Annotated in this window: 44 protein-coding genes and 1 tRNA gene; 27 read left to right on the top strand and 18 right to left on the bottom strand. The window is 57.8% G+C overall.

The genetic code is table 11. The features are described 5' to 3' along the window. The 10 genes from HW561_RS08775 to HW561_RS08730 form a co-directional block, all read left to right on the top strand. Positions 1-1,100, top strand: a 1,100-nt coding sequence (locus tag HW561_RS08775) for a COG4223 family protein (protein ID WP_211198574.1), incomplete at its 5' end; no start/stop codon positions are given. Between the two features lie 10 nt (positions 1,101-1,110). Then, a complete protein-coding gene (locus HW561_RS08770) occupies positions 1,111-2,598 on the top strand; it encodes a heme biosynthesis protein HemY (protein ID WP_176863779.1) in 1,488 nt (495 codons plus the stop codon). Between the two features lie 83 nt (positions 2,599-2,681). Further along, on the top strand, positions 2,682-3,779 hold the full coding sequence (locus tag HW561_RS08765) for an MHYT domain-containing protein (protein ID WP_176863777.1): 1,098 nt from the start codon (positions 2,682-2,684) through the stop codon (positions 3,777-3,779). Between the two features lie 141 nt (positions 3,780-3,920). Beyond that, the gene (locus HW561_RS08760) at positions 3,921-4,754 is read left to right on the top strand and encodes an FAD binding domain-containing protein (RefSeq protein ID WP_176863776.1); all 834 of its coding nucleotides are present in this window, start codon (positions 3,921-3,923) and stop codon (positions 4,752-4,754) included. Positions 4,755-4,767: 13 nt separating this feature from the next. Further along, positions 4,768-5,262 (top strand): (2Fe-2S)-binding protein, encoded by a 495-nt coding sequence (locus tag HW561_RS08755; protein WP_176863774.1) that lies wholly within the window; start codon positions 4,768-4,770, stop codon positions 5,260-5,262. Next, complete coding sequence (locus tag HW561_RS08750; RefSeq protein ID WP_176863772.1) at positions 5,259-7,676, top strand: aerobic carbon-monoxide dehydrogenase large subunit; 2,418 nt, start codon at positions 5,259-5,261, stop codon at positions 7,674-7,676. The genes HW561_RS08755 and HW561_RS08750 overlap by 4 nt, the downstream gene beginning before the upstream one ends. 105 nt (positions 7,677-7,781) lie before the next feature. Beyond that, positions 7,782-8,648 (top strand): AAA family ATPase, encoded by an 867-nt coding sequence (locus HW561_RS08745; protein ID WP_176863770.1) that lies wholly within the window; start codon positions 7,782-7,784, stop codon positions 8,646-8,648. Then, complete coding sequence (locus tag HW561_RS08740) at positions 8,645-9,835, top strand: vWA domain-containing protein (protein ID WP_235962846.1); 1,191 nt, start codon at positions 8,645-8,647, stop codon at positions 9,833-9,835. Before HW561_RS08745 ends, HW561_RS08740 begins: the two co-directional genes overlap by 4 nt. A 12-nt stretch (positions 9,836-9,847) precedes the next feature. Next, the gene (locus HW561_RS08735; protein ID WP_176863768.1) at positions 9,848-10,660 is read left to right on the top strand and encodes an XdhC family protein; all 813 of its coding nucleotides are present in this window, start codon (positions 9,848-9,850) and stop codon (positions 10,658-10,660) included. A gap of 105 nt (positions 10,661-10,765) precedes the next feature. Continuing rightward, a complete protein-coding gene (locus tag HW561_RS08730; protein WP_176863766.1) occupies positions 10,766-11,218 on the top strand; it encodes an SRPBCC family protein in 453 nt (150 codons plus the stop codon). 187 nt (positions 11,219-11,405) lie between these two features. Here HW561_RS08730 and HW561_RS08725 read toward each other — a convergent pair. Then, positions 11,406-11,491, bottom strand: a tRNA-Leu gene (locus HW561_RS08725). A 210-nt stretch (positions 11,492-11,701) separates the two neighbouring features. Here HW561_RS08725 and HW561_RS08720 point away from each other — a divergent pair. Then, a complete protein-coding gene (locus HW561_RS08720) occupies positions 11,702-12,685 on the top strand; it encodes a complex I NDUFA9 subunit family protein (RefSeq protein ID WP_176863764.1) in 984 nt (327 codons plus the stop codon). Here HW561_RS08720 and HW561_RS08715 read toward each other — a convergent pair whose 3' ends face one another. Further along, positions 12,686-13,489, bottom strand: a complete 804-nt coding sequence (locus HW561_RS08715) for an undecaprenyl-diphosphate phosphatase (protein ID WP_176863761.1) — start codon at positions 13,487-13,489, stop codon at positions 12,686-12,688. 230 nt (positions 13,490-13,719) lie between these two features. On the opposite strand from HW561_RS08715, the gene HW561_RS08710 reads away from it, so the two are divergent. The 7 genes from HW561_RS08710 (at position 13,720) to HW561_RS08680 (ending at position 25,123) form a co-directional block, all read left to right on the top strand. Next, complete coding sequence (locus HW561_RS08710) at positions 13,720-15,153, top strand: NAD(P)-dependent oxidoreductase (protein ID WP_176863759.1); 1,434 nt, start codon at positions 13,720-13,722, stop codon at positions 15,151-15,153. Between the two features lie 33 nt (positions 15,154-15,186). After that, complete coding sequence (locus HW561_RS08705) at positions 15,187-15,624, top strand: GFA family protein (RefSeq protein ID WP_176863758.1); 438 nt, start codon at positions 15,187-15,189, stop codon at positions 15,622-15,624. After that, complete coding sequence (gene gltB / locus HW561_RS08700; RefSeq protein ID WP_176863756.1) at positions 15,621-20,153, top strand: glutamate synthase large subunit; 4,533 nt, start codon at positions 15,621-15,623, stop codon at positions 20,151-20,153. The genes HW561_RS08705 and gltB overlap by 4 nt, the downstream gene beginning before the upstream one ends. A 320-nt stretch (positions 20,154-20,473) precedes the next feature. Beyond that, positions 20,474-21,208: a monofunctional biosynthetic peptidoglycan transglycosylase gene (gene mtgA / locus HW561_RS08695; protein WP_176863754.1), complete on the top strand. Its 735-nt coding sequence runs from the start codon at positions 20,474-20,476 to the stop codon at positions 21,206-21,208. Between the two features lie 58 nt (positions 21,209-21,266). After that, positions 21,267-21,932: an FtsZ-binding protein FzlA gene (fzlA, locus tag HW561_RS08690; protein WP_176863752.1), complete on the top strand. Its 666-nt coding sequence runs from the start codon at positions 21,267-21,269 to the stop codon at positions 21,930-21,932. A 78-nt stretch (positions 21,933-22,010) separates the two neighbouring features. Then, the gene (queG, locus tag HW561_RS08685) at positions 22,011-23,048 is read left to right on the top strand and encodes a tRNA epoxyqueuosine(34) reductase QueG (protein ID WP_176863750.1); all 1,038 of its coding nucleotides are present in this window, start codon (positions 22,011-22,013) and stop codon (positions 23,046-23,048) included. Between the two features lie 71 nt (positions 23,049-23,119). Then, positions 23,120-25,123, top strand: coding sequence for a hydantoinase/oxoprolinase family protein (locus HW561_RS08680; protein ID WP_176864449.1), 2,004 nt, complete (start codon positions 23,120-23,122; stop codon positions 25,121-25,123). 40 nt (positions 25,124-25,163) lie between these two features. On the opposite strand, the gene msrA is transcribed toward HW561_RS08680, so the two are convergent. The 3 genes from msrA to HW561_RS08665 all read right to left on the bottom strand — a co-directional run bounded on the left by msrA (position 25,164) and on the right by HW561_RS08665 (position 27,161). Next, positions 25,164-25,676 (bottom strand): peptide-methionine (S)-S-oxide reductase MsrA, encoded by a 513-nt coding sequence (gene msrA, locus HW561_RS08675; RefSeq protein WP_176863748.1) that lies wholly within the window; start codon positions 25,674-25,676, stop codon positions 25,164-25,166. Then, the gene (gene msrB, locus HW561_RS08670) at positions 25,676-26,122 is read right to left on the bottom strand and encodes a peptide-methionine (R)-S-oxide reductase MsrB (protein WP_176863746.1); all 447 of its coding nucleotides are present in this window, start codon (positions 26,120-26,122) and stop codon (positions 25,676-25,678) included. Before msrB ends, msrA begins: the two co-directional genes overlap by 1 nt. 151 nt (positions 26,123-26,273) lie before the next feature. Further along, positions 26,274-27,161: a DMT family transporter gene (locus tag HW561_RS08665; RefSeq protein ID WP_176863744.1), complete on the bottom strand. Its 888-nt coding sequence runs from the start codon at positions 27,159-27,161 to the stop codon at positions 26,274-26,276. A 182-nt stretch (positions 27,162-27,343) separates the two neighbouring features. Here HW561_RS08665 and HW561_RS08660 point away from each other — a divergent pair, with 182 nt between their 5' ends. After that, positions 27,344-28,540, top strand: coding sequence for a BCCT family transporter (locus HW561_RS08660; protein ID WP_176864447.1), 1,197 nt, complete (start codon positions 27,344-27,346; stop codon positions 28,538-28,540). Between the two features lie 110 nt (positions 28,541-28,650). Here the strand turns inward: HW561_RS08660 and HW561_RS08655 are convergent, their stop codons facing one another. The 6 genes from HW561_RS08655 to HW561_RS08630 form a co-directional block, all read right to left on the bottom strand. Further along, positions 28,651-29,658: a D-cysteine desulfhydrase family protein gene (locus tag HW561_RS08655; protein ID WP_176863742.1), complete on the bottom strand. Its 1,008-nt coding sequence runs from the start codon at positions 29,656-29,658 to the stop codon at positions 28,651-28,653. A gap of 16 nt (positions 29,659-29,674) precedes the next feature. Continuing rightward, on the bottom strand, positions 29,675-30,403 hold the full coding sequence (locus HW561_RS08650; protein WP_176863740.1) for a TSUP family transporter: 729 nt from the start codon (positions 30,401-30,403) through the stop codon (positions 29,675-29,677). Positions 30,404-30,527: 124 nt separating this feature from the next. Next, the gene (locus HW561_RS08645; RefSeq protein WP_176863738.1) at positions 30,528-31,268 is read right to left on the bottom strand and encodes an aspartate/glutamate racemase family protein; all 741 of its coding nucleotides are present in this window, start codon (positions 31,266-31,268) and stop codon (positions 30,528-30,530) included. A gap of 38 nt (positions 31,269-31,306) precedes the next feature. Beyond that, positions 31,307-32,545 carry an NAD(P)/FAD-dependent oxidoreductase gene (locus HW561_RS08640; RefSeq protein ID WP_176863736.1) on the bottom strand — a complete coding sequence of 413 codons (1,239 nt, stop codon included), beginning with the start codon at positions 32,543-32,545 and terminating at the stop codon, positions 31,307-31,309. 4 nt (positions 32,546-32,549) lie between these two features. Further along, positions 32,550-34,763: a TRAP transporter permease gene (locus HW561_RS08635; protein WP_176863734.1), complete on the bottom strand. Its 2,214-nt coding sequence runs from the start codon at positions 34,761-34,763 to the stop codon at positions 32,550-32,552. Between the two features lie 82 nt (positions 34,764-34,845). Continuing rightward, positions 34,846-35,853: a TAXI family TRAP transporter solute-binding subunit gene (locus tag HW561_RS08630; protein ID WP_176863732.1), complete on the bottom strand. Its 1,008-nt coding sequence runs from the start codon at positions 35,851-35,853 to the stop codon at positions 34,846-34,848. Between the two features lie 129 nt (positions 35,854-35,982). On the opposite strand from HW561_RS08630, the gene HW561_RS08625 reads away from it, so the two are divergent. Beyond that, positions 35,983-36,951, top strand: a complete 969-nt coding sequence (locus HW561_RS08625) for a LysR family transcriptional regulator (RefSeq protein WP_176863730.1) — start codon at positions 35,983-35,985, stop codon at positions 36,949-36,951. Positions 36,952-37,074: 123 nt separating this feature from the next. Here the strand turns inward: HW561_RS08625 and HW561_RS08620 are convergent, their stop codons facing one another. From HW561_RS08620 to HW561_RS08605, 4 genes are all read right to left on the bottom strand, one after another. Beyond that, positions 37,075-37,362: an HU family DNA-binding protein gene (locus HW561_RS08620; protein WP_039540327.1), complete on the bottom strand. Its 288-nt coding sequence runs from the start codon at positions 37,360-37,362 to the stop codon at positions 37,075-37,077. A 130-nt stretch (positions 37,363-37,492) separates the two neighbouring features. Beyond that, entirely contained in the window at positions 37,493-38,956 is a 1,464-nt protein-coding gene (locus HW561_RS08615) for an AMP nucleosidase (RefSeq protein WP_176863728.1), read from the bottom strand. After that, complete coding sequence (ade, locus tag HW561_RS08610) at positions 38,953-40,755, bottom strand: adenine deaminase (RefSeq protein WP_176863726.1); 1,803 nt, start codon at positions 40,753-40,755, stop codon at positions 38,953-38,955. Before ade ends, HW561_RS08615 begins: the two co-directional genes overlap by 4 nt. 189 nt (positions 40,756-40,944) lie before the next feature. Then, positions 40,945-41,820, bottom strand: a complete 876-nt coding sequence (locus tag HW561_RS08605) for a LysR family transcriptional regulator (RefSeq protein WP_176863724.1) — start codon at positions 41,818-41,820, stop codon at positions 40,945-40,947. A 116-nt stretch (positions 41,821-41,936) separates the two neighbouring features. Here HW561_RS08605 and HW561_RS08600 point away from each other — a divergent pair, with 116 nt between their 5' ends. Both HW561_RS08600 and HW561_RS08595 read left to right on the top strand, forming a co-directional pair. Beyond that, the gene (locus HW561_RS08600; protein WP_176863722.1) at positions 41,937-42,692 is read left to right on the top strand and encodes a class II aldolase and adducin N-terminal domain-containing protein; all 756 of its coding nucleotides are present in this window, start codon (positions 41,937-41,939) and stop codon (positions 42,690-42,692) included. A gap of 100 nt (positions 42,693-42,792) precedes the next feature. Further along, positions 42,793-43,785 (top strand): sterol desaturase family protein, encoded by a 993-nt coding sequence (locus tag HW561_RS08595; RefSeq protein WP_328803267.1) that lies wholly within the window; start codon positions 42,793-42,795, stop codon positions 43,783-43,785. An 8-nt stretch (positions 43,786-43,793) separates the two neighbouring features. Here the strand turns inward: HW561_RS08595 and HW561_RS08590 are convergent, their stop codons facing one another. Continuing rightward, positions 43,794-44,741: a GlxA family transcriptional regulator gene (locus HW561_RS08590; RefSeq protein WP_176863720.1), complete on the bottom strand. Its 948-nt coding sequence runs from the start codon at positions 44,739-44,741 to the stop codon at positions 43,794-43,796. Between the two features lie 77 nt (positions 44,742-44,818). On the opposite strand from HW561_RS08590, the gene HW561_RS08585 reads away from it, so the two are divergent. Genes HW561_RS08585 through HW561_RS08575 form a run of 3 tightly spaced genes read left to right on the top strand, consistent with a single transcriptional unit; the run spans position 44,819 to position 48,767 of the window. Further along, complete coding sequence (locus tag HW561_RS08585; protein WP_176863718.1) at positions 44,819-45,979, top strand: acyl-CoA dehydrogenase family protein; 1,161 nt, start codon at positions 44,819-44,821, stop codon at positions 45,977-45,979. Beyond that, positions 45,976-47,991, top strand: a complete 2,016-nt coding sequence (locus HW561_RS08580; protein WP_176863716.1) for an acetate--CoA ligase family protein — start codon at positions 45,976-45,978, stop codon at positions 47,989-47,991. The genes HW561_RS08585 and HW561_RS08580 overlap by 4 nt, the downstream gene beginning before the upstream one ends. Continuing rightward, entirely contained in the window at positions 47,988-48,767 is a 780-nt protein-coding gene (locus HW561_RS08575; protein ID WP_176863714.1) for a carnitinyl-CoA dehydratase, read from the top strand. The genes HW561_RS08580 and HW561_RS08575 overlap by 4 nt, the downstream gene beginning before the upstream one ends. Here the strand turns inward: HW561_RS08575 and HW561_RS08570 are convergent. Beyond that, positions 48,764-49,396 (bottom strand): class I SAM-dependent DNA methyltransferase, encoded by a 633-nt coding sequence (locus HW561_RS08570; RefSeq protein ID WP_176863712.1) that lies wholly within the window; start codon positions 49,394-49,396, stop codon positions 48,764-48,766. The two genes, HW561_RS08575 and HW561_RS08570, sit on opposite strands and share 4 nt — an antisense overlap. 88 nt (positions 49,397-49,484) lie before the next feature. Here HW561_RS08570 and HW561_RS08565 point away from each other — a divergent pair, with 88 nt between their 5' ends. Further along, positions 49,485-50,330 (top strand): SDR family oxidoreductase, encoded by an 846-nt coding sequence (locus HW561_RS08565; RefSeq protein WP_176863710.1) that lies wholly within the window; start codon positions 49,485-49,487, stop codon positions 50,328-50,330. Positions 50,331-50,342: 12 nt separating this feature from the next. Here HW561_RS08565 and HW561_RS08560 read toward each other — a convergent pair whose 3' ends face one another. Next, positions 50,343-51,962, bottom strand: coding sequence for a GMC family oxidoreductase (locus HW561_RS08560; RefSeq protein WP_176863708.1), 1,620 nt, complete (start codon positions 51,960-51,962; stop codon positions 50,343-50,345). A gap of 447 nt (positions 51,963-52,409) precedes the next feature. Between HW561_RS08560 and katG the strand changes: the two genes are divergently transcribed. Further along, on the top strand, positions 52,410-54,608 hold the full coding sequence (gene katG / locus HW561_RS08555; RefSeq protein ID WP_176863706.1) for a catalase/peroxidase HPI: 2,199 nt from the start codon (positions 52,410-52,412) through the stop codon (positions 54,606-54,608). Positions 54,609-54,947 lie beyond the last annotated feature (339 nt).

The following is a 54,947-nucleotide window of genomic DNA, read 5'->3' as shown; positions in this document are numbered from 1 at the left end:
CCGAAGCCGAAGCCGAAGCCGAAGCCGAAGCCGAAGCCGAAGCCGAAGCCGAAGCCGAAGCCGAAGCCGAAGCCGAAGCCGTCCCAGAACTGGCCGAGGAAAAAGTCGTCGAACGCATTGTGGAAAAGCGCGGCGGGTTTGTACCCGCGCTGATCGGTGGCGTGATCGCTGCGGCAGTTGGATTTGTTGCCGGACGTGGTGATCTGATCCCGTCCGGAGGCACCGACCCAACCGATGCAATTGCCGCGCTTGAAACCAAGCTGGCGGATCAATCTGATCAGATTGCCAAATTGTCGAAAACTCTGGCGGATACGTCTGCTCCCTCAGATCTGTCGGATCAGGTCAAGGTGCTGTCGGACAAGTTGACGCCGGTTGAAACCGATCTGACTGCGGTGAAGACCAGTGTGGAAACCCTGAGCAATCAGATTGGGCCCCTGGCGGACCGGCTCTCTGCGCTTGAGAAGAATCCAATCGAGGCAAACGTGTCCCCCGAGGCAACTGCGGCCTTTGAGGCAGAACTGGAGAAGCTGCGGGATTCACTGGCCGCACAACGCAGCGAAGTAGAGAAGATGGTTACTGATGCGCAAGCGTTAGAAGCGAAGGCCTCGGCCGAAGCGCGTGCGGCCACCAACGCCGCTATCCTCTCTCGCCTGCATGGTCAGTTGGATGGGGGTCAGCGCTATGATGAGTTGGTCGACGAGTTGAAAGCGGGTGGGGTTGATGTGCCCGACGCGTTGTCGACGCCTGCCGAAAAAGGTGTTGAAACACTGTCCGCTTTACGTGCCTCATTTGCGCCGGCAGCCCGGTCGGCGCTGGCAGAAGCGCGGGATGCGGATAAGGGCACGGGCCTGGTTGCTTTTCTGCAACGTCAGACCGGAGCACGGTCTGTGACGCCACAGGACGGTGATGATCCCGATGCGGTCCTGTCGCGGGCGCAAGCTGCACTGGCCGACGGAGATTTGTCCAAGGCGCTGAGCGAACTCAAATCCTTGCCCGAAGCGGCGCAAGCCGCGTTGGCCGATTGGGAGCAGGCGGCCCAGACACGGGTGTCTGCCGTCGATGCCGCAAATACGCTTGCTTCAAGCCTGAACTCGAACTGAAGGACCTGCCATGCTGTGGTCATTGTTTAAGATCCTTGTTTTTGTTGCGATTATTGGCCTGCTGGCCCTTGGCGCTCAATTCCTGATGCAGACCAGCGGCGGTGTGCAGATCACCGTCGCGGGGACCGAATACACTCTGGGTCCGCTCCAGTCGGTTATTGTACTGGGTTTGCTGGTCTTTGCAGTTTGGCTGTTTTTCAAGCTGCTCAGCCTGCTGATCGCCACGCTCAAGTTTCTCAACGGGGACGAAACAGCGCTGTCACGCTATTTCGACCGCAGCCGCGAACAACGCGGGTATCAGGCGCTGGCTGATGGCGTGATGGCACTGGCATCCGGCGAAGGCCGCGTGGCGATGACCAAGGCCAGCAAGGCCGAGAAACTGTTGAACAAGCCGGAACTGACCAATCTGTTGGTGGCGCAGGCGGCAGAGATGACCGGGGATACCCAAAAAGCCTCTGACACTTACAAAAAGCTGGTTGCAAACAATGCGACGCGTTTTGTTGGCGTGCGCGGCATCATGAAACAGAAACTGGCCGAAGGTGATGACGAAACCGCGCGCAAGCTGGCGGAAAAGGCGCTGGCGATCAAGCCACGCCATCAGGAAACACAGGACGTCCTTCTGAACCTGCAAACCAAGGCTCAGGACTGGGCCGGGGCGCGGTCGACGCTGACGTCGAAATTGAAAGCGGGCTACCTACCAAGGGATGTGTTCAAACGCCGGGATGCGGTATTGGCCCTGTCCGAGGCCAAGGGCATTCTGGATGACACGGCTACGGTAGCACAGCAGGAGCACGCGATTGAGGCCAACCGCCTGTCGCCTGACCTGGTTCCTGCCGCTGCCATGGCTGCGCGGGCCTATATCGAAAAAGGCAAACCCCGGCCCGCGACCAAGATCCTGAAAAAGGCGTGGGAGGCTCAACCCCACCCCGATCTGGCTCATGCCTTTGCTGAAATCGCACCGGACGAAACCCCGCAGGATCGGATAAAGCGCTTTACCGCGCTGACCCGTATCCATCCTCAGAATATGGAAACCCGTCTGATACTGGCCGAGCTGAATATCGTGGCAGAAGACTTCCCCGAAGCCCGTCGTGCCCTGGGTGATATCGTAGAGGAAAAGGGCGATGCCCGTGCCTATACCTTGATGGCCGCAGTTGAACGCGGCGAAGGCTCCTCGGATGCGGTGGTACAGGGATGGTTGGCAAAGGCGTTGAACGCGCCGCGCGGACCGCAGTGGGTGTGTGACAACTGCCATGATATTCAGGTTGAATGGGCGCCTGTTTGCCACAACTGTCACAGCTTTGATACGCTCAGCTGGCAAACGCCGCAAACTCCTGAAATCGCCAGTGCCACAGGCGTGCACATGCTGCCGCTGATTGTTGGCGCGTTGGAAGATCAGTCCGAATCTGCCGAGGCAGCAGAGGATGAAGTGACTGATGAACCCCAAGTGATCGAGTTGGATGTCGAACCGGCTGAGGGCGAGGTCGAAAAACACGCTTAATTGTTCCGGGCCGTCGGGTGATTGTGCCAGACAATTCTGTTTGCTAACGTTTCCCTCGCGTCGGGGAGGGCGTTCAAACCCAAATGTTGGACTATTCACATAACGCCTGGCTGGTGGCGACCTCTTTGGCCGTGATCATGATGGCTGCCTTTACCGGTCTATATCTGACGCATGGCGCATCGAAGCTGGGTAATCAGAGGCGCAAGCTTACCGTCGCATTGTCCGCCGTGGTGCTGGGTGGTGGCATTTGGTCAATGCATTTCGTTGCCATGCTGGGCCTGCAACTGCCAATCCTTTTTTACTATGACGCCCTGATCACCCTGATTTCCGCGCTGGTCGCGATCTTGATGGTCGGGCTGGCATTGTTGCTGCTGCATTTCCGACCCCGCACAATGCCCGTCATGGTGGGGGCGGGGGTTATTGTTGGGCTGGGTATTGTCTCGATGCACTATATCGGGATGGCCGGGATGCAGCTCTGCCGTCCGGTCCATAGTGCTTTCGACGTGATCTTGTCGACCGTGGCCTCGGTGCTCCTTTCGGTGCTGGCGATCTGGATCGCGTATGACAGCCGCACGCATCGCAACATCCTGTTGGGCACCGTTTGTTTCGCCGTGGCCGTGTTCGCCATGCATTTCATTGCAACCGGACTGACCGATTTCGTGGTTGGCGACTCCACCGGCGGTGCTGGACCGGCGTTGAACAATCAGGTTTTGGCGATGGGTGTGACGGTTTCGGTCTTTCTGATCTGCGGGGGTTTTTTGCTGACGGGGATCACAGTCATCGGACCCGAACCCAAAATCGTACCCGAGCATGCGCCCGAACCTGAATCCGAACCCGCCGCTGTGCTGCGCGCAGGCATTCCGTTCGAGCGGGAAGGTCAGACATTTTTTGCCGAACCTGCAATGATCGCCGCCGTCCGTGCAGAAGGCCATTACACTGTCCTCTACATGGATGCGGAGAAGCTGTTCTGCCCCTGGTCCATCACTGAGGCTGAAACGCGCCTGACATCGGATGGGTTTTTGCGGGCGCATCGCAGTTATCTGGTCAATCCGAAATTCGTGTCCAGTTTTGAGCGGCACAAGGATAACGGCACCTGCTATTTTGACGGCGTTGACGCATTGACCAAGGTCCCGGTCAGTCGATCCCGCCTGAATGACATTCGCGACGCGCTGGGCCTCTGATCGCAGCTCGTGCAGCTTATTCGCATTTCGTGAAACAGACCGCGCTCCCCGTTTCCACGTGCTGGAACGGGGTCGGCGTAACCGCCTTTGCTGTGGTCCAGACCCCAGGCGATTGAACTGGACGACCCAGGGAGGAAAACTATGATACCAGCCGGATTCGAGTATCACCGGCCAGGCGACATCGCCTCGGCAATCGGCATTCTGCAGGAACACGGAGACGAGGCGCGCGTTATTGCGGGCGGGCACAGCCTGATTCCGATGATGAAACTGCGCATGGCCGAAATGGGTCATCTGGTCGATCTTCAGGGAATCGACGAACTGAAGGGCATCGATATCGGCGCCGAGACCATCACGCTGGGTGCGATGGTGACGCAGCACGAGATGATAACCCATGATGGTCTTGCGGTCGCTGTCCCTCTGATCCGCGAGGCCGCTTTGCAGATCGCCGATCCGCAGGTTCGTTACGTCGGTACAATTGGTGGCAATGTTGCCAACGGCGATCCGGGCAATGACATGCCGGGGTTAATGCAATGCCTCAATGCCAGTTTCGAGCTTTCTGGCCCCGATGGCATCCGCAGCGTTGCGGCGCGCGATTTCTACGAGGCCGCGTATTTCACCGCTCGCGAGGACGAAGAGATACTGACTCGTATCTCGATCCCCAAGCCGGGTGCCGGTGTCGGGCAGGCCTATGAGAAGCAAAAGCGCAAGATTGGTGACTATGCGACCGCTGCGGCGGCTGTGATGATTGGCAACGGGCAGGCCTCGGTCGCGATGACCAATCTGGCTGACACGCCGATCTGGTCCGAAGAGGCAGGTGCGTGGCTGGCTGGTGGCAACATTGAGGGCTGTGTGGCCGCAATGCTGGATGCCATCGATCCGGTTGAGGACAACCGGGGCCCCGTCGAATTCAAGAAACATGTGGCCGCCGTGATGTTGCGTCGCGCCATCGACCGCGCATCAAGCCGCGCGGGTTGAGGGAGGATCAACGATGTCGAAAATGCATGTAAAACTGACCGTGAACGGACGCGAGGTCGAAGGGCTGGCCGAGCCGCGCACGCTACTTATTCACTTCTTGCGGGAAGATCTGAAAATCACCGGCCCCCATATTGGCTGTGAAACCAGCCACTGCGGCGCCTGCACGGTGGATATCGACGGTAAGTCGGTCAAATCCTGTACCGCCTTTGTGGCGCAGGTGAACGGGGCCGATATCACCACCGTCGAAGGGCTGACCAATGACGATGGCAGCCTTGGTGTGTTGCAAGAGATGTTTCGCGAACATCACGGGCTGCAATGCGGCTTCTGCACGCCGGGCATGATCACCCGCGCCCATCGCCTGCTGCAGGAAAACCCGAACCCGACCGAAGAGGACATCCGCTTTGGTATGGCAGGCAATCTCTGCCGCTGCACCGGATACCAGAACATCGTCAAGGCCATAGCGGCTTCGGCGGACATGCTGAATGCTCAGAAGGAGGCTGCGGAATGAACGATCAGACCCTGACCGCCGAAGAACGCGCCGCCAATCTCAAAGGGATGGGCTGCGCCCGCAAACGCGTCGAAGACGTGCGCTTTACCCAAGGCAAGGGCAATTACGTTGACGACATCAAGATGGACGGGATGCTGTTTGGTGATTTCGTCCGCTCACCCTACGCACACGCGCGCGTTAAAAGCGTGAACAAAGAGGCAGCACTTGCGCTGCCCGGTGTGATCGCTGTGCTGACTGCCGAAGATCTTGCGCCGCTGGGCCTGCATTGGATGCCGACACTGGCCGGTGACAAACAGATGGTTCTGGCCGATGGCAAAGTGCTGTTTCAGGGTCAGGAGGTCGCTTTTGTCGTGGCCGAAGACCGTTATATCGCGGCGGATGCCGCCGAACTGGTCGATGTGGATTACGAGGAACTGCCCGTCATCACCGACCCGTTCGAGTCGCTGAAATCCGATGTCGTCCTGCGCGAAGACCTTGAGGGTCAGACCGAGGGCGCCCATGGGCCCCGCAAACACCACAACCATATCTTCACATGGGAGCAGGGTGACAAAGACGCGACCGAGGCTGTTCTGGCCGAGGCTGACGTGGTCGCCGAAGAGATGGTCTATTACCACCGCACCCATCCCTGTCCGCTGGAAACCTGCGGGTCTGTGGCCAGCATGGACAAGGTGACCGGCAAGCTGACGTTGTACGGAACCTTTCAGGCGCCGCACGCGATCCGGACGGTTGTGTCATTGATCTCGGGCATTGCCGAGCACAACATCCGTGTCATCAGCCCCGATATCGGTGGTGGGTTTGGCAACAAAGTTGGGGCCTATGCGGGCTATGTCTGCTCAGTTGTGGCCTCGATTGTCACCGGTAAGCCGGTGAAGTGGGTCGAGGACCGGATGGAAAACCTGATGTCCACCGCCTTTGCCCGCGACTACTGGATGCAGGGCAAGATCGCTGCAACCAAAGAGGGCAAGATCACCGGCCTTTGGTGTCATACGACGGCCGACCATGGCGGTTTTGACGCTTGTGCCGATCCGACCAAGTTTCCGGCTGGGTTCATGAATATATGCACCGGGTCCTATGATATCCCTATGGCCTACCTAGCCGTGGACGGTGTTTACACGAACAAGGCGCCGGGGGGCGTGGCTTATCGCTGTTCCTTCCGCGTGACCGAGGCCGCCTATTTCATCGAGCGGATGATCGAAGTTCTGGCCATCAAGCTGAACATGGACGCGGCAGAGCTGCGCCGGATCAACTTCATCAAAGCGGATCAGTTCCCGTATCAGTCTGCGCTGGGCTGGGAATATGACTCGGGCGATTACCACACCGCTTGGGAAAAGGCGCTGAAGGCTGTGGACTATGACAGTCTTCGGGCAGAACAGGCGCAACGGGTCGAAGACTTCAAGGCTGGTAAGACCCGTAAGGTGCTGGGGATTGGCCTGACGCATTTCACTGAGATCGTCGGTGCCGGACCGGTGAAAAACTGCGATATCCTCGGCTTGGGCATGTTCGATAGCTGTGAAATCCGTATCCATCCGACTGGGTCGGCCATCGCGCGGCTTGGGACGATCAGTCAGGGTCAGGGTCATGCCACGACCTTTGCCCAGATCATCGCCAGCGAGATTGGCCTGCCCGCCGATGACATTACGCTGGAGGAAGGCGATACCGACACCGCGCCTTATGGGTTGGGCACGTATGGGTCTCGCTCGACCCCCGTGGCAGGTGCCGCGACCGCCATGGCAGCCCGCAAGATCCGCGCCAAGGCGCAGATGATTGCGGCCTATTTGCTGGAAGTGCATGACAACGACGTCGAATGGGATGTCGATCGGTTCGCCGTCAAAGGTGCGCCCGAGCGGTTCAAGACCATGAAGGAGATCGCTTTCGCCGCCTATAACCAAGCCATTCCGGGGCTGGAACCCGGTCTGGAGGCGGTCAGCTATTATGACCCGCCGAACATGACCTATCCGTTCGGGGCCTATATCTGTGTCATGGAGATCGACGTGGATACTGGCGAATGGGAGGTCCGGCAGTTCTATGCGCTGGACGATTGTGGCACACGGATCAACCCAATGATCATCGAAGGGCAGGTTCATGGCGGTGTGACCGAGGCGCTGGCCATCGCGATGGGACAAGAAATCGCCTATGATGAGATGGGTAACATCAAGACCGGCACGCTGATGGACTTCTTCATTCCAACCGCGTGGGAGACGCCGAACTATACAACCGATCATACGGTGACGCCGTCCCCGCATCATCCGATTGGCGCGAAAGGTGTGGGCGAAAGCCCGAATGTAGGCGGTGTGCCTGCGTTTTCCAACGCGGTGCATGATGCGTTCCGACCCTTTGGTTTGGTTCAGAGCCATATGCCGCATGATCATTGGCGCATCTGGAAGATTGCCAATAATCTGGGGATGCACGGGTAATCGGTTTCGAACCGGCTGACGCCGATCCGACCGAACGGAGGGGGCGCTGCCCCCTCCGAACCTCCCCCGAGGTATTTTTGGCCAGATGAAGATAGGATCCTGGTTTTGACTTTGAGTGACGTGCAAAATGGGTTGGCCGCGCAGGGCTATGTCGCTGATGACCGGCTGGCTATGGCGCTTCATCTGGCGCAGGCGCTGGGGCGTCCCTTGTTGTTGGAAGGACCTGCTGGCGTGGGCAAGACCGAAGTTGCCAAGGCGGTGGCGGCGTGGCGCGATACGCGGCTGATCCGGCTGCAATGCTACGAAGGGCTAGACGCCAGTCACGCCATCTATGAATGGAACTATCAGCGACAGTTGCTGGCCATCCGTGCGAGTGAAGCACAGGGCGGGGTTGGCGAGGCGCAGCTGTTCTCGGATGAGTATCTGCTGAAACGGCCTTTGTTAGAGGCGATAAGCGAAGAGAAACCCCCGGTTCTGCTGATCGACGAGATTGATCGGGCGGATGAGGAATTCGAGGCCTATCTTCTCGAAATCCTGTCCGATTTCCAGATCACCATCCCCGAGCTTGGCACGATCAAGGCGCGGTCGAGGCCGATTGTCATCCTGACTGCAAACGGGACCCGCGACCTGTCGGACGCATTACGCCGACGGTGCCTTTACAGCTTCCTGAGCTACCCATCGCGCGAAACAGAGATGGCGATCCTGCAAGCCCGTATGCCCGAGGTCGAAGGACGTCTGGCTCGTCAGATTGTTGGTGTCGTGCAGTCTTTGCGCCAAGAGGATCTGGAAAAAACTCCGGGTATTGCCGAGATGCTGGATTGGGCGGCTGCTCTGTCCGGGTTGGGGGTCAATGACCTTGCTAAATCACGAGACGACGTACAGGCAACGCTGGTTTGCTTGCTAAAGACCGCAGCCGATTATGATGCCGCCCCGCCCGAGGTTTTGGATCGGCTGATCGGAAAGGTGGCATGATGCAGGTCACCCGGTTCCCCTCGCGCGCCGCTGGATTGGCGGATCGTATGTCTGGCTTCATTGCGCATCTGCGGATGAACGGGCTACGTGTTGGACCGCAAGAAACCGGAGAAGCCCTTGCGGTCTTGTCCGAGATTGAGGCAACGGATGTGGAACAGGCGCGTCAGGCTTTATGTGTTTTACTCGCCAGCGACGCCGATGACTGGCTTCGATTTGATGAGCTGTTCGACGCCTATTGGTTCAATGTGGGAAAACAACGGGCAGGTACGGCGCAGACCGCACATGTTCGGGTGCAATCAGCCAAACCGATGATCTGGCAGCACCAAAGTCAGGATCTGGAAGACACTCAAACCGAAACGGATGAGGCCACCACGTCTGATCCGGGTGATGGGGAGGCTGAAGGGGCAGATGGCAAGTTGATTGCGACCCGTACGGCCAACCTGTCGCGCCAGGATCTGCGCGAGATAATGGATGAAGAGACCCTAAACAAGGCTGAAATGGCTGCTTTGACGCTCGCCCGTGCTATTCGCGACCGGCGATCACGCAGACGAAAACGGGCGCTTAGGGGATCGGCGCTGGACATGCGACGGATACAACGCGCCAGTCTGGCCCGTGGTGGTGAGCCGCTTGATCTGTACCGCCGCACCCGGCCACCGCGCCCAATGCGGATTGTGGCCTTATGCGATGTCAGCGGCTCGATGACCGTTTATTCGCGCGTCTTTCTGGCTTTTCTGAAGGGGCTGATCGGCAGTGGGACCGAGGCGGATGCCTATCTGTTCCACACACGGTTGATCCGCGTCACCGATGCGCTGCGCGACCACGATTCCGTGCGCGCTGCCGGGAGATTGTCGCTTATGGCCGAAGGCTTCGGCGGCGGCACCGATATCTCGGGTAGTCTGGAGACCTTTCTGACGGGTTATGGCGCGCGGGCATTGAATGGGCGCACCATCGTTTTGATTCTGTCGGATGGGTATTGCAGTTCGAACCCTGAGGCGCTGGGCAATGTCCTGGCGCGTATCCGTCGTAAGGGCCGACGGATCGTTTGGCTGAATCCCCTGAAAGGGTGGCAAAACTATCAACCTATCGCCGCTGCGATGCAGGCTGCTGAACCGTATCTGGATGCGCATCTGCACGCGAACACTCTTGAAGCTCTCGCTGCGCTGGAACCGCAGTTCCGCAAACTGTGAAAGGAGCCCGGAATGGCAAATTTCGACATATTCGATACCATTGAACAGCTGCGCGAAACAGGGGATGCGTTCTGTGTGACAACGGTTCTGCGGACGGCGGATGCAACATCGGCCAAGGCTGGCGGCAAGGCTGCGATCACGCGGGATGGCCAGATATTGGGGCATCTGGGTGGGGCCTGTGTGCAAAGGGCGGTGCTGACCTCGGCCCGGCAGGCATTGGCCAGTGGCGCGCCGCAAATGATCCGCGTGAAACCTTCGAAAACGGTGGTGAATATGACGGACCCGGATGGCGTGCAGACTTTCAAAAGCGGTTGCCCGTCGGGCGGCACGGTCGATCTGTTGGTTGAGCCCTATCAACATGCACCACGGTTGGTGATTTTCGGCGAGTCGCCCATCGCAGCAGCTCTGGCGGCCCACGGTGCGCTGGCTGGATTTCGGATTTGTCTGTCAGATGGGGCGGCGCCAAGCCCGGAATACGTGCGGTTTTCATCGGATACTGTATCGGATCTGGGAATCGAAACCCGGGATTTTGTCGTTGTGGCATCGCAGGGGCACGGTGACGGGCAAGCATTGCAGGCCGCGTTGGAGACCGACGCGGTGCGGGTGTCGATGGTGGCCAGCCGCAGGAAGGCAGAAGTGCTGGCGGCGAAACTGATCGCGCAGGGCATGGACCCGCTGCGCGTGGCGCGGCTCAAATCTCCGGCCGGGTTGGATATCCACGCCATCGACCCGCATGAAATCGCCCTGTCGATCCTGGCCGAAATCATAAACTGGCGGAATACTGATAAAACCCGGAAGGCAAACCATGATGAAAAATCTGCGTAAGCGACTGAGGGCCCTCTGGCCGAAATGTCCCGAGCTGACCCCGGAAGAAGCGACCGAGGCGGCGCTTCTGGTTTATCCAAGATGTTGTTAACAAAGGAAACATGAATGGAACTGAGTGACGAAATCCGCATCACGGCACCGCGCGATGTTGTTTACCGTGCCCTGAACGACCCGGAGATTCTGCGTGAGTGTATTCCGGGCTGCGAAGAGCTGACCCAGAACTCAGCCCAAGAGCTTGAGGCCAAGGTGGTTTTGAAGGTCGGCCCGGTCAAAGCGCGGTTTGCAGGAGAGGTGACGCTGGACACATCGAACGCACCAAACGGATTTTCCCTGACCGGAGAAGGCAAAGGCGGCGCCGCCGGGTTTGCCAAGGGCGGCGCCGAGGTGACGTTGACCGAAGACGGCGCCGAAACCGTACTTGCCTACACCGCAAAGGTTGATGTCGGCGGCAAGATCGCGCAACTGGGCAGCCGGTTGATCGCGGGAACGGCCAAGAAGTTGTCCGGCAAGTTCTTTACCCGCTTCGGCGAGATCGTTTCTGAGCAATCCGTATCGTGATTCAGGGCTGGGGCTGTGCCCTGGCCCGCATTGCAATTTTGGGTGTGTGAACAACGACAGCGCCAATCGGTGTATCCCGCCGAGCCGTGTCATTGGGGCGATAATACCCGGAGGTGTATGATCAACAAGCGTGACACGGGCGTTATCTTCGCTAAAAGCGGCAAGAAACTTTTGATTTCGGAAGAAATGGTGCCCAGGAGAGGACTCGAACCTCCACGTCCATACAGACACTAGCACCTGAAGCTAGCGCGTCTACCATTCCGCCACCTGGGCAGGTGTCGTGGAGGGGCGTTTAAGCCCACTGGCGAGGAGCGTCAACCAGATTCGGGAAGTTTTCTGAAAGTTTTTTGAATCCCACTGCTCGTCCCGAAGGCCCGGTAACTTTGGGTGTGATTCTTGAGGCGCACGCGGCGAATTAGCGCCTTGTTCGATGGCTACCACAGCGTTAGTTCTAGGGCGCATATACTCAGCAGGAGCGCTCTCATGTCCAAACTGGTCACGATTTACGGCGGATCGGGTTTTGTCGGTCGCTACATCGCGCGGCGCATGGCGAGTGAAGGGTGGCGTGTGCGGGTGGCGGTGCGACGTCCCAACGAGGCCATCTTCGTCAGACCCTACGGTGTTGTAGGTCAGGTTGAGCCGGTCTTGTGCAATATTCGTGACGATGCCTCGGTCGCGTCGGCGATGCGGGGCGCAGATACGGTCGTCAATTGCGTCGGTGTTCTGAATGAATTGGGCAACAATGAGTTTGGCGCCGTACAGGCCGAAGGGGCCGGACGGGTCGCGAGGTTGGCTGCTGAACAGGGCGTCGCGCGTATGGTGCATGTATCCGCCATTGGCGCAGACGCAGAATCTGACAGCGAATATTCCCGTACCAAGGCGCAAGGCGAGGCTGGTGTTCTGGCGCATATGCCCGATGCCGTGATCCTGCGCCCCTCGGTCATTTTCGGTACCGAAGATCAGTTCTTTAACCGCTTCGCCGCAATGACCCGTCTGAGCCCGTTCCTGCCGCTGGTGGGCGCAGAGACAAAATTCCAGCCTGTCTATGTCGATGACGTCGCTCAGGCGGCTGTAGCGGGTGTTCTTGGTCAGGCTGCGCCGGGCGTTTACGAACTGGGTGGCCCCGAGGTGAAAACGTTCCGCGCGCTGATGCAGCAGATGCTGGACGTAATTTATCGTCGTCGCGTGATCATCGGAATGCCATTTCTGATGGGGCGGCTTATGGCCGGTGTGTTGGATATTGTTAAATTCGTCAGCTTTCAGCTGTTTCCCAACCACGTCCTGACACGTGATCAACTGAAGAACCTGCGCCGCGACAACGTGGTGTCGGAAGGCGCGAAAAAATTCGCTGATCTGGGGATTGAACCGACAACGCTCGAGTCCATTCTGCCTGAATATCTGTGGAAGTTCCGTCCCGCGGGTCAATACGACGACATCCAGAATTCAGCCAGTAACCTGCGGACCTGATCAGCTATAGGCGATCACCAGCAATATGATGCCCAGAATTACGCGGTAAATGACGTAAGGCGTAAAGCTGACGCTGCGCAACAGCCGCATCATCAGGGTTAATGCCAGCAGGGCGGAAACAAAGGCAAAGACGGCGGCGATGGCGCCATCTTTGGCCAATTCAGTATTAGCCTCGCGGACAACATCCACTGACAACAAGACCCCTGACGCCAGAATCGTCGGGATTGACATCAGCATGGCGATCCTGGCGCCATCCTCGCGGGTATATCCCAATTGGCGCGCGCCAGTGATTGTAATGCCGGACCGCGACGTGCCCGGAATAAGCGCCAGAACTTGCCACAGCCCCATGATAACCGCATCGCGCAGGCCCCAATCCCCGGCCTCTTTGGTTTGCTGACCCTTCTGGTCCATCCAATACAGCAAAAGGCCGAATCCCAGCATTGTCCAGCCGATCACGGCGACGGACCGCATGGCCGCGCTCAGCCCTGTGAGGTACAGCAGCAAGCCCACAATCACAGTCGGAATCGTGGCAACGATCAAACCCAGCGCCAGCCGTGCCTGCGGGGTGTCTGTGCGACCGGTCAGCGCCTGCGGCACCCCGGCGATGGCCTGTTTGACGTCTGACCAGAAATACAGGACGACGGCACCCAGCGTGCCGACATGCACAGCGACATCAATAGCCTGTCCCTGATCGTCCAAGCCTGTGAGGCTGGGCAACAAGATCAGATGGCCCGATGACGATATTGGCAAAAACTCAGTAATTCCCTGAATGATCGCCACGAGAATCAAGTGAAAAAGACTCATCTGCCCTGCCGTGCTGCCATCACGTGTTGTTTGCGTTCAATGGGTATAAGTGTGTTGAAGAAAAGGAAAGCACACAGATAGATCCGATTCGGACCTAAAAACACGAAGAAATTCTATATGGTTGGCGAGATCCTCAAGTATTTTTCATTTTAGGTCAGCATAATTGACTTTTAATTCGTATAACCATCCCGTAAAGAGATCCGACCAAGCCAATTCATGGAGTCTGACCCGTGGCCAAGCAACCGATGCTGAAATTTGTGCAGATCGACCGCGTCATGCCGGAAAAGCGTGCCGCTACTGACCGCAAGGAAGACTTTGACGAGATCTATGCCGAATTTGCGGCCGAAAAGGCGGCCGAGCAGGCCAGCCGCTGTAGCCAGTGCGGTGTACCCTATTGTCAGTCGCATTGCCCGCTGCACAACAATATCCCCGACTGGTTGCGCCTGACAGCCACCGGGCGGTTGGAAGAGGCGTATCAGACCAGCCAGGCGACCAACACGTTCCCCGAGATCTGCGGTCGTATCTGCCCACAGGACCGTTTGTGCGAGGGCAACTGCGTGATCGAGCAATCGGGCCACGGCACAGTCACCATCGGAACGATTGAAAAATACATCACCGATACCGCGTGGGACAAAGGCTGGGTCACGCCTGTCTCGCCGACAACCGAACGTTCCGAAAGCGTTGGTATCATCGGTGGTGGCCCTGGCGGACTGGCCGCAGCGGATATGCTGCGCCAAGCTGGCATTCAGGTCACCGTCTATGATCGGCACGACCGCGCGGGTGGTTTGTTGATGTACGGGATTCCGGGTTTCAAGCTGGAAAAAGACATCGTGCAGCGCCGCAATGATTTGCTGGCCGATGGTGGGGTTGATTTTATTCTGAACTGCGACGTGACTGCGGACAAGTTCGCAGAGATTCGGGCGAAACACGATGCAGTCATCATTGCCACGGGGGTCTACAAGTCCCGGGACCTGTCCATGCCGGGCAGCGGTCTGGGTGGGATCGAAAAGGCCATCGACTTCCTGACAGCTTCGAACCGCAAAAGCTTTGGCGACACCGTTGCAGAATTCGACAATGGGCGCTTGAACGCGGAAGGTAAAAAAGTCGTTGTGATTGGCGGCGGCGACACGGCGATGGATTGCGTACGTACGTCGATCCGTCAGGGGGCGACCTCGGTCAAATGTCTGTATCGCCGTGATCGGGCCAATATGCCGGGATCGCAGCGCGAAACTCAGAATGCCGAAGAAGAAGGCGTGATCTTTGAATGGCTCAGTGCGCCCAAGGGATTTACCGGAGATGACAGTGTCTCCGGCGTCATGGTGCAGAAAATGCGTCTGGGTCAGCCGGACGCCACGGGCCGTCAGGCGCCCGAGGTGATTGAGGGCGCTGATTATGTCGAGGACGCGGACCTTGTTATCAAGGCGCTTGGCTTTGAGCCCGAAGACCTGCCCGCCCTGTTCGGTCAGCCCGAACTGCCGATTACCCGCTGGGGTACCGTCAAGGCCGCATTCGAGACCGGCGAGACCGAAATGGACGGCGTTTATGCCATTGGGGATATCGTGCGCGGTGCCTCACTGGTGGTCTGGGCCATCCGCGACGGGCGCGACTGCGCCGATGCGATCCTCGACAAATTCAACAGCAAAGCTGTCATCGCAGCCGAGTAATACCCAATTCACCCCAGCGACAGGAGGGTCCAAATGCCCGAATTGCAAGGACAATGCATGTGCGGCGCGGTGACCGTAACCGCCACCCCGGCCCGCGATTCGTTGGGGGCCTGCCATTGTGACATGTGCCGCAGCTGGACCAGCTCGATGTTGGTGACGTTTTCTGCGCAACCAGGGTATGCGGCGCTGGGGCCGGTCAAGACGTTCACCTCGTCTGACTGGGCGGAACGCGCCTTTTGCAGCGAGTGTGGCTCGGCGCTTTGGTACAGGATAACCCTGCCGGGTGAGATGCATGGCCAGACGCAAATGGCTGCGGGCCTGTTCGAAAACGCCACAGGTAACCCGCTGCAGCTTGAACTCTTTATTGACAAAAAGCCCGAGGGCTACGCGTTCGAAGGTGAACGCCGGCAGATGACCGAAGCTGAGGTCATGGCCATGTATGCCCCGCCGGAAGAAGGAGACAACCAATGACAAAATATGATGCCGATTGGGTGCGGGCCGAAGAAGCCAAACGTCAGTGGATGGCTGGAAACGGTCTCTATTCCGAAGAAGAGGAGCATTCCTCTTGCGGTGTGGGCCTGGTGGTTTCCGTTGATGGCAAGAAAAGCCGCAAGGTTGTTGATGCCGGTATCGCCGCGCTCAAGGCGATCTGGCACCGCGGGGCTGTAGACGCCGACGGTAAGACCGGGGACGGTGCGGGCATTCACGTGCAAATTCCGGTGCCGTTCTTTTACGATCAGATCCGTCGCACCGGGCACGAACCACGCATGAATGAGCTGATTGCCGTTGGTCAGGTCTTTTTGCCGCGCACGGATTTTGGCGCGCAGGAACAATGCCGGACCATCGTCGAGACCGAAGTCCTGCGCATGGGCTATTACATCTATGGTTGGCGGCATGTGCCAGTCGATGTGACCTGCTTGGGTGATAAGGCCAACGCCACCCGCCCCGAGATCGAGCAGATCCTGATCTCGAACTCCAAAGGTGTGGATGAAGATACGTTCGAGCGCGAGCTCTACGTGATCCGCCGTCGCATTGAAAAAGCTGCGATGTCCGCAGGTATTTCTGGTTTGTATCTCGCATCGCTCAGCTGTCGGTCGATCATCTACAAGGGCATGATGCTGGCCGAACAGGTTGCGGTCTTCTATCCCGATCTGATGGACGAACGCTTTGAGAGTGCGTTTGCGATTTATCATCAGCGCTATTCTACAAATACCTTCCCGCAATGGTGGCTGGCGCAACCCTTCCGGATGTTGGCACATAATGGTGAGATCAACACGCTGAGAGGTAACGTCAACTGGATGAAGAGCCATGAAATCCGCATGGCTTCGGCAACCTTTGGCGATTACGCCGAAGATATCAAACCGATCATCGCGGGCGGATCATCGGATTCTGCCGCATTAGACTCGGTTTTCGAGGTTCTGGTACGTGCTGGCCGTTCGGCCCCGATGGCAAAAACCATGCTGGTGCCGGAAAGCTGGTCCAAGCAGGCAGTGGAACTGCCGCAGGCGTGGCGTGACATGTATTCCTACTGCAACTCGGTGATGGAGCCATGGGATGGCCCCGCAGCTTTGGCGATGACAGATGGGCGCTGGGTCTGTGCTGGTCTCGATCGCAACGGTCTGCGCCCGATGCGCTATGTAGTGACGGGTGATGGTCTTGTCATCGCGGGGTCTGAGGCGGGTATGGTGCCGATTGATGAGGCAACCGTGACCGAAAAAGGTGCGCTTGGCCCCGGCCAGATGCTGGCCGTCGACATGAAGAAGGGCAAGTTGTTCCGCGACAAGCAGATCAAGGACAAACTGGCCGCCGCCCTGCCGTTTGGCGAGTGGGTCGGCAAGATCAACGATCTGGACGAAGCGCTGGCAGGCGTGACCGAGACGCCAATGTTCTCGGGCGAAGAGCTGCGCAAGCGTCAGATCTCGGCCGGCTATTCGGTCGAAGAGTTGGAGCAGATACTCGCGCCAATGGCAGAAGATGGCAAAGAGGCGCTGGCCTCGATGGGGGACGACACACCGTCTGCGGTTTTGTCCAAGCAATACCGCCCGCTCAGCCATTTCTTCCGGCAGAACTTCAGCCAGGTGACCAATCCGCCGATCGACAGTTTGCGAGAATATCGCGTCATGTCGTTGAAGACGCGGTTCGGCAACCTCAAGAACGTTCTGGACGAAGACAGCAGCCAAACCGAGATCATCGTGCTGGAAAGCCCGTTCGTCGGTAACGCGCAATGGGATGAGCTGGTTGAGCACCTCAACGCGCCACTGGCCGAGATCGATTGTAGCTTTGAACCCGGCCAAGGTGCATTAAGCGCCGCGTTGGTCCGTGTTAGAGCCGAAGCTGAAGAAGCTGTTCGTTCCGGCGCTGGGCATCTGGTGCTGTCGGACATGAACTCAGGCGAAGGTCGTGTGGCGATGCCCATGATCCTGGCCACAAGCGCGGTGCATTCGCACCTTACGCGTCAGGGACTGCGGACTTTCTGCTCGCTGAACGTGCGGTCTGCTGAATGTGTTGATCCGCATTACTTTGCGGTCCTGATCGGTTGTGGCGCGACCGTGGTGAACGCCTATCTGGCCGAAGATTCGCTGGCTGATCGCATTGATCGCGGGTTGCTGGATGGCACCCTGACCGAAAACGTCGCCCGCTATCGCGAGGCGATTGACCAAGGCCTTCTGAAGATCATGGCGAAGATGGGGATTTCGGTGATCTCATCCTATCGTGGCGGTCTGAACTTCGAGGCTGTTGGCCTCAGCCGCGCCATGGTGGCGGAATACTTCCCCGGAATGACCAGCCGGATTTCCGGTATCGGCGTCACCGGTATTCAGACCAAGGCCGAGGAAATCCATGCCAAGGCATGGGACATCGGTCTGGACGTGCTGCCCATCGGTGGTTTCTACAAAGCGCGGAAGTTGGGTGAGACCCACGCGTGGGAAGCGACCTCGATGCATATGATGCAAATGGCCTGTAACAGAGCCTCATTTGAGCTGTGGAAACAGTATTCGGCAAAGATGCAGTCTAACCCGCCGATACATCTGCGCGACCTGATGGATTTCAAACCTTTGGGCAAACCAGTGCCGATTGAAGAGGTCGAATCGATCACTTCGATCCGCAAACGCTTTGTCACGCCAGGCATGAGCTTGGGCGCGTTGAGCCCTGAGGCGCATAAGACACTGAACGTGGCGATGAACCGGATTGGTGCAAAATCTGATTCCGGCGAAGGCGGTGAAGATCCCGCGCATTTCGTGCCGGAACCCAATGGCGACAACCCGTCGGCCAAGATCAAACAGGTGGCTTCGGGCCGGTTTGGTGTCACCGCCGAGTATCTGAACCAGTGCGAAGAGCTTGAGATCAAGGTCGCGCAGGGTGCAAAACCCGGTGAGGGTGGTCAATTGCCGGGGATGAAAGTCACCGATCTGATTGCGCGTCTGCGGCACTCGACCAAAGGCGTGATGCTGATTTCACCACCGCCGCATCACGACATTTACTCGATCGAGGATCTGGCGCAGCTGATCTATGACCTGAAACAGATCAACCCACGCTGCAAGGTGACCGTCAAACTGGTGGCGTCATCGGGTGTCGGCACCATTGCCGCCGGTGTGGCCAAGGCGAAGGCGGATATCATCCTGATCTCGGGTCACAATGGTGGCACCGGGGCCTCGCCCGCGACCAGCATCAAATATGCAGGTTTGCCGTGGGAAATGGGCCTGACCGAGGCGCATCAGGTTCTGGCGATGAACAACTTGCGCGATCGCGTAACCCTACGGACCGATGGCGGATTGCGTACGGGTCGTGACGTCGTCATGGCTGCGATGATGGGGGCCGAGGAATACGGCATCGGCACCGCTGCGTTGATTGCGATGGGTTGTATCATGGTACGTCAGTGCCAGTCCAACACCTGCCCGGTCGGCGTGTGTACGCAGGACGATGATCTGCGCGCCAAGTTCACCGGCAATGCCGACAAGGTGGTCAACCTGATCACCTTCTATGCGCAGGAAGTGCGTGAACTGTTGGCCAGCCTTGGCGCGCGCTCGGTCGATGAGATCATTGGGCGAGCCGATCTGCTGGCGCAGGTTAGCCGCGGCTCGGCGCATCTGGATGATCTGGACCTCAATCCACTGTTGATCACGGTCGATGGGGCGCATGACATCGCCTATGACCGCGACAGGGATCGCAATGCGGTGCCCGATACGCTGGACGCGGAAATTGTGCGCGATGCGGCGCGGTTCCTGAAGGACGGCGAAAAGATGCAGCTGTCTTATGCAGTGCAGAACACTCATCGGACCGTGGGTACGCGGGTGTCCAGCCATATCGTGCAAAACTTCGGCATGCGGAACACGTTCCAGCCCGACCACCTGCATGTGAAACTGCAAGGCTCGGCCGGTCAGTCGTTGGGCGCGTTTGCGGCTCCGGGGCTTAAGCTGGAAGTATCGGGCGACGCCAATGATTATGTCGGCAAAGGGCTGTCAGGTGGTACCATCGTTGTGCGCCCGCCGCAGGTCAGCCCGCTAAGAGCTGATGAAAATACTATCATCGGCAATACTGTGTTGTACGGCGCCACCGACGGTCACCTGTTCGCGGCAGGCCGTGCAGGGGAACGGTTCGCAGTACGTAACTCGGGCGCCACGGTGGTGGTCGAAGGGTGCGGATCGAACGGCTGTGAATACATGACTGGCGGCACCGCAGTGATTCTGGGGGGCATTGGGGCTAACTTTGGTGCGGGTATGACCGGCGGCATGGCTTACCTTTATGACCCTGAATGCAAAGCCGAAGTGCTGATGAACATGGAGACGCTGGTGACCTGCCCGGTTTCGGTTGATCACTGGGAGGAGCAGCTGAAAGCGCTGATCAAACGCCATGCAACAGAGACCGGCAGCCGGAAGGCCGCTGATATCCTTCAGCACTGGGATGCGGAAAAAGTCAACTTCCTGCAGGTTTGCCCGAAGGAAATGCTGAACAAGCTCAGCCACCCTCTGACAACCGAGGTGACCGCAGTTCCCGCGGAATGAGCTGAAAAACCAATGAAAACGGGGCCTCGTGCGACTTTTGATGTGCGCGAGGCCCTGAATTTTTGCACAGGAATATGCCTGTCTTTTGCAGGTTGATAGAAAATCCACCAAGCTTTGTTGATCCCCGATTGGGTGATTGTCCTCACCGACCACTACCCGGACGTGCAACACAAAGCGAACTCCTGCACCTGTTTCCTCAACTGAACGCCCGTGATCCGGTGCTGTCTGGAACTGCGCGCCCTGTTGTACATCCGCGCGAGGCTCGGACGATCGCGATTTAGGCCGTTTAAAACCCGTGCCACGCATCGTATAGCTTGGATATGGCAAAGAAAGCAGTCCGCAAGTCGAGCGGTAAAGAAAGCAAGGCAACCAAGAAGAAAGCACCATTGGCGCGACGGATTCGCCTTTGGTTGACCCGTGCGGCTTTGGCAGCGGTGGCGTTTGTTGTGGGCCTTGTTGCGTTGTACTCGGTCATAAACCCGCCCGTTACCCACACAATATGGTCCGAGTGGCGGCGTTTGGGCAAAGTTGAACGCGAGTGGGTGCCGATCGAAGAAATCTCACCCATCATGGCGCGGTCGGTTGTCGCGGCCGAAGATGCGAATTTCTGCCTGCATTGGGGGTTTGATGTCGAAGCCATTCGTGATGCGTTGGAGGACGGCGGCGCGCGGGGGGCGTCGACCATCACACAGCAGGTGGTGAAGAACGTGTTCCTGTGGCAAGGCCGCAGCTGGGTGCGCAAAGCGATGGAGACGTCGATCACTCCAGTCGTCGAAATTCTCTGGAGCAAACAGCGTATTCTTGAGGTTTATCTGAATGTTGCGGAAACCGGTACCGGGATGTTTGGCGTCGAGGCTGCAGCCCAAAGCAACTTCAATGTCAGCGCCGTTAAATTGACGTCTGTTCAGGCCGCCCGGATCGCAGCTATCCTGCCCTCGCCGCGCAATCGGTCGGTTACGGACCCTTCGGTTCGGACCCGCAGACGCGCGTCTGCAATTCTGGATGGGGCGGCTACCATCCGCGCAGATGGTCGCGCGGATTGTTTCGAGGATTGAAACCTCTGCCCTGCCAAGGCTAAAGCTGAAGAGTACTCACTGGTTCGATTGGAAATCCATGGCGCGTCTGTTTCACGTTCCCCTGTCCCCCTACTGCCGCAAGGTGCGTCTGTCGTTGGCGGAGAAAAAGATCGAGGTTGAGCTGGTCGAGGAAAGATACTGGGAGCAAGACCCGGATTTCCTGCGCCGCAATCCGGCGGGCAAAGTGCCTGTGTTGCGTCTGGACGGACAGATTATGTCGGAAAGCGCGGCGATCTGTGAATACATCGAGGAAACGCGTCCTGAACCGTCGCTGATGCCCAAGAAACCCGAAGCGCGGTATGAAGTGCGGCGCCTGATTGGTTGGTTCGATGACAAATTCCACCACGAGGTTACGTCCAAGCTGCTGTATGAGCGGATCAACAAAAAGGTGACGGGGCAGGGATATCCCGACAGCAAAAAAGTCAAAGAAGGTGCGCGGGCGATCAAGTACCATCTGGATTACATGGCGTGGTTGCTGGATCACCGACGTTGGCTGGCCGGGGATCAGATGACGCTGGCCGATTTTGCAGCGGCCGCACATTTATCGGCGCTGGATTACATCTCGGACGTGGATTGGAATCGCTGCCCTGCGGTCAAGGACTGGTACGCCAAGATCAAATCCCGCCCGGCTTTCCGATCGATTCTGGCAGATCAGGTGCCAGGGTTTCGGCCGCCAGCCCATTACGCTGATCTGGATTTCTGATAGGGTGAGCGTGCTGGGGGCTGTCTGCCCCCTCTTGGCCCTTTGGGCCAATTCACCCCCGAAGGTATTTTTGGCCAGATGAAGAGCGGACCCAGTTTAAAAGAGCGGCTTGTGTCACAGGCCTTGTCCGAAGGGTTCGTGTCTTGTCGGGTGTGTCGGCCTTGGGATGTGCCGCAGGTACCGGGGCGGTTGGATGCCTTTTTGCAGGCTGAGTATCACGGCCAAATGGGCTGGATGGCCGAGCGCACCCATTGGCGCGGTGATCCCGCAGCGCTGTGGCCCGAGGCGCAGTCGGTAATCATGCTGGCTGAAAGCTATGCCCCAGACCATGATCCGACCGAGGTTTTGAAACATCCCGAAAAGGCGGCGATTTCCGTCTATGCACAGAACAAGGATTATCATGATCTGGTCAAGAAGCGCCTGAAGCGGCTGGCGCGGTGGCTGATCTCTGACGCGGGCGGCGAAGTGAAGGTCTTTGTCGACACCGCCCCGGTGCCGGAAAAGGCGTTGGGATACGCTGCGGGGTTGGGCTGGCAGGGTAAACACACCAATCTTGTAAGTCGCGATTGGGGAAATTGGGCCTTTATAGGGTCTGTTTTTACAACTCTGGACCTGCCGACTGATGAGGCTGAGGTCGATCACTGTGGATCTTGTCGCGCCTGTTTGGACAGCTGCCCAACGGACGCCTTTCCAGCGCCGTACCAACTGGATGCGCGGCGTTGCATTTCGTACCTGACGATTGAGCACAAGGGGCCGGTGGCGGAAGATTTGCGGTCGAAACTTGGCAACCGGATTTACGGGTGTGACGATTGTTTGGCGGCATGCCCCTGGAACAAGTTCGCGGTGGCGGCCAGCGACATCCGCTATGCTGCCCGCGATGATCTGAAAGCGCCAGCGCTGGCTGAGTTGGCCGTGCTGGATGACGCAGAGTTTCGTGCAAAGTTCTCGGGCTCGCCGATCAAACGGATCGGCCGGGACCGGTTTGTACGCAATGTGCTTTACGCCATTGGTAATTCCGATCAGGCCGATTTGCGGCCCGTGGCGCAGGCTTTGGTTGAGGATCAGGACCCGGCGGTTTCTGATGCGGCGCGCTGGGCGGTGGATCGACTGCGTTAAATGCCGCAAACAGGCTGGACGTGACGGCCCATATTGCTACACCCATTCTCAGCGAACAGATGGAGGGACCGATGGTCTTGGCTTTGGGGGTGGACACGGGCGGAACCTATACGGATGCGGTGCTGGTCCGGGATGAGGAAGAGGTGATCGCCTCGGCCAAGTCCTTGACGACGCGTGCGGATCTGGCGATTGGGGTCGGCAAGGCAATCTCGGCCGTCCTGGACGAGGCGCAGGTGACACCCGACCAGATCTCACTGGCATCCCTTTCTACGACTCTGGCCACGAACGCCTTGGTCGAAGGGCAGGGTGGACGCGTGGCGCTGATCTATGTCGGATTCAAGCAGAGTGATCTGGAGAAACATGGCTTGAAGGATGCGCTGAAGGGTGATCCGGCTTTGGTGATTGCCGGCGGTCACAGCCATGCCGGGTCCGAAGTCCTGCCGTTGGATGTCGCGGCGCTTGAAGCCTTTTTAGACTCTCATAAGGGGATTTCTGGATTTGCGGTGGCTGCTCAGTTTGCCACCCGAAACCCGGCACATGAGTTGGAGGCCGCACGGATCATTGCGGACAAGACTGGCGCGCCGGTTACATGCTCGCATCATCTGTCCGCCAAGTTGAACGGCCCCAAACGTGCGGTTACAGCTGTGCTGAACGCGCGGTTGATCGGAATGATTGAGCGTTTGATCGGACGTGCGCAGGATCAGCTGCGCGATCTGGGTATTAAAGCGCCGATGATGGTCGTTCGGGGCGATGGTGCCTTGATGAGTGCAGAACAGGCCCGCGAGCGGCCGATCGAGACCATTCTGAGTGGACCTGCCGCTTCGATTGTAGGCGCGCGCTGGCTCACAGGGGCCGAGAACGCGCTGGTTTCGGACATCGGCGGAACAACGACGGATGTGGCTTTGATCCGGGATGGCAAGCCCGCGATTGACCCGGCGGGTGCGCAGGTGGGCGGGTTCCGAACCATGGTTGAAGCTGTGGCGATGCGGACCCATGGTTTGGGCGGCGACAGTCAGGTTCATGTGGTGACCGAAGGTTTGGGCGGAGGCGTGTTTCTGGGACCGCGCCGCGTGTTGCCGGTTTCACTGATCGCCTCCGAAGCTCCTGAAACAGTGCATGCCATTCTGGACGAGCAATTGCGGGCGACAACGGTAGGGGAACATGACACACGGTTTGCGCACCGGGTTCCGGGCATTCGTGCCGATGGCGTTGGGTCGCGTGAAGAGATGTTGTTGGACAGGCTTGGCGATCAAGTCTTGCCGCTCAGCAGTTTGTTGCGCACGCGGGTGGAAAATGGCGCGCTGGCCCGGTTGGTGGACCGAGGGATCGTTCAGGTTTCGGGTGTCACACCGTCGGATGCAAGCCATGTGTTGGGCCGATTGGATGCATGGGATGCGGACGCCGCGCGAAAAGCGTTGGAGTTGGTGTCCCGCAAGAGGGTGGGGTCAGGTGACAAGCTGGCGAATTCTCCTGAGGCGCTGGCGCAGATGATCGTGGACCAGTTGACGGAACAGACCGTTTTTACTTTGTTAGAGACTGCATTTTCCGAAGAAGCTGAGGAATACGGCGTGCCTGCCAGAGATCTGGCCCGTCACATCCTGACCCAAAGAGGGTTAGCGCAGCATCGAGGGTTATTGGCGCTGGACGCTGCATTGAATGTCGATGTCGTGGGGTTGGGTGCATCGGCCTCCAGCTATTATCCGGCAGTCGGAGAGCGGCTGCGCTGTCAGATGATTTTGCCGGAACATGCTGGGGTGGCAAACGCCATCGGGGCCGTTGTTGGACGGCTGACTTTGCGGCGGGCCGGAACTGTCACCTCTCCATCCGAAGGGCGCTTTCGGGTGCATTTGGAAGATGGGCCGCAGGACTTTGCCGCATCGGATGCTGCGTTGGAGAAGTTGGAATCCGTTTTGCGGGCCGAGGCCGAAGGCGCGGTGCAACAGGCCGGGGCCGAAGATATTCGGGTCGTTGTCGACCGCGATATCAGAACCGCCAGAATCGAGGCGCAGGAGGTCTTTGTCGAAGCGATGATTACGGTCGAGGCCAGTGGTCGTCCACGGGTCGCATCCGGTTAACCCCTCTCAAAACCATGAGAGGGGTAGGATGGGTGGTGCATTATTCTGCGGCGTCCGCGCGTTTGGGCAGGACCCAGTCCTTGCGCGGAAAGTGACAGGTATAGCCGTTCGGACGGTGAACCAGATAGTCCTGATGTTCTGGCTCGGCTTCCCAGAAGGAACTCACCGGTTCGACCTCGGTCACAACCTTGCCGGGCCAGATGCCGCTGGCGTCCACATCGGCAATGGTATCCAGCGCCACCTGTTTCTGGGCGTCATCCACATAGTAGATGGCCGAGCGATAGCTCATCCCGATATCGTTGCCTTGGCGGTTTGTGGTGGTCGGGTCGTGGATCTGGAAGAAGAATTCCAGTAGTTCGCGATAGGTGATCTGCGCGGGGTCAAACCAGATCTCGATCCCTTCGGCATGGGTGCCGTGATTGCGATAGGTCGCGTTGGGCACGTCGCCGCCGGTGTATCCGACGCGTGTTTGGGATACGCCCGGCAGTTTGCGGATCAGGTCCTGCATGCCCCAGAAACAGCCTCCGGCAAGTACAGCGCGGTGTTCGGTCATCAGATGTCCTCCACATGGGTTAGATAATCGCCGTAACCTTCGGTCTCCATCTCGTCGCGATGGATGAACCGCAGCGCGGCAGAGTTGATGCAATAGCGCAGCCCGCCATGTTCGCGTGGCCCGTCCGGGAAGACATGCCCAAGATGGCTGTCACCATGTTTCGACCGGACCTCGGTGCGGATCATACCCAGCGTGCTGTCTTGCAGTTCTTCGACATGTTCGTGGACGATGGGTTTGGTGAAACTGGGCCAGCCGCACCCGGATTCGTATTTATGGGCCGAGGCGAACAAAGGCTCACCCGAAACGATGTCCACATAAATCCCCGGTTCCTTGTTGTTCAGGTGCTTGCCGGTTCCCGGGCGCTCGGTGCCGCTGCGCTGGGTCACGTGGAACTCTTCGGGTGAGAGGGCGGCGATGGCCTCGGGGTCTTTGGTGTAGCTGGTCATGGCTCCTCCGATTGATTTGACGTTTGAGCCATTATTTGGGGGTATAAACATGGAATGCAAAGTCATATTTCAGCGGCCTCTCGGAGTCGTGCAAGCGATCTGGCGGTTGGTTTCGATCAAAAAGATGCCAAACCATGCTCAGATTGCTGATTCAGGTCCTGGCTTTGCTGCTCTGAGCGGGCTGTCTGGACAGTTGCACGGCCAGAATACCAACCGTTATTATACACACTCCCACAGCGTCCATCGGACCCAACCTTTCCCCCAGCAGAATCGCCGCGACTGTAACGCCGAAGACCGGGTTCAGGAAATGGAAGGTTGCCGCCCGTACAGCACCGATCCGGTCGAGCAGCAGGAACCAGATCAACGTCGCCAGCAGGCCTGGGAACAGCGTGGTGTAGGTGAAGGCCAACGCCAATGGTACAGTGGGGTTGATATAGATGGTCTCAAAAATCGGTGCCGCCACAAACAACACAGCCGACCCTACAAGCATCTGTAGTCCCACCACCATCATGAAATTCCCGCCGGATGTCGCGCCCCGCACGGCTAAAGTTGCGAATGTCAAAGCCAATGCGCCTAGCCCGCACAGAGCGACGCCGAACATGTCAATTCCTCCGCTGATCCGGTTGCCCATGATCAATGCTACTCCGACAAACCCAGCCAGCAATCCGATTACGCCCAGCGGACGTAATCTTTCACCCAACAGAAGCCACCCGGCCAGTGCAACCAAAAGGGGCATCGTTGACGCGATGATGGCCGCGACCGAGGCTTCGATTGTTTGCATGGCATAAAAATTCAGACCCAAATAAAGGGCATTTTGACAAATTCCAAACAGAATGGTCGCATGCCACTGGGATCGTGTCATGCGCCAGCTCTGGCCCATGGCGCGCGCGATTGCGACCCCCAGAACACCTGAAATCAGAAACCGCAAAGCCAGTGAAAACAGGGGCGAAGCATCTGCCACAATGATCCGCGCCGACGTGAAGGCAGATGACCAGATCAGGGCGAATATCAGCCCCATGGCTATGGCACGCAGATCCATGGATCCCCCCCTGTCACATCGCGCGACTGTTCCTGATTTTTCTGCAGGCCGCAAGCGCCACACGTCAAAAAGAACACATGCGCCGCGTAAGTAAACCGATCGTTATGTTTTTATTGATTGACTGACCAATTAAATATAATTGTATCAAGATCTGACATATCAAGGGAGGATTGTCGGTGCTTCTGGAGTACATTCTGTCTTTTGGCGTCCTATTGGCATTGGGCCTGGTCGCTTTCTTCGTCGTGAAATGGTGGAACCTGCGCTGCGTCGGCGTCACGCCCGTGCATTTATTCACATTCATCGCAATCCTGTTCACATCCGGTCTGGATGTCGGCCTGATCATGTTCCCGCTGACCGAGTTTGGCGGCTATGCCGAAGAACCGGCCTATGCCTTTGCCAATCCGCTGGCGATCGAATTCGGGTTCTGGGGTTTCCTGATCTGGGCGTTCTATTTCCTGACCGCGTTCTATTTCTGCGTCATAGAACCGCGTGTGAAGTTCTTTGAGATCCCGCTGGTCAAGCTGATCAACAACATCGTCATTATTGGCACCTGCGCCTTTACGGCCAGCCTGTTCCTGATCTACCTGCCGGGATATCTGCCCGAGGTCGGAGACGGTGAGTCTGTTGTCACCACTTTCTACGTCATCGTGTTTGTGGTCATTCTGGCAGCTGCGTATTCGTCAACCGACCTGAAATATGTGCGCATCCTTTCCGTTGGTTCGACCTTCCTGTTTCTGGCCCTGATCATCGGCATGTGGGCCGCAGCAGGTATGGGCATGGCTGGTATGGTCGAAACCGGCGGCAATATCGGTGCCTACTTTACCAATCTGCACAAGTTCGTCCTGCCGTTGACCGACTATCACGCCTTCTACCTGTTCTGGTGGTTCGCATGGTCGATCATGATCGGCCAGTTCACCTCGCGCTTTGTGGGTGGCCTGAAAACCTGGCAACTGCTGGCGGCGCTGCTGATCTTTCCGTCGATCCCGCTGGGGATCTGGTTTACCGTTCTCTACTATTACCATCTGAACGGCATCAGCACTGCAGGCATCACCAACATTGCGATGGTGATCGTGGGCGTGACCTTCGTGATCAACTCGCTGGATTCACTGATCCGTCTGTATACCGACAACTTGTCGCTGACGGTCGAACGGTTCGGAAAGTTCAAATACGTGGTGGGTAACGTCGTGCTGCTGTTCGTTCTGACCCTGCTGTTCCAAAGCCAGTGGCTGCAAATCCAGTGGATCGGTGCCGTAGTCGTTGGTCTCTATCTGGCGTGTGTGGTCTATATTCTGATTGCCAAGCGCAAAGAGGTCATGAGCATCGACTCCATGCCTGAAGATCGTAATCTGGACTTCCACAAAGTCGAAACGGTTCACTAATCGGCCTTGAGGTCAAATACAGAAACGGGCGCCGCGATTGGTGCCCGTTTTCTTTTGGGGGTTGGTGCTTCTCAAGAGGTCTGGTTCGGGGTTGAAGTTGCCGTATTCTATCAAATGTGCAGCTGGTCCTGATAGCCGAACAGCGCAGGTAGACCGCCAGTATGGATCATAACCACCTTTTGCCCTGACCGGATACGACCTTCCTGAACCAGGTCCAGCAAACCGGCGAAGGTTTTCGCGGTGTAAACGGGATCCAGAAAAATACCCTCGGTCTGGGCCATCATGGTCAAAGCGGACTGCGTCTTTGGTCCCAATCTGCCGTAACCCGGACGCAATGCTCCGTCCCAAACATTGACCTCTCCCAATACCAATTCAGGATCAATGCCCAGTAGATCGGCCAGCTTTTGCAACACAACGGCCATTCGATCTTGCTGCTTTTCCTGATCTCGGCGCACGCAAATTCCAAAAACCGGAGCGGACACCCCCGACATCCGAATCCCGGTCAGTAGGCCACCATGAGTTGCCCCGCTGCCAGAGGGAACCACAACCGCGTCGAAGTCCGGCATCTGCTGGCAGAGCTCCTGACCCGCGACAACATAGCCAAGTGCGCCCAGCGGTGGATGGTTCAGACCCAGATGAATGACATACGGTATGCGGCCCTGTGCCTTCAACTCGGCCGCGCGGGCGTGCAGTGCGGCATCTGCGCCTGTTTCGTCCTCACCAAGCGGATAGCTCATGTGCTCGGCACCCAGGATACGGGCCAGCAACACATTTCCGGAAGCGTAGTAATCCGGTCCCATATCCGGGACCCGCTCTTCGAGTTGCAGAACAGAATCAAGACCCAGCCGTGCAGCTGCGGCCGCCGCCGAACGCACGTAGTTGGATTGAACCGCACCCGTAATCAGAATGGTATCAGCGCCTTGTGCGAGGGCATCGCCAAGATAGAACTCAAGCTGTCGGGTTTTGTTGCCGCCGAACCCCAGCCCGGTCAGATCATCCCGTTTGAGCCAAAGATCGATCCCGAGTTTTTCGGACATCCGATCCAGCCGTTCCACTGGTGTCGTACCGGACATGAGTTGCGCCCTTGGAAATCCGGCCAGCAGATCTTTCTGAGTCATCGTTCACCCATTGGAATTACGCCATCACATAAGCGCGTTGCAAAAGAACATAACAGGCCACCAGTGAGATCACGCGAATGGCGGTCTTTATAAGCGATTGTGGCAGATAAGGGCGTACGACCCGACCACTTAAACTGCCGAAAATCGTGACGCCGACAAAGGCCCAAAGTTCAGGCCCAAGCGGGATTGATTGCCAATCTGACAGGCCGTGCAGCAGAAAGGCGGTGCCATAGGCCACCAGTGCGATAGGCTGCACCAGTTTTGAGACATCCCGAGCGGATCGGCCCTTTGCGATCAGACCGAATACCATCAAGGGACCCGGTGTTGCGGCCCAGACGGTTGCCAGCCCGGACAAGCCGGAAACCGTTGCGAAACCGGATGTTCCGATGGCCGCCCGCAATGGAATAAGCGTGGTCACCACACCAATCAGCAACAGGGCTCCGGTCAGTGCCAATACGAACTTCTCACTCAGAAACGGGTAGACGGCCAAACCCAAAACCACACCGATCAGGCATCCGATAATCGCCGTCGTGATTGTCTTTCGCTCAACCCTCAGAATGCGCCAGTCCGTGGCGATGACCGAAACGATGGTATTCAGCAGCAAAAGGGCAGGAACCGCTGTAGCCGTCCCCATCAGGATCATCATCGGTGGTCCGGCCACGATGCTGAACCCTATCCCGATACCCACCTGAAGCATTGCGCCCAGGCAAATCGCCAACATCAGGATCGACAAGTCCACGGTCATTTCGGATCCCTTTTGGCGGATATGGCCTTACCTCAGGATGAAGGGCCAGAGAGCCAAGTCTGTATCTAGCCCTTTTCTGACGCGTCCAAAACCACGACTGTTCCCACGAGGTCAATCAAAGTCTTCAGCCCCAAGGCATCAGGCCCGCATAAGGCGTTCGTGCAGCGACACTGTGGGCCATCTGCGCAAGGGTCGTAAGATCAAATACGGGCAGTCTGAGTTCTTCCTGAATGCGCGCGGCATAGGGTGGCAAATCGGTGCATTCTAGAACCAGTGATCTGATCTCTGGCGTATCACGTTTCAGAGTGCGGGCGGCATCCAGAACCTCGGCCTCGATCAGGTCTGTATCCATCCGTGTCCGGGTGTTGCGCAAGATGACTTCGGCAAATTCGCTGGTGTCCTCCAACCCCTTCACGGCCACCGGAATACCCGCTGCCCCAACGCCGTCGAAATGCCGAGGCGTCAGCGCCGAAGCGTCGGCTGTCAAAACCCCAACAGGCGCGTTTGCACCGGTCATGTGATACGCCAAAGGCACCTGAATCAAGCTCGAAGCAAACACTGGTATGGATACTGCCGCTGCCAGTTCCTTTTGAAACAGGGCCAGAAACCCGCAGCTGCCGGTGATGGCCCGCACGCCTTCAGCCTCCAGCCGTTGCGCGCCTTTGATGAAAGGTTCCAGCAAGTCGGGCGTAGGGTTGTTCAGAAGGGTCGGAACGGTGATGCCGCCGATCATCTCATACAGCACAGGGAACGGCAGGCTGGAGGGGTTCTTGATATGCCCTGGGGGTTTCGGAAAATAGCTCTCCAGACACAGAACACCAATCGATGCACCGCAGATATTCTGTCCACCATTGAAAATCGGCATGTTGTTCAGGTCCTTCAGATGAAAGTGTGCCGGCCTGCTCAGAACCGGTCGGGAGAAAATGGATCCAGATCGATGTTATGGCGACGACCAGACAGCAGATCGGCCACCAGTTCGCCTGTTTTGGGGGCCATCATCAGCCCATAGTGAGAATGCCCAAAGGCTGTATAAAGCCCCGGCTTCCCTTCAAGCTGCCCGATCGCGGGCAGACTATCGGGAAAGGATGGGCGCCGTCCCATCCAGAACTGCGCCTGACTGGTATCCAGATCCGGGATCATCGCCTTGGCCTGTTCCGTCAGGATCGCTTGCTTGCGCGGGTCGGGCGGTGCATCGATATCCGCAAATTCCGCCGTGCCCGCAACCCGCAGGCCATCCTGCATCGAGCTTGCGACAACCTTTGCGTCCACATCCATGATCGAATTGGTCAGGCAGCTTGGCGGATTTGGAAATTCGACATGGTACCCCCGTTCGGCCACCAGCGGTACAGACAGCCCGAGCGGTTTCAGAAGGTCCGCTGACCAGACACCAGCCGCAAGAACAATACTTTGCGCATGAAGTGTTTCGCCAGACGTGGTCAGGCACCAGCTTCCGTCTTCTTGACGCGTCAGCCCCGTGATCTCGGCCTTGACGATCTCGGCGCCCTGACTGCGGGCCTTGTCGGCCAAAACCGTCCCGACGCGTCCGGGTGAGGTAATTCTGGCTTGCCCTTTGATCAGGATTGCGGCCTTGAAATCGCGTGTCAGCGCAGGTTCGAGGCGGTGCAACGCGTCGCCGCCAATACGTTCAAGCTGTCCACCCTTTTCCGCGCGGATCAGATAATCCAGACCATCCAGATTGGCTTGCTCGGGATGGCGGAACGCATGAACATAAAGGCTGTCAGTGATCAGGTCTTCATGGCCGGTACCCTGCAAATGCATGCGGTACAAATCGACTGATGGGCGGCACAACAGCTCCATCGCGTCGGACACCTTGCGCACCGTCTTTTCGCCGGATTGCCCTAGGAACCGCAGCCCCCAGGGCACCATTTTAGGCCAAAATGACGGTCGAACCGACAGCGCGCTTTTGGGGTCCAGCAGCATGGCTGGCAGTTTCTTCCATATGCCCGGCATGGCTTGCGGGATGAACGACCAGGGGGACACGACACCGGCATTCCCGAACGAGGTTTCCTGACCCGGCTCACCCCGATCGACGATCCGTACCGGGATACCGCGTTCTTGCAGCGAAAGCGCACAGCAGATGCCGACGATGCCGGCACCAATAATTGTGACTTGTTCGGTCATCGGATCAGGCCGGCGACTGGCTGCGATTGCGGGCGATCAACTGGGTGATGATCACCGGGGATGCCACCACCAACGCGATCAGGTCCGCAGTCAATGTCGGTGCGACAAAGATAATGCCAGCGATGGCTAACACTATCCGCGACGCCACGTTCAGCGGTGTCAGCCAATACCCGACCACAGCCGCCGACAATGCGATGACACCGGCGATACAGCTGGACGCGGTATAGATGAACTCCCACAGATCGAACCCGGTGGAGGAGACGAACAGCAGAACCGGGGCGTAGACAAACGCCATCGGCGCGATGACCTTGCCCAAACCCAAAGTGAAGGCGGACAATCCGGTTCGGAAAGGGTTGGAGTTGGCGATAGCCGCCGCCGCATAGGCAGAGGTACAGACTGGCGGCGTAATCTCGGACACCACACCATAATACAGCACGAACAGGTGGCTCGCGATCGGAGGAACCCCCAGTTGCGCCAAAGCAGGCTGCGCGACCGAGACCAGCATGATATACAGCGCGGTCGTGGGGATACCTGCCCCCATCAGGATGCAGGCGATTGCGATAAAGACCAGTGAGATAAACAGTTGCAGGTCTTCGACTGCAAACAGCTGGAACGTATCGAAGGAAAGTAGATTATAAAGATCTGACGCGAGATTTCCCGCCCCTTGCGTCACCATGAAACCGATGCGAAAGCCGATACCGGTTGTATTGATGACGCCGACAACGATCCCGACCGCCGCTGCTGCTGCGCCGACTGCCAGCGAGTACTTCACGCCAAGCTCGACCGCCTGAAGCATTTCGGGAACCTCGATCCGCTTTTGCGGATTCAGTGTTGCCACCAGCGCGAGGACGCACAGGGTGGCCGTCATTGTCAGATCAAAGCCGCCACCCGAAAATTTCCATAGAACAAAAGCCAGAAACGCCACCGCGTAGATCAATGTTGGTGGTTGTTTCAGACGCGACATGCCCGCAATCACCGCCAACGAGATGCCGCAAAAGGCCGACATGAAGGGCGTGTAACCCGAAAACAGCACCACAAGCAGCCCGATCAGGGGGACGATATTGGCCCAGCCTTCGCGCCACACAGCCTTGAACTGCGGCAGCTGATCCTTGGTCAGACCCTTCAGGTCCAGCTTGCGCGCCATCAAGTGCACAACGGCAAAGACGCCAACATAGTGCAGCAGGGCAGGGAAGATCGCTGCAATCACGATAGTGGTGTAAGGGACCTCAAGGAACTCGGCCATGATGAAGGCAGCAGCCCCCATGATTGGTGGGGTGATCTGCCCGCCAGCCGAAGACGCGGCCTCAACCCCGCCGGCAAAGTGGCCTGGGTAACCCAGCCGTTTCATGTTCGGAATGGTCAGCGCGCCGGTCGATACCGTATTCGCGACCGATGATCCTGAGATCGTGCCGAAAAAGGCCGAGGAAACGACGGAAACCTTCGCAGGTCCGCCTGTATAGCGTCCGGCAAGGATCGTGGCATTGTCGATGAACAGCTGGCCCAACCCCGTGCGCTGCGCGATGACGCCGAACAACACGAAATGGAACACGATGGTCGAGACGACCCACAAGGTGACGCCATAGATGCCTTCCTGCGGGAAATACATCGACGACACGAAGGTTTTGAAGTTCACGCCCGGATGTTGCAGCAGGCCGGGGAAGTAGGGGCCCAGCAGGGCATAGGAAATGAAGACACAGATGATCAGCGGCAGCACCCAACCAAGCGTGCGGCGCGCGATGTCGAGAACCAGCAGGATGATGACGACGCCCAGAAACACATCGTATCCATTCGGGTTACCCATGCGGAACGTCTGTTCCTCGATCCCCAGAAACGGAATGCCGCGCCAAGCAAAGCCGACATAAAGCGCTGCAATGATACCCAGCGCCATGAAGACCAGATCGTAGAGGGGGATGTTCCCGATGCGGAACCGGCTGACTTTGAGGGCATACAGGTTCTTTGATCCGACAATCGGGATCGTTGCGTAAACCAGAATGAACAAGCCACTCAGGTAAAATCCCATATGCCAGTGATCGGCAGGCAGGCCAAAACCTGCGGTAATGAATTCATAAAACGCAAAGATCAGGGCAACGACGCGCAAAACCTTGCCGGTACTTGGCGTGACTTGCCGTACCGCAGCGCCTTCATCGAACTGTTCTTCGATGGCGGCCAGTTCTTCAGCTGTCAGCTCGTGGTCATCAAGTTTCTGATTCTCGGACATGATGGCCCCCCTGATTTCACATATTTAGAGAAAGCGGTGCCCCCGTGGGAGCACCGAACGTACAGATCAGATTTTGATCTGGTTACTGCAGAAGGCCGGCTTCTTTGTAGAACTTCTCGGCACCCGGATGCAGCGGCACACCCAAAGCCTCGACGCCAGCCAGCGCGGTGTCAGCAGTGATCTGCTTGCCCTTGGCGTGACCATTGTCCAGCAGCTTGCGGGTGTTTTCGTTCCACATTGCTTTGGTCAGACCGTACACCAGCTCATCGGACAAATCCGAAGATACAACCAGCATTGCGCTGACTGCGGGTGTCTTGGTTTCGCCGTCGATGCCCTCATAAACGCCGCCCGGAATGGCCGAGGGGATATAGGCCGGAATGATCTCGTTGATCTTGGCAAGGTCTTCGTCGCTGAAGGAATGCAGGTTCATGCCCTTGGTCGAGGACAACTGCACCATGGCAGCAACCGGCCAGCCTGCGGCATAGAAATAGGCATCCAGCTGCCCGTCAGCCAGACGTTCGGCGCTTTGGCTGTTGTTCAGCTCGGCCTCGTCCATGTTGTCGCGATTGACACCCCAGGCGTCCAGCATTTGCAGTACGGCCACTTGTGTGCCTGAACCTGCCTGCGCAATACCGACGCGCTTGCCTTCCAGATCGCCCAGATCGTTGATCGTCGAACCGGCAGGCAGTACCAGATGCAGATCCTCAGGGAACAGGTTGGCCACGATGCGCAGCTTGGGGTGGGGTTTGCCTTCGAATTTGCCTTCACCCAGATACATCGAACGGGTGACATCTGCTGCAGCAAGGCCCGCTTCCAGCTCGCCATTTTGAACGGCGGCGTTGTTGAAGACCGATGCGGTGGTGGATTGCGCGATGGCGATCAGACCCGGAACACCACACTGGCCACCTTCGTCACAGGCGCGCGATCCCGGAGGGGCCGAGATTCCGTTGGCGATGGTCCCGCCGATCGGGAAATAGGTGCCACCTGCACCACCGGTGCCGATACGAAAGAACGTTGGCTCTTGTGCCAAAGCAGGCACCGCAAGTGCGCCAGCCAAAGCGAGCCCGGTCAGGCATTTTACAAATTTCATCATTATCTCCCAGTTTTGGATCCTTGGATTCGGTTCGCCCGAATTTCGATCCTGTAAGCCTAGAGGCAATTTTCATAAAAACAAATTTGTTATATTTCACTATACTAAACTATCGCTTATGTATGAGGTATGAACCTCATTCAACTCACCGTGTTTCGCGAGGTGATGGAAACGGGCTCCATCTCCCAGACCGCCAAAAAGTTGAATCGCACGCAACCAGCGATCAGCCTGGCGATAAAGAACCTGGAGAAAAGCCTGGGCCTGACCCTGTTTGAACGCAAGGGTCGCAGATTGGTTCCCGTTCCCGAGGCGCATTACCTGTTGGCTGAAACCACGGGAATTCTGGACCGGCTTTCGACCATTTCCAGTACAATGGACGGAATGCTCAAGGGAAACTCGGGCAGTTTGAACATCGCGACGATGCCCGGCCCATCGGCCTTTCTGTTTCCGCGCTACATCAGCAGTTCAATTGGAGAAAACCCGGATATCCGCATCACGCTGTCCACCCGCAGTTCACCGCAGATCATGGAATTGGCGGGCACTCAGAACATAGACTTCGGATTTGCCGATTTTGAACACCCCACGGGCAGACAACCTCAGTTTTCAGCCGAGATTATAAGTGCAGAGTGTTTTTGCGCGCTGGATCGAGAGCATCCGCTTGCCGCCAGAAAAAGTGTCATGATCTCTGATCTGGACGGTGCGCCGATGGGGGGGCTGCATGCGACTCATCCATTTCAGCGCAAGGTCAGACGCGAATTCCAGATGGCTGGCGCACACTACAACCCGACTGTGACATGCCAATATTTTCTGCCCCTGATTCCGTTTGTCAGTTCGGGTCAGTGCTGTACAATCGTTGACCCTTTAACAGTAGCGACCGAGCGAGAATTGAACACATCCGGCGGAAAGGTTGTTTTTATCCCCTTTCGGGATCCGCTCAGATACGAATATGCAATGCTCAAGCCCACACATCGACCGCCGTCACAACTTGCCCTGAAGATTCTGGCCGGTTGGACAGCCGAAGTCCTGCAGAAGCTAAATGAAATAGGCGCAAACCCTCGCACAGAAAGCTACTCGGCAGAGAACCTGAAGCAGGTTTAGAACTCAGCCCGATAGTTTACCAAGCGCGTTGCTTACATATTCAATTGCTACCTTGGCCACCGAGGCCAAAGAAAAAGGGCCACCCAAAGGCGACCCTCAATCGTTGAGCGGTAAAGGCTGTTATCAGCCGTTCACGCTGTCCTTCAGAGCCTTGGCAATGGTCATCTTGACCACCTTGTCGGCTTCTTTCTTGAACTGTTCGCCTGTGGCGGGGTTGCGCACCATGCGCTCGGGGCGTTCGCGGCAGTAGATTTTGCCAACGCCGGGCAGGGTCACTGCGCCGCCGGCCGAAACTTCGCGGGTGATCAGGCCGGTCATGGCCTCCAGCGCAGTGTTCGCGGATTTCTTGTCAGTTCCCATTTCCTCAGCGAGAGCAGCTACCAGCTGAGTCTTTGTCATAGGCTTTGCCATTTCTTGGTCTCCTTAACGTGCCCGATAAATAGGGCCTCACCGCGTAACTGTAACGGGATATTGTGGGTGAACACAACGAATAGTAGCGTCGAAACCCCTAAAAATATGGGGATTTCGTTGCTTTTTTGCTTCAGAGGAAGGCCGTTTCGTCAAAAGAACGCAATTTCCGGCTGTGCAGACGCTCTAACGGCATGCCGCGCAGGTGTTCCATCGCCCGTATTCCGATCGCCAAATGACGGCTGACTTGGGTGGTATAGAAGGACGAAGCCATGCCCGGCAACTTCAATTCTCCATGCAGCGGCTTGTCCGATACGCACAGCAATGTCCCGTAAGGAACACGGAACCGGTAGCCGTTTGCAGCGATTGTGGCGCTCTCCATATCCAACGCGATGGCGCGTGACTGGCTGAGCCGCTGTACTGGCCCGGACTGATCGCGCAGTTCCCAGTTGCGGTTGTCGACTGAGGCGACGGTGCCGGTGCGCATGATCCGCTTCAGCTCATAACCTTCCAGTTTGGTCACTTCAGCCACGGCCCGCTCCAGCGCCACCTGCATTTCGGCCAGCGGCGGGATCGGCACCCAAACGGGCAGGTCGTCGTCCAGCACCTTGTCCTCGCGCAAGTACGCATGGGCCAGAACGAAGTCCCCCAGCGCCTGCGTGTTGCGCAGCCCGGCGCAGTGACCGACCATCAGCCAGGCATGCGGCCGCAGAACCGCGATATGGTCTGTGGCTGTCTTGGCGTTTGATGGGCCGACGCCAATATTGACCAGCGTGATCCCGGACCCGTCCGCACGTTTCAGGTGATAGGTCGGCATCTGCGGCAGCTTCAGCGGTTGCTCCAGCGTGGCATCCGGCGCTGTGATCTCAACATTTCCGGTTGAGACAAAGCTTGTATAGCCACTGTCCGGGTCGGCCAGCTGTTCGCGCGCGTAGTTCTCGAATTCCGAGACATAGAACTGATAGTTGGTGAACAGCACGTGGTTCTGAAAATGGCTCGGGTCTGTCGCGGTGTAATGTGACAACCGTGCGAGGGAGTAGTCGACCCGCTGCGCCGTGAACAGCGCCAGTGGGCCGATACCATCGTCATTCTCGTGGACCCCGTTGACGATGTCGTCATTGGTGGTGTTCAGATCCGGAACATCAAAGACATCGCGCAACGTGAAACCTGCCGGACCCTGATTCAGCGCTGCCAGATCGGTGTTGTTTGCGACCGCAAAATGCAACGGAATGGGTGTTTTCGATAGGCCAACGGTGACAGGTTGATCATGGTTCTTGATCAGCAGCGCAATTTGCTGCGTCAGATAGGCCCGAAACAGATCAGGCCGGGTTATCGTAATCGCATGAGTGCCGGGCTCGGAAACGTGACCGAAGCTAAGCCGACTGTCGACCTGCGCATAAGAGGATGTCTTGATCCGCAGCTCGGGGTAATAGGCGCGGTAACGCTCGGATGGCGCCCCTTCGTTCATCGCTTTCGAGAAGCTTTCGCATAAGAATTCTGTTGCCTTGGTATAAAGTTCTTCCAGGCGCGCGACGGCGGCCACAGGGTCCGTGAAACTATCGGGGCTAAGTGCTTCGTGTGTTACTATTGTTGTCATGCCAGTGGTTCCAGAAGGTCGATTTTCTTGAAGGTGCGCACATCCACCAGCCCAAGGTCTGAGATCCGCAATTCGGGAATCACAACCAAAGCCAGCAGGGAATGCTGCATGTACGCGTTATTAAGCTGGCAGCCACAGGCCTCCATCGCTTTGACCAGGTTTTCCGCTTTGGCCGCAACGTCTGCGGCGGGGTTGTCGGACATCAGGCCAGCAATAGGCAGTTCTACCAATGCCAGTTCCTGACCATCCTGGAAGAGAGTGATGCCACCCCCCACTTCGGCCAGCCGATTTGCGGCGAGCGCCATCTGTTCGCGGTCGGTGCCCACAACGATCATGTGGTGGCTGTCATGGGCCACTGTCGAAGCCATCGCCATGCGGCCCTGATAGCCAAAGCCGGACACAAAGGCGTTCGCTACCCCACCGGTGGCGCGATGTCGTTCGACCAATGAAATCTGGCAGACGTCGCCTTCGCCCTCGACCAAACCGCCAATGATAGGCAGTTCCGCCTTCAGTGCTTTTGTCGGGGCCTGATTCTCGACCACGCCGATGACGTTGGCTTGCACCCGATTTGCACCTGCGGGTGCCTGAACTTCAAAATCTTCCGAGGTCAATTTATGCCCCAGATGCACAGTGTTCCGCGCCTGATCGGGCCAGTCGAGATGCGGGCAATCCACCGTGATCGCGCCGTTTTCGGCCACGATCTGACCGCGGGCAATGACTGTTTCGATCGGCAGGCCTGACAGATCCGAGCTGAGGATAATGTCCGCCCGCCGACCGGGCGTGACTGAACCGATCTCGCGCTCCAGCCCGAAATGGGTGGCGGTGTTGATCGTAGCCATCTGCAGCGCGATCAGCGGATCACATCCGCACGCAATCGCATGGCGGACCACGCGGTTCATATGGCCGTCATTCACCAGCGTGCCGGAATGACAATCATCGGTGCACAGGACAAAGTTTCGCGGGTCCAGGCCTTTCTCGGTTATGGCGGTAATCTGGTTTTCGACATCATACCAGGCCGACCCCAGCCGCATCATCGACCGCATCCCTTGCCGCACCCGCGCGATAGCGTCCGCCTCGCAGGTGCCTTCATGATCATCTGCCGGGCCACCCGCGACATAAGCGGCGAAGTCTGGCCCCAAATCAGGTGACGCGTAATGCCCGCCTACCGTTTTACCGGCCCGTTGGGTTGCGGCAATCTCGGCCAACATCTTGGGGTCGCCATGGATCACGCCCGGAAAATTCATCATCTCTCCAAGGCCAATGATACCGGGCCATGACATCGCCTCGGCCACATCTTCCGGCGAGATTTCGTACCCTGTGGTCTCAAGCCCCGGTGCCGATGGTGCGCAGGATGGCATCTGGGTGAAGATGTTCACTGGCTGCATCATGGCTTCGTCATGCATCATACGCACGCCCTCCAGCCCCAGAACATTCGCGATCTCATGCGGATCGGTGAACATCGAGGTGGTGCCATGCGGAATGACTGCCCGGGCAAATTCGGCAGGTGTCAGCATGCCCGACTCGATATGCATATGCGCATCACACAGACCGGGCAGAATATATCGACCCTGCGCTTCGATGATCTGTGTATCGGGTCCGATGCAGTGCCCGGCATCCGGCCCGACAAAGGCAATGCGCCCGGCTGCAATCGCCACCGAGTGATCCGGCAGCAGTTCTCGGCTGTGGACATTCACCCAGACGCCACCGCGAATAACCATGTCCGCGGCCTCACGTCCGGCTGCGACTGCGATCAAACGGGGGGCGACATCGGGCCAAGTTGGGAAAGGTATGTGTTCCATGGCTCAACTTTCCCGAATGCGCGGTCAGGTGCAACCCCGGTAATTGGGTATCATGAAACCGTCGCAAATCCCTGCCACCGCCCAACAGGAGTTCACGTGCCCGCAGCGCGCCAGCGCTGCCCGGCCCAACCAGAGAAGGTGCCCCAAAGGGGGCAATGACGTTGGGCGGGAGCCTTGTCCTGGGGCCGATCAGTTAAGGCGATCGGGCTCAATTTCACGGCGCACCCAATTGGCGAAGGCCACAGCGCCGGGTGTCTCTTCTGCCTGAGGAGACAAAAGCAGGTAATAGGCCTCTGGCATCGGTGCGCGATGTTTGAATGGCGCAATCAGCAGGCCCTGGTCGATCAGATGGCCTGCAATGGCGTCATGGGCCAGACACAACCCGCCGCCAGCCATGGTGGCAGACAGGCATACAAGATAGGTGGTGGCATAGGTAATCAAAGGATTATTCCACGTCAGTGTCTGATCTTCCGCCCAACTTGACCAATTTGACAGCAGGTTCGAGCAATCGAACAAAGGTTGCTGCTGCAGATTGTCCAAACTGACTTGAAAACCAGGGGCGCAAACAGGGTAATAGTGTTCCATCCGAAGCAACTCAGTACGGACCGAGTCTGCGGGTCTCAGGGAAAAGCGGATTTCCACAGCTGCACCTTCGGCCATTTCGCGAGGCTCCCAAAGCTCGGTGAATATGTTGAGCTGCACATCTGGGTGTTCGGCGCGAAACGCGGGCAGGCGCGGGGCCAGCCAATTGACCGCAAAACTGATGTTGCATTGCACCTGAACCGCGTTTTGCTGCGCGCCGGTGACGGCTTGGGTGCCGCGTACCAACGTTCGGAAGGCTTCGCGCACCACAGGCAGATAGGTAATGCCAGCCTCTGTCAACTCTAGCGCCCTTGGTCGCCGCAGGAACAAAGGCTGCCCCAGATATCCTTCCAGTGACTTGATCTGCTGGCTGACCGCGCTCTGCGTCATGTTCAGATCACGGGCTGCGCCGGTAAAAGACAGATGGCGCGCGGCGGCCTCGAAGGTGCGCAGCCAACCCAGTGGCGGTAGCGGTTTCTGCATCAACATAACCTTGGTATAAGTTTTGCTACTGGGATAGTTGCGTTTTTTTCGTTGGTCAAATCCCAGGGCTGGATGCACGCTTCTTGTCAAATCCAGATTGCCATAGGAGCCTAGCAATGAGTGTCGCCAATCTTCGCCCCAATATCGACCATTGGTCTGAGCGTGTGGACATGGCGGCTACCTTCCGCTGGACTGAACGCCTGAACATGCACGAAGCCGTGGCCAACCATTTCAGCCTTGCGGTGAATGAGGATGGCACACAGTTCCTGATGAACCCAAATCAAATGCATTTCGCCCGCATCCGCGCATCAGACCTGTTGCTGCTGGATGCCAACGATCCGGACGTGATGAGCCAACCTGGCGCGCCGGATCCGACAGCCTGGGGCCTGCACGGATCGATCCACCGTTTTTGTCCCCATGCGCGCTGTGTCATGCATGTGCACTCGATTTTTGCCACTGTGCTTGCCTCGCTGGCTGACAGTACACTGCCGCCGATCGATCAGAATACGGCGACGTTCTACGATCGCTACGTGATCGACGAAGAATTCGGCGGGCTGGCTTTTGACAGCGAAGGTGAGCGCTGTGCGTCGATGCTGTCTGACCCGAAAAAGAAGGTCATGATCATGGGCAATCACGGGGTTCTGATCATCGGCAGCGATCCTGCAGACACCTTTAATAGACTCTATTATTTCGAACGTGCGGCGGAAACCTACATCCGTGCGCTTCAAACTGACCAACCGCTGCGCGTCCTGTCGGATGAGATCGCCGAGAAGACGGCGCAGGAGCTGGACGACTATCCCGGTCAGGCCGAGGCACATCTGCGAGAGATCAAGACGCTGCTTGATGCCGAAGGCTCGGATTACGCATCCTGATTACAAGATCCGGACAGATTGCGTCTGCCCTGCGCCGGTAAACGAGACGTGGGGCTGGTCGAAACGAATTTGACGGCTGCTCAATCAGGGAAACTTGAACGTGACGGACAACTCTCAGACGCAGGACATGAGCAAAGAGTGGAATTATCATCCGGATCTTCCGCTCGAGAACCGGTCTGTTTTTCAATGGCCACCCAACCCAACCTTTCTGCTGGGCTGGTTGGTTCGGAACTGGCTGACGCTAAGCGAGCGGGTGTTGATGCTGGTGTTGGCCGTTGCGCTCTGGGCGTTTTTCTATCCATCACTGGAGAGCGCAAAAATACTTGCCTTTGGTTGGGTGTTTCAGATCTGGCTGGTGAACTTCACAATGATTTTTGCGGTGGCTGGCGGTCTGCATTGGTATTTCTACATACGCAAGTCGCAAGGACAGAAGCTGAAGTTCGAACGCCGTGAGCAGGGCAAGAACAACGCGCTGTGGAATTTCAGCGATCAGGTCAAAGACAACATGTTCTGGTCGCTGGGATCAGGCGGGCTGCAACTGACCGGGTTTCAGGTGGCCACAATGTGGTTGATGGCCAATGGGTACGCACCTGTCATCACCTTTGCTGAACATCCCGTCTGGTTTATGCTGTGGCTAATCCTGATCCCGATGTGGTCGGCATTCCATTTTTACTGGGTGCACCGGCTGCTGCATCAGCCGGTCCTGTACAAAAAGGTCCACAGCCTGCACCACCGCAATGTTAATATCGGCCCTTGGTCCGGGTTTTCCATGCACCCGGTCGAGCACTTCTTTTACCTGACCACCCTGTGCATTCATTGGATCGTGCCATCGCATCCCATCCATCTGTATTTCCACATCGTGTTTCAGGGACCGGGCGCGGCGATGACCCATACGGGATACCAAGATCTTTTGGTCAAAGACAAAAGACGTCTGGCATTGGGCACGTTCTATCATCAGCTTCACCATCGGTATTACGAATGCAACTATGGTAATCAGGAAATGCCCTGGGATCGCTGGTTCGGGACATTCCATGACGGATCGTCCGAGGCGACTGCCGAAACGCGGGCCCGAAAGAAGCGGATGTTTGGTTGAACGCGGTGTCAGGATTGCGGAGTTCGTAAAGCGCGCGGTGTGACCCCGAATTCGGTCTTGAATGCGCGGGTCAGGGCGCTGGGGTCGTCATAACCCGCGCGCAAGGCAATCTCTCCGATGGTCATGTCGGTCTCGGTCACCAGTTTGCGGGCCAGGTTTAGCCGGAGACGGCGATAAACCTGCGCTGGACCTGCGCCCAGTTCGGCATTCATGCGCACCGCCAACGCCTTTTGCGAGCGGCCGACGCGGTTGGCGATCTCGGACACTGTGAGCGGCGTTTCCAGATGTTCCTGCATCACCGCCAGCGCCTTGTTGACATAGCCGCTGGTCGCTCCGGCCCCGCCTGCGTGCGAACGCGCGGAGTCGCGGGTCATGAACAGCTGTGCCACCTCAAGCGCCAGCGCTTGCCCCTGATCTTGTCCGATCAGGTGCAACACCAGATCAAAGGCCGCCATGGCGCCGGAACAGGTGATGCGATTGCCGTCGATGATGTATCGCTCGCGAAGGGCGTCCACTTCAGGGAACCTCTCGGTAAACCGTGTCAGTTCTTCCCAATGAATAGTGGCGCGATGCCCATCCAGCAGGCCCGCCAGCGCCAATAGCCAACTACCCGTGTCCAGACCGGTCAGCACATCATACCGCAGGGCTGCCGATCTCAACCCCGCCAAAGTTTGCCAGCCGCCATGGGCTTGAAACCCGTAGGACGGCATCACCATAAGCAAATCGCCGCTGGATTTCTGAAGTGTTCCATGCGGTGCAACCTGCAAACCTGAGGAGGATATCACCGGTTCGGCGCCTATCGAGAGGAACTGCCAGTCATACAGAGTGCGCCCTGATAGCATATTTGCCGCCCGCAATGGCTCGACCGTATTGGCCAGACAATGGTTGGAAAACCCGTCGAACAGAAGAACACCGATATGCTGCGGTGCAGAGGGATATTTAGTCCATTTTGGCATGATAAACGTCTATTGTTGCAGGTTGCCGAGTGCAAGCCGCGTCAGGATATTCCCAGGCTCAGATGTGGAGATTTCAGATGCAATATGGCGTGTCCGACGAACAAGAGATGATTGCCTCGACCGTTCGCAGTTTTGTCGAGAATGAGATTTACCCGCATGAGGAGATGGTCGAACGCACTGGCGAAGTGCCGCAGGAAATTGCGGATGAGATCAAGCGCAAGACCATCGAGTTGGGGTTTTACGCCTGCAATTTCCCGGAAAGTGTTGGTTGTGCTGGTCTGAACCATCTTGAATTCGCATTGGTCGAGCGGGAATTGGGCCGCGGTTCGATGGCGCTGAACCATTTCTTCGGACGGCCACAGAATATCCTGATGGCGTGCGAGGGTGAACAGGTCGAGCGGTACCTGATGCCTGCGGTACGCGGTGAAAAAACGGATGCGCTTGCGATGACCGAACCGGGCGCAGGCTCGGACGTGCGTGGCATGAAATGTGCGGCGGTGCGGGATGGCGGCGATTGGGTGGTCAACGGAACCAAGCATTTCATCTCGGGTGCGGAGCACGCGGATTTCATCATCGTCTTTATCGCAACGGGCGAAGATCAGACGTCAAAAGGCCCGAAAAAGCGGATTACGGCGTTTTTGGTGGATCGGGGAACGCCCGGATTCACCATTCGTGACGGGTACAAGTCGGTTAGCCATCGCGGCTACAAGAACATGGTTTTGGACTTTGACGACTGCCGCCTTCCGGATGCGCAGGTTCTGGGTGAGATTGATGGTGGGTTCGATGTGATGAACACTTGGCTTTACGCCACGCGCATCACCGTGGCCGCCATGTCCGTCGGTCGGGCACGCCGTGCTTTCGATTATGCCCTGGACTACGCCGCCACACGCGAGCAGTTTGGCCAGAAGATCGGCAAGTTTCAGGGTGTGTCCTTCCAAATTGCCGACATGATCACTGAAATCGATGCAGCCGACCTGCTGACGCTGGCTGCGGCTGACCGACTGGACAAAGGACTGCCAGCGAACCGTGAGATTGCGTCGGCCAAGCTTTATGCGTCCGAGATGCTGGCGCGGGTAACCGATGCGGCGATTCAGGTCCATGGTGGCATGGGTCTGATGGATGATTATCCGCTGGAGCGGTTCTGGCGCGATGCCCGGGTCGAACGAATCTGGGACGGCACCAGCGAGATTCAGCGTCATATCATCAGCCGTGACCTGCTGAGGGCACTTGGCGCATGATGCCGTTGAGGCGTGCCCTGAACCCATCTTCACTGGCCGTCATCGGCGGTGGCGCGTGGTGTGCCGAAGTGATTTCTCAGGCGCAAAAGTTTGGGTTTGAGGGGGACATCTGGCCTGTTCATCCAAAGGCCGAACAAATTGGCGGTTTGCGGGCATTTGCCTCAATCGAGGATTTACCCCGAGCTCCGGATGTCACCTTTGTCGGAATAAACAGGCATGCCACTGTGTCGGCTGTGTCGGCCCTGTCAGCGGCAGGTGCCGGCGGCGCGGTTTGTTTTGCATCAGGCTTTACCGAAGCAAACGCCGAAGATGATCAGGCTGCCAACCTCCAGGAGCAACTGGTTGCAGCCGCAGGCGACATGCCGATTCTTGGGCCAAATTGCTACGGTTTCGTCAATGCGCTGGATCGTATTGCCGTCTGGCCGGATCAGCATGGTATGCGTCCGGTGGATCGCGGTGTTGCAATCCTGACGCAAAGCTCGAACATCGCCATCAACATGACGATGCAGCGCCGGGCGCTGCCGCTGGCCTTTATGCTGACCTGTGGAAATCAGGCGCAGACACATCAGGCCGACATCGCATCGGCCCTGCTGGACGATGATCGCGTCACGGCGATCGGGGTTCACATCGAAGGGTTTGGCGACCTGCGCAAATGGGAGGCTCTGGCCCAAAAGGCCCGCGACCGCGATATTCCAATCATCGCGCTGAAAATGGGCCGTTCCGATCACGCGCAAGCGGCGACGATCTCGCACACTGCCTCGGTGGCGGGCGGAGATGCAGGGGCTCAGGCCTTTCTGGACCGGTTGGGCATCGCGCGACTGGACGATATCCCGAGCTTTTTGGAGTGCCTGAAGCTGCTGCATATCACTGGTCGTCTGGATGGAAATGGCCTGGGCATGATCAGCTGTTCAGGTGGTGAGGCGAGCCTGTCTGCTGATATGGCTGAATGCCGCGATCTGCACTTCCCTTCCTTGACCGATCATCAGCGTACCGATTTACGTGCCGTGCTGGGCCCGATGGTGGCACTGGCAAATCCGTTGGATTACCACACTTATATTTGGCGCGATACGGATGCGATGACCCGCGCTTGGGCAGGGCTGACGGGGCCAGATAAGGCTCTGACTATGGCAATTGTCGATTATCCGCACACGGATTCAACGGATTGGGATTGCGCAACACAGGCTGCCCTGAATTGTGTTGCGCAGACCGGGCGTCCATTTGCCGTGACGGCGACTTTGCCAGAACTGATGCCCGAACCAGTTGCGCAACGTTTGCTGGAGGGCGGAGTTGTACCCTTCGCCGGGTTGCATGAAGCACTGGCCGCCGTCGAAGCCGCCGCACGTCCAGCGTCTGGCCCGTCGAACCCAGTGCTGTTGCCGTCCACCACATGTGCCGATCAGATCCTGACAGAAGCAGAAGCCAAAGCAGCGCTGGGCGCATTTGGGGTATCTGTGCCCCGTAGCGTCGTTGTGCCAGCAGAAGATGCAGAGCAGGTCGGATTGGATTTGCAAGGTCCATTCGCCGTCAAGGGCGTCGGGCTGGCTCATAAATCCGAGCATGGTGCGGTGCGTCTCGGGGTCACGACGGTCGAATTGCTCGACACTGCGTTTGCGGTCGGGACCAAAGAGGTGCTGATCGAAGAAATGGCTGTTGGTTCGGTTGCTGAGGTGTTGGTCGGTGTCACGCGGGACGCGGCGCATGGGTTTGTCCTGACGCTTGGGGCTGGCGGCGTGCTGACGGAAATTCTGCGCGACACGGTTTCTCTTTTGATCCCATCATCTCGCGAGGCTGTTCAGGACGCACTGGGCGATCTGGCCTGTGCGCCCCTGCTCACCGGATATCGCGGCAAACCGGCGGCCAACATAGAGGCGGTACTGGATGTCGTCGAAGCTGTGCAAAACTATATCATTGCCAATGCTGCAACAGTCGAAGAAGTTGAAATCAACCCGCTAATCTGCACTGCCGATGAGGCTGTTGCAGTCGATGCGCTGATCCGAAAGGCAAGCTCATGACCCCGATCAAAACCCGCCGCGATGGTGCCATTCTCGAAGTCATTCTGGACCGGCCAAAGGCAAACGCGATCGATCTGGCAACCAGCCGGATCATGGGCGAGGTCTTCCGCGATTTCCGCGACGACCCGGACCTGCGTGTGGCGGTTCTGACGGGTGCCGGAGAGAAGTTCTTTTGCCCGGGATGGGATCTGAAAGCGGCTGCAGACGGTGATGCGGTGGATGGTGACTATGGCGTTGGCGGCTTTGGCGGGTTGCAGGAACTGCGCCACCTTAACAAGCCGATCATCGCCGCAGTCAATGGCATTGCGTGTGGTGGTGGATTGGAACTGGCGCTGAGTGCCGACATGATCATCGCAGCCGATCATGCAACCTTTGCCCTGCCTGAAATTCGGTCCGGCACCGTGGCGGATGCCGCCAGCGTCAAACTGCCCAAGCGCATTCCGTATCACATCGCGATGGAGCTGCTGCTGACCGGGCGTTGGTTCGACGCGGAAGAAGGTCATCGCTGGGGTTTGGTGAATGAGATCGTGGCTGCAGATCAACTGATGGCCCGCGCGTGGGAACTGGCGCGCCTTTTGGCCAGCGGGCCGCCGCTGGTTTACGCCGCCATCAAGGAAGTTGTGCGCGAAGCCGAGGATGCAAAGTTCCAGGACATCATGAACCGGATCACCAAACGGCAATTGGCGAGTGTTGATGTGCTGTATGGGTCCGAGGATAATCTGGAAGGTGCCCGCGCCTTTGCGGAAAAGCGCGACCCGGTCTGGAAAGGACGCTAAATCCGTTCGAACAGGGCAACAAAGGCGGTGTCGTCCTTGTTTGGGCCAGCGGCAAGGTCGCCGTAAATGCGGACCTTGGGCAGGGTCAGGTTGCGGATCTGGTTCTGTTCCATCCGGCGTAGCGCGTCCGCAAAGCCCAGCTTTTCAAAATGCTGGGCGTTGATCGACAGGGCAAACTGGGCACCGGGACGTGCGATGCGCAACAATGCGGGCAGAACTTCGGGGCCCAGATGGCCATGGGTGAATGTGCCGGATGAGACGATGCCAGCGTAGCTGTCGCGTGACACCGGAATTCCGTGATTCAGATCGGCCTCGATCGCATCGCGATAGATGTCCTTGCGCATCGCCTGATCCAACATTTCCGCGCTGATATCCGTTGCATCGATCGGTCCGACACCCAGCCCGGCCAGAACAGCCCCGCATAAACCGGTACCGGCGCCTACATCCAGAACAGGACCCTGACCGCCAGCACTGACAAAGGCGCGCGCTGTTTGGATATGCAGCTGATAATCTTCGCGCGCGGCAAAGTTATCGTCATAGTCCCCTGCCCATTCGGCATAGAGGCGTTTGTTATCCTCGGGGGATTTCAGCGCATAGGCGGTGTGCAGGTCGGGTGTTTTGTCACTCATGTTTCAATCAAGGCGCATTGAGGGATTCGAATCAAGTGCGTCCATGCGGCGCTTGCATCCCCGTCACTGGCGGATCATCTAAGGGAACATGACAAATACACTCTTCTCATTTGGTCACGGGTATTCGGCCCAGGCCCTGTCCCGCACTCTGACGCTGCAGGGTTGGCGTATTATTGGCACGACGCGAGACGCCAAAGGGGAAACGGCGATTGAGGATTCGGGTGCCGAGCCGGTGATCTGGCCCGGGAGGTATCCGAATCTGGACGGGGTGACGCATCTGCTGATCTCGACCGCGCCAACGGCGGACGGCGATCCGGTTTTGGCTGCGCTGGGGGACGATATTGCAAAGCGGGCCGCGCAGTTCACCTGGGTGGGATATCTATCGACGACTGCTGTCTACGGAGATCATCAGGGTGATTGGGTCGATGAGACGACGCCTCCCGCTCCAACGGCGGAACGCGGCCGGTGGCGTATGCGGGCCGAGGAGCAGTGGTTGGATGTTCCCGATTTGCCAGTGCATGTTTTCCGGCTGGCTGGCATCTATGGCCCCGGTCGTGGGCCGTTTTCCAAACTGAAACGCGGCGGTCTGCGGCGGATTATCAAGCCGGGGCAGGTGTTTTCACGCATTCACGTCGATGATATCGCGCAGGTTCTGGCGGCGTCGATGGCCACGCCCAATCCCGGCACGGTATATAATGTCTGCGATGACGAGCCTGTCCCGCCGCAAGACGTGATCGGCTATGCCGCCGAATTGCAGGGTCTGCCGTTGCCCCCGGCGGTGTCCTATGACGAGGCCGACCTGACCCCCATGGCCCGCAGTTTCTATAATGAAAACAAACGGGTCCGGAATAATCGCATCAAGGATGAGCTGGGTGTGCGGCTGCTCTATCCCGATTATCGCGTTGGACTAGAGGCCTTGATGAAAGGCCAGTAAGGGCGTCTTAGGTCACGAGGCTGCTGCTTTGATCAGGTCAGCGGCCTTTTCGGCGATCATGATGGTGGGCGCGTTGGTGTTGCCGGATACAAGCGTCGGCATGACCGAGGCATCCACGACGCGCAGCCCCTCGATCCCATGTACGCGCAGATCAGGGTCAACCACGGCCATCTCGTCCACACCCATTTTGCAGGTACCCACCGGGTGATAGATCGTATCGGCACGGGCGCGGATGTGTTTTTCCCAATCCGCATCTGATTGGGCGGTGTCGGTTCCGAACATCTCTTTGTGTCGATACTTGGCCAGCGCCGGGGCCTCGATGATGTCCCGCATCATCCGGGCACCTCTGATCAGGGTTTCAAGATCTCGGTGGTCGGATAGAAAGGCGGGGTCAATGGCTGGAGGGGCAAACGGGTCCGCGCTGTGCAATCCAACCGTTCCACGGCTTTCGGGGCGCAGTTTGCAAACGTGACAGGTGAACCCGTAGCCATAATGCAGTTTGCGGGCATGATCATCGACCAGCGCGATGGCGAAATGCAGCTGTATGTCGGGTCGGTCCAAATCAGGCGAGGTTTTCAGAAACGCAGCCCCTTCGGCGAAAGGCGTCGCCGCCATCGAGACACCGGTTTTGCGCCAGCGCCAGAGATGGCGCAGAAGCCGTGCTGATCCAACCGGACCGATGCCGAACGTGTCGGTGTCCTTGGTTTTGTAGGCGAGGATGAAATCCAGATGGTCTTGCAGGTTCTTGCCGACGCCGGGCAGGTCATGGCGGACGGCGATTCCGTGCTGGGCAAGTTCGTCTGCTGCCCCAATCCCGGACAGTTGCAGCAATTGTGGTGACATCAATGCACCGGCGCAGATCAGCACCTCGCGCTTTGCCCGAACCGTAATGTCCGGACCTTTTGCTTTCCTCTTATAGATCACACCAGTCGCGCGTTTGTTGTCAAAGGTCAGTTCTTTAGCGTGAGCATGCGTGATGACCGTCAGGTTCGGGCGATCCATGACGGGAAACACATAAGCGGCCGCCGCCGAGCACCGTTCGCCGTTCTTGGCTGGATCGTGGAATTGCGTTACCTGATACAGGCCAACCCCTTCATTGTCGCCCCGATTGAAATCATCACAGCGGCGATGCTGTAGCTGCTCGGCGGCTTCGACAAACGCATGGGTAATCGGGCGCGGCTCTTTCTGATGGGACACGTGCAGCGGCCCGCTGCCGCCATGCATATCGTCCTCACCCTGTTCGTTGTTCTCGGCGCGTTTGAAATAGGGAAGGATGCTGTCCCAATCCCAACCGTCGCAACCGAGATCGACCCACCCGTCATAGTCCTGACGCTGCCCGCGTACATACAGCATTGCGTTGATCGCGCTGGACCCACCCAGTGTCTTGCCACGCGGCTGGTATCCCTTGCGCCCGTTCAACCCTTGCTGAGGGACAGTCTCTAAAGCCCAGTTGTTGATTTTGGGACGCCCTGGCAGGGCGGCCACAACTGCCGCCGGCATTCTGATCAGGATGTGATTGCCGCCGCCTCCGGCCTCAAGCAGGCAGACGCTTTTGTCCCAGTCTTCGCTCAGGCGGTTGGCCAGGACCGACCCTGCGGATCCGCCTCCAACAATAACGTAGTCAAACTCCATCCTGATGTCCTTGCTTGTTGCATCGGGTAGGCGGATGCGTGGATCAGCCTGATGCCAGACGCGGAAGTCGCATCACCGATTTACAGCGCAGCCTGATGGGTGAGACAGTGCCCGAATGGCGGCGAAAAACAATCACCTCATGATGCTCGTGACCCAAGGTTACTGTCTGCGGTGGGCCTCCAAGCTATTCGGGTGACGCAGAGATTGGGCAATTACCATAATTTTTCACTATGACTTTCATGCGAAAACAAAACTTTTTAGAATGGCTTTAACTTGCTATATCTGATGCGAAGCAAGAGAGAAGAGTCGTTGATGTCTGCAGCCCCAAGATCCGCGTTTTGTTATCCAGATCCGCAGAAAGACATCACCAATATCTTCCTTTGATCTTGTTCACCTCAGATTTGACCGCGCGACGTCGCCCGAACTTAGCCAGGAATGGAGATCGATATGGACGGAAGTGATAACCCCAACATGGGCAAATGCCCGGTAATGCATGGTGCCGGTACCCGGTCGAACCGGGATTGGTGGCCTAATCAACTGAACCTGTCGATCCTGCATCAACGCGCACCGGCCTCGAACCCGATGGGCGAGGGATTTGATTACGCGGAAGAGTTCAAGAAACTCGACTTGAAGGCGCTGAAAGAAGACCTGTACGCATTGATGACGGATTCGCAGGATTGGTGGCCTGCGGATTATGGGCACTATGGTGGTCTCTTTATTCGTATGGCGTGGCACAGTGCCGGAACCTACCGGACGGCGGATGGGCGCGGTGGTGCCTCGACCGGGAACCAACGTTTTGCGCCGCTTAACAGTTGGCCGGACAATGGCAACCTGGATAAGGCGCGCCGTCTGCTGTGGCCGATCAAGCAGAAATACGGCAACCAGATCTCTTGGGCTGACCTGATCATTTTGGCGGGTAACTGCGCCATTGAATCGATGGGCGGCAAAACCTTTGGGTTCGCTGGTGGTCGCGAAGACATTTGGGCGCCCGAGGAAGACATCTATTGGGGTACTGAAACCGAATGGCTGGCCCCCACGGACAACCCGCACAGTCGCTATTCGGGCGAGCGTGATCTGGAAAACCCGCTGGCTGCGGTACAGATGGGTCTGATCTATGTGAACCCCGAAGGCCCGGATGGGGAGCCGAACATTCTGGCTTCGGGCCGCGACATCCGTGACACATTTGGCCGGATGGCTATGGGTGACGAGGAAACCGTGGCTCTGGTTGCGGGTGGTCACACCTTTGGCAAGGCGCATGGTGCGGGCGACCCCGAACTGGTTGGCCCAGAGCCCGAAGCAGCCCCGATCGAAGAGATGGGCCTTGGCTGGATCAACAAGTTTGGCAGCGGCAAAGGGGACGATACGACAACCAGCGGGATCGAAGGTGCCTGGACCGCGAATCCGATCAAATGGGACAACGGCTTTTTCGACCTTCTGTTCGGCTATGACTGGAATCTGACCAAAAGCCCTTCGGGCGCTTGGATCTGGGAGCCGATCGGCGTGAAAGAAGAAGATATGGCCCCGGCGGCGCATGACCCGTCGAAAAAGGTCAAAACCATGATGACCACCGCCGACATGGCGATGCGCATGGATCCGATCTATGGCCCGATCTCGAAACGGTTCCATGAGAACCCGGACGAGTTTGCAGATGCCTTCGCCCGTGCGTGGTTCAAGCTGACTCATCGCGATATGGGCCCACGCTCGCGGTATCTGGGTTCGGAAGTGCCCCGCGAAGAGCTGCTGTGGCAGGACAATGTCCCGGAAGTGGATCACGATCTGATCGATGAAGCGGATGCCGCAGCGTTGAAGGCGCAGATCCTCGCCACTGGTCTTTCGGTGTCCGAATTGGTTTCAACAGCATGGGCCTCGGCTTCGACCTTCCGGGGATCGGACCTGCGCGGTGGGGCCAATGGCGCACATATCCGTCTGGCTCCTCAAAAGGACTGGGCCGTGAATGAACCACTGAAGCTGTCCAAAGTGCTGGATGCCCTGGAAGGCATACAACAGGCGTTCAACGCGGCGCAGCCGGGCAACAAGAAAGCGTCGCTTGCCGATCTGATCGTGCTTGCCGGTGCTGCGGCCATCGAACAGGCCGCGAAGGCGGGCGGTCAGGATATCGAGGTGCCATTTACCCCAGGCCGGACCGACGCGACGCAAGAGCAGACGGACGTTGAATCGTTTGCAGTGCTTGAACCGGCAGCTGATGGGTTCCGCAACTACCAGAAGACGGAGTACACCGTGTCACCGGAAGAGTTGTTGGTCGATAAGGCTCAGTTGCTGACTCTGTCCGCCCCAGAAATGACTGCTCTGGTGGGTGGTCTGCGCGTTCTGGGTGCGAACTTTGGTGGCTCGCCCCATGGTGTGTTTACTGATCGGGTTGGGACGCTCAGTACCGACTTCTTCACCAACCTGCTGGATATGGGCACCGAATGGAAACCGTCCAGTGAGGCCGGTGTGTATGAAGGCCGCGCCAACGGTGAAGTCAAATGGACCGGCACACGTGTCGATCTGGTCTTTGGATCAAACTCGCAATTGCGAGCGCTGGCCGAGGTCTATGGTCAGGCCGATGCTGAGGGTAAGTTCGTCTGTGACTTTGTTTCAGCCTGGAACAAAGTAATGAACGCAGATCGGTTTGATCTGAAATAAGCACGTGACCATCACGGAAGTGCGCCGTCCGAGGAGACTCGGGCGGCGTTTTCTTTGCCCGAGTCCCGAGTGTGTACCAAGCATTGGGTACGATTCCGCCTAAAGGCCGTCCCTTCCTTTGTTTCAAGCATTGCACTGACGGGTCAGCGGTGGAGATTCTTAACTTAACCTGTTGTTTTCATTAACGTGAGTAAGTTTCTGCAGGGAAATGTGAAGTTTTTTCAAAATGGGGGTTGCAGGTCTGAGGTCTAATCCGTAAATACCCCTTCACCGGCGCTGGTGAGGCGCTGGAGACGGGCCGGAGAGACGGTTGGGACGCTCAGGAGAGACTGGGGGCAT

It is taken from the genome of Ruegeria haliotis (genome assembly GCF_013377785.1).
GTDB lineage: Bacteria > Pseudomonadota > Alphaproteobacteria > Rhodobacterales > Rhodobacteraceae > Ruegeria > Ruegeria haliotis.
Note: the sequence above shows the minus strand (reverse complement) of the source record. Positions and strands in the feature narration are given on the sequence as shown.

What these genes read in the sequence shown, in the direction of transcription:
- katG (WP_176863706.1), top strand. Translation starts at nt 52,410, where the DNA reads ATGGACGGAAGTGATAACCCCAACATGGGCAAATGCCCGGTAATGCAT.
- msrA (WP_176863748.1), bottom strand. Translation starts at nt 25,676, where the DNA reads ATGACCGAACACCGCGCTGTACTTGCCGGAGGCTGTTTCTGGGGCATG.
- HW561_RS08630 (WP_176863732.1), bottom strand. Translation starts at nt 35,853, where the DNA reads ATGAAATTTGTAAAATGCCTGACCGGGCTCGCTTTGGCTGGCGCACTT.
- HW561_RS08575 (WP_176863714.1), top strand. Translation starts at nt 47,988, where the DNA reads ATGACCCCGATCAAAACCCGCCGCGATGGTGCCATTCTCGAAGTCATT.
- HW561_RS08770 (WP_176863779.1), top strand. Translation starts at nt 1,111, where the DNA reads ATGCTGTGGTCATTGTTTAAGATCCTTGTTTTTGTTGCGATTATTGGC.
- HW561_RS08640 (WP_176863736.1), bottom strand. Translation starts at nt 32,545, where the DNA reads ATGACCGAACAAGTCACAATTATTGGTGCCGGCATCGTCGGCATCTGC.
- HW561_RS08705 (WP_176863758.1), top strand. Translation starts at nt 15,187, where the DNA reads ATGCCCGAATTGCAAGGACAATGCATGTGCGGCGCGGTGACCGTAACC.
- HW561_RS08650 (WP_176863740.1), bottom strand. Translation starts at nt 30,403, where the DNA reads ATGACCGTGGACTTGTCGATCCTGATGTTGGCGATTTGCCTGGGCGCA.
- HW561_RS08605 (WP_176863724.1), bottom strand. Translation starts at nt 41,820, where the DNA reads ATGCAGAAACCGCTACCGCCACTGGGTTGGCTGCGCACCTTCGAGGCC.
- HW561_RS08735 (WP_176863768.1), top strand. Translation starts at nt 9,848, where the DNA reads ATGGCAAATTTCGACATATTCGATACCATTGAACAGCTGCGCGAAACA.
- HW561_RS08590 (WP_176863720.1), bottom strand. Translation starts at nt 44,741, where the DNA reads ATGCCAAAATGGACTAAATATCCCTCTGCACCGCAGCATATCGGTGTT.
- HW561_RS08655 (WP_176863742.1), bottom strand. Translation starts at nt 29,658, where the DNA reads ATGACTCAGAAAGATCTGCTGGCCGGATTTCCAAGGGCGCAACTCATG.
- HW561_RS08740 (WP_235962846.1), top strand. Translation starts at nt 8,645, where the DNA reads ATGATGCAGGTCACCCGGTTCCCCTCGCGCGCCGCTGGATTGGCGGAT.
- HW561_RS08645 (WP_176863738.1), bottom strand. Translation starts at nt 31,268, where the DNA reads ATGCCGATTTTCAATGGTGGACAGAATATCTGCGGTGCATCGATTGGT.
- HW561_RS08580 (WP_176863716.1), top strand. Translation starts at nt 45,976, where the DNA reads ATGATGCCGTTGAGGCGTGCCCTGAACCCATCTTCACTGGCCGTCATC.
- HW561_RS08665 (WP_176863744.1), bottom strand. Translation starts at nt 27,161, where the DNA reads ATGGATCTGCGTGCCATAGCCATGGGGCTGATATTCGCCCTGATCTGG.
- HW561_RS08560 (WP_176863708.1), bottom strand. Translation starts at nt 51,962, where the DNA reads ATGGAGTTTGACTACGTTATTGTTGGAGGCGGATCCGCAGGGTCGGTC.
- HW561_RS08565 (WP_176863710.1), top strand. Translation starts at nt 49,485, where the DNA reads ATGACAAATACACTCTTCTCATTTGGTCACGGGTATTCGGCCCAGGCC.
- ade (WP_176863726.1), bottom strand. Translation starts at nt 40,755, where the DNA reads ATGGAACACATACCTTTCCCAACTTGGCCCGATGTCGCCCCCCGTTTG.
- HW561_RS08760 (WP_176863776.1), top strand. Translation starts at nt 3,921, where the DNA reads ATGATACCAGCCGGATTCGAGTATCACCGGCCAGGCGACATCGCCTCG.
- gltB (WP_176863756.1), top strand. Translation starts at nt 15,621, where the DNA reads ATGACAAAATATGATGCCGATTGGGTGCGGGCCGAAGAAGCCAAACGT.
- HW561_RS08750 (WP_176863772.1), top strand. Translation starts at nt 5,259, where the DNA reads ATGAACGATCAGACCCTGACCGCCGAAGAACGCGCCGCCAATCTCAAA.
- HW561_RS08625 (WP_176863730.1), top strand. Translation starts at nt 35,983, where the DNA reads ATGAACCTCATTCAACTCACCGTGTTTCGCGAGGTGATGGAAACGGGC.
- msrB (WP_176863746.1), bottom strand. Translation starts at nt 26,122, where the DNA reads ATGACCAGCTACACCAAAGACCCCGAGGCCATCGCCGCCCTCTCACCC.
- queG (WP_176863750.1), top strand. Translation starts at nt 22,011, where the DNA reads ATGAAGAGCGGACCCAGTTTAAAAGAGCGGCTTGTGTCACAGGCCTTG.
- HW561_RS08635 (WP_176863734.1), bottom strand. Translation starts at nt 34,763, where the DNA reads ATGTCCGAGAATCAGAAACTTGATGACCACGAGCTGACAGCTGAAGAA.
- HW561_RS08715 (WP_176863761.1), bottom strand. Translation starts at nt 13,489, where the DNA reads ATGAGTCTTTTTCACTTGATTCTCGTGGCGATCATTCAGGGAATTACT.
- HW561_RS08615 (WP_176863728.1), bottom strand. Translation starts at nt 38,956, where the DNA reads ATGACAACAATAGTAACACACGAAGCACTTAGCCCCGATAGTTTCACG.
- HW561_RS08765 (WP_176863777.1), top strand. Translation starts at nt 2,682, where the DNA reads ATGTTGGACTATTCACATAACGCCTGGCTGGTGGCGACCTCTTTGGCC.
- HW561_RS08720 (WP_176863764.1), top strand. Translation starts at nt 11,702, where the DNA reads ATGTCCAAACTGGTCACGATTTACGGCGGATCGGGTTTTGTCGGTCGC.
- HW561_RS08755 (WP_176863774.1), top strand. Translation starts at nt 4,768, where the DNA reads ATGTCGAAAATGCATGTAAAACTGACCGTGAACGGACGCGAGGTCGAA.
- HW561_RS08585 (WP_176863718.1), top strand. Translation starts at nt 44,819, where the DNA reads ATGCAATATGGCGTGTCCGACGAACAAGAGATGATTGCCTCGACCGTT.
- HW561_RS08570 (WP_176863712.1), bottom strand. Translation starts at nt 49,396, where the DNA reads ATGAGTGACAAAACACCCGACCTGCACACCGCCTATGCGCTGAAATCC.
- HW561_RS08730 (WP_176863766.1), top strand. Translation starts at nt 10,766, where the DNA reads ATGGAACTGAGTGACGAAATCCGCATCACGGCACCGCGCGATGTTGTT.
- HW561_RS08680 (WP_176864449.1), top strand. Translation starts at nt 23,120, where the DNA reads ATGGTCTTGGCTTTGGGGGTGGACACGGGCGGAACCTATACGGATGCG.
- mtgA (WP_176863754.1), top strand. Translation starts at nt 20,474, where the DNA reads ATGGCAAAGAAAGCAGTCCGCAAGTCGAGCGGTAAAGAAAGCAAGGCA.
- HW561_RS08620 (WP_039540327.1), bottom strand. Translation starts at nt 37,362, where the DNA reads ATGGCAAAGCCTATGACAAAGACTCAGCTGGTAGCTGCTCTCGCTGAG.
- fzlA (WP_176863752.1), top strand. Translation starts at nt 21,267, where the DNA reads ATGGCGCGTCTGTTTCACGTTCCCCTGTCCCCCTACTGCCGCAAGGTG.
- HW561_RS08600 (WP_176863722.1), top strand. Translation starts at nt 41,937, where the DNA reads ATGAGTGTCGCCAATCTTCGCCCCAATATCGACCATTGGTCTGAGCGT.